Annotated in this window: 53 protein-coding genes, 1 pseudogene and 1 riboswitch (1 of these 55 running past the window's edge); of the genes and pseudogenes, 48 read left to right on the top strand and 6 right to left on the bottom strand. The window is 74.7% G+C overall.

Annotated features, from left to right (window positions below; genetic code table 11):
- The 40 genes from flgC to ACFVXN_RS12660 form a co-directional block, all read left to right on the top strand.
- A protein-coding gene (flgC, locus tag ACFVXN_RS12855; protein WP_389232808.1) for a flagellar basal body rod protein FlgC crosses the window boundary here: on the top strand, positions 1–351 show its 3' portion. Its footprint begins 54 nt before the window's first position; the window shows 351 of its 405 coding nt (coding positions 55–405); its start codon lies beyond the left edge, outside the window; its stop codon occupies positions 349–351.
- Positions 348–692 carry a flagellar hook-basal body complex protein FliE gene (locus ACFVXN_RS12850; RefSeq protein ID WP_389232805.1) on the top strand — a complete coding sequence of 115 codons (345 nt, stop codon included), beginning with the start codon at positions 348–350 and terminating at the stop codon, positions 690–692. Before flgC ends, ACFVXN_RS12850 begins: the two co-directional genes overlap by 4 nt.
- Complete coding sequence (gene fliF, locus ACFVXN_RS12845) at positions 692–2,290, top strand: flagellar basal-body MS-ring/collar protein FliF (RefSeq protein WP_389232802.1); 1,599 nt, start codon at positions 692–694, stop codon at positions 2,288–2,290. The genes ACFVXN_RS12850 and fliF overlap by 1 nt, the downstream gene beginning before the upstream one ends.
- A complete protein-coding gene (gene fliG, locus ACFVXN_RS12840; RefSeq protein ID WP_389232800.1) occupies positions 2,290–3,297 on the top strand; it encodes a flagellar motor switch protein FliG in 1,008 nt (335 codons plus the stop codon). Before fliF ends, fliG begins: the two co-directional genes overlap by 1 nt.
- Positions 3,287–3,946, top strand: coding sequence for a FliH/SctL family protein (locus ACFVXN_RS12835; RefSeq protein ID WP_389232797.1), 660 nt, complete (start codon positions 3,287–3,289; stop codon positions 3,944–3,946). The genes fliG and ACFVXN_RS12835 overlap by 11 nt, the downstream gene beginning before the upstream one ends.
- Before the next feature lie 80 nt (positions 3,947–4,026).
- Positions 4,027–5,349 (top strand): FliI/YscN family ATPase, encoded by a 1,323-nt coding sequence (locus ACFVXN_RS12830; protein WP_389234035.1) that lies wholly within the window; start codon positions 4,027–4,029, stop codon positions 5,347–5,349.
- The gene (locus tag ACFVXN_RS12825; protein WP_389232794.1) at positions 5,346–5,795 is read left to right on the top strand and encodes a flagellar FliJ family protein; all 450 of its coding nucleotides are present in this window, start codon (positions 5,346–5,348) and stop codon (positions 5,793–5,795) included. The genes ACFVXN_RS12830 and ACFVXN_RS12825 overlap by 4 nt, the downstream gene beginning before the upstream one ends.
- Positions 5,792–6,547: a C40 family peptidase gene (locus ACFVXN_RS12820; protein WP_389232791.1), complete on the top strand. Its 756-nt coding sequence runs from the start codon at positions 5,792–5,794 to the stop codon at positions 6,545–6,547. The genes ACFVXN_RS12825 and ACFVXN_RS12820 overlap by 4 nt, the downstream gene beginning before the upstream one ends.
- Positions 6,544–7,974 carry a flagellar hook-length control protein FliK gene (locus ACFVXN_RS12815; RefSeq protein ID WP_389232788.1) on the top strand — a complete coding sequence of 477 codons (1,431 nt, stop codon included), beginning with the start codon at positions 6,544–6,546 and terminating at the stop codon, positions 7,972–7,974. Before ACFVXN_RS12820 ends, ACFVXN_RS12815 begins: the two co-directional genes overlap by 4 nt.
- 16 nt (positions 7,975–7,990) lie before the next feature.
- The gene (locus ACFVXN_RS12810; RefSeq protein ID WP_389232785.1) at positions 7,991–8,464 is read left to right on the top strand and encodes a flagellar hook assembly protein FlgD; all 474 of its coding nucleotides are present in this window, start codon (positions 7,991–7,993) and stop codon (positions 8,462–8,464) included.
- Between the two features lie 34 nt (positions 8,465–8,498).
- On the top strand, positions 8,499–9,695 hold the full coding sequence (locus ACFVXN_RS12805; RefSeq protein WP_389232782.1) for a flagellar hook protein FlgE: 1,197 nt from the start codon (positions 8,499–8,501) through the stop codon (positions 9,693–9,695).
- 410 nt (positions 9,696–10,105) lie between these two features.
- On the top strand, positions 10,106–10,432 hold the full coding sequence (locus ACFVXN_RS12800; RefSeq protein ID WP_389232779.1) for a flagellar FlbD family protein: 327 nt from the start codon (positions 10,106–10,108) through the stop codon (positions 10,430–10,432).
- Between the two features lies 1 nt (position 10,433).
- The gene (locus ACFVXN_RS12795) at positions 10,434–11,201 is read left to right on the top strand and encodes a motility protein A (protein WP_389232776.1); all 768 of its coding nucleotides are present in this window, start codon (positions 10,434–10,436) and stop codon (positions 11,199–11,201) included.
- A complete protein-coding gene (locus ACFVXN_RS12790) occupies positions 11,198–12,115 on the top strand; it encodes a flagellar motor protein MotB (RefSeq protein ID WP_389232773.1) in 918 nt (305 codons plus the stop codon). Before ACFVXN_RS12795 ends, ACFVXN_RS12790 begins: the two co-directional genes overlap by 4 nt.
- A 5-nt stretch (positions 12,116–12,120) precedes the next feature.
- A complete protein-coding gene (fliL, locus tag ACFVXN_RS12785; protein ID WP_389232770.1) occupies positions 12,121–12,645 on the top strand; it encodes a flagellar basal body-associated protein FliL in 525 nt (174 codons plus the stop codon).
- Between the two features lie 210 nt (positions 12,646–12,855).
- Positions 12,856–13,791, top strand: a complete 936-nt coding sequence (locus ACFVXN_RS12780; RefSeq protein WP_389232767.1) for a FliM/FliN family flagellar motor switch protein — start codon at positions 12,856–12,858, stop codon at positions 13,789–13,791.
- Positions 13,791–14,507, top strand: a complete 717-nt coding sequence (gene fliN / locus ACFVXN_RS12775) for a flagellar motor switch protein FliN (protein WP_389232764.1) — start codon at positions 13,791–13,793, stop codon at positions 14,505–14,507. The genes ACFVXN_RS12780 and fliN overlap by 1 nt, the downstream gene beginning before the upstream one ends.
- Positions 14,507–15,202, top strand: coding sequence for a flagellar biosynthetic protein FliO (gene fliO, locus ACFVXN_RS12770; protein ID WP_389232761.1), 696 nt, complete (start codon positions 14,507–14,509; stop codon positions 15,200–15,202). The genes fliN and fliO overlap by 1 nt, the downstream gene beginning before the upstream one ends.
- Positions 15,199–16,059, top strand: coding sequence for a flagellar type III secretion system pore protein FliP (gene fliP / locus ACFVXN_RS12765; protein ID WP_389232758.1), 861 nt, complete (start codon positions 15,199–15,201; stop codon positions 16,057–16,059). The genes fliO and fliP overlap by 4 nt, the downstream gene beginning before the upstream one ends.
- Positions 16,059–16,331 (top strand): flagellar biosynthesis protein FliQ, encoded by a 273-nt coding sequence (gene fliQ / locus ACFVXN_RS12760; RefSeq protein WP_389232755.1) that lies wholly within the window; start codon positions 16,059–16,061, stop codon positions 16,329–16,331. Before fliP ends, fliQ begins: the two co-directional genes overlap by 1 nt.
- 6 nt (positions 16,332–16,337) lie before the next feature.
- Positions 16,338–17,096, top strand: a complete 759-nt coding sequence (locus ACFVXN_RS12755; protein WP_389232752.1) for a flagellar biosynthetic protein FliR — start codon at positions 16,338–16,340, stop codon at positions 17,094–17,096.
- Positions 17,093–18,277 (top strand): flagellar biosynthesis protein FlhB, encoded by a 1,185-nt coding sequence (locus ACFVXN_RS12750; protein WP_389232749.1) that lies wholly within the window; start codon positions 17,093–17,095, stop codon positions 18,275–18,277. Before ACFVXN_RS12755 ends, ACFVXN_RS12750 begins: the two co-directional genes overlap by 4 nt.
- A gap of 58 nt (positions 18,278–18,335) precedes the next feature.
- A complete protein-coding gene (locus ACFVXN_RS12745; protein WP_389232746.1) occupies positions 18,336–20,399 on the top strand; it encodes a flagellar biosynthesis protein FlhA in 2,064 nt (687 codons plus the stop codon).
- Positions 20,377–21,657 carry a hypothetical protein gene (locus ACFVXN_RS12740; protein WP_389232743.1) on the top strand — a complete coding sequence of 427 codons (1,281 nt, stop codon included), beginning with the start codon at positions 20,377–20,379 and terminating at the stop codon, positions 21,655–21,657. The genes ACFVXN_RS12745 and ACFVXN_RS12740 overlap by 23 nt, the downstream gene beginning before the upstream one ends.
- 207 nt (positions 21,658–21,864) lie before the next feature.
- Entirely contained in the window at positions 21,865–22,308 is a 444-nt protein-coding gene (gene csrA / locus ACFVXN_RS12735; RefSeq protein ID WP_389232740.1) for a carbon storage regulator CsrA, read from the top strand.
- A 174-nt stretch (positions 22,309–22,482) separates the two neighbouring features.
- Positions 22,483–24,846 (top strand): chemotaxis protein CheA, encoded by a 2,364-nt coding sequence (locus ACFVXN_RS12730; RefSeq protein WP_389234032.1) that lies wholly within the window; start codon positions 22,483–22,485, stop codon positions 24,844–24,846.
- Positions 24,843–25,259, top strand: coding sequence for a chemotaxis protein CheW (locus ACFVXN_RS12725; protein ID WP_389232737.1), 417 nt, complete (start codon positions 24,843–24,845; stop codon positions 25,257–25,259). The genes ACFVXN_RS12730 and ACFVXN_RS12725 overlap by 4 nt, the downstream gene beginning before the upstream one ends.
- A 219-nt stretch (positions 25,260–25,478) precedes the next feature.
- Positions 25,479–27,071 (top strand): methyl-accepting chemotaxis protein, encoded by a 1,593-nt coding sequence (locus tag ACFVXN_RS12720; protein WP_389232734.1) that lies wholly within the window; start codon positions 25,479–25,481, stop codon positions 27,069–27,071.
- 175 nt (positions 27,072–27,246) lie between these two features.
- On the top strand, positions 27,247–28,968 hold the full coding sequence (locus ACFVXN_RS12715) for a methyl-accepting chemotaxis protein (RefSeq protein WP_389232731.1): 1,722 nt from the start codon (positions 27,247–27,249) through the stop codon (positions 28,966–28,968).
- A gap of 145 nt (positions 28,969–29,113) precedes the next feature.
- On the top strand, positions 29,114–30,718 hold the full coding sequence (locus ACFVXN_RS12710; protein ID WP_389232728.1) for a methyl-accepting chemotaxis protein: 1,605 nt from the start codon (positions 29,114–29,116) through the stop codon (positions 30,716–30,718).
- 187 nt (positions 30,719–30,905) lie between these two features.
- Positions 30,906–32,039: a multiple monosaccharide ABC transporter substrate-binding protein gene (gene chvE, locus ACFVXN_RS12705; RefSeq protein WP_389232725.1), complete on the top strand. Its 1,134-nt coding sequence runs from the start codon at positions 30,906–30,908 to the stop codon at positions 32,037–32,039.
- Positions 32,039–33,664, top strand: a complete 1,626-nt coding sequence (locus ACFVXN_RS12700) for a methyl-accepting chemotaxis protein (RefSeq protein ID WP_389232722.1) — start codon at positions 32,039–32,041, stop codon at positions 33,662–33,664. The genes chvE and ACFVXN_RS12700 overlap by 1 nt, the downstream gene beginning before the upstream one ends.
- Before the next feature lie 104 nt (positions 33,665–33,768).
- Positions 33,769–34,920, top strand: coding sequence for a chemotaxis response regulator protein-glutamate methylesterase (locus ACFVXN_RS12695; RefSeq protein ID WP_389232719.1), 1,152 nt, complete (start codon positions 33,769–33,771; stop codon positions 34,918–34,920).
- Entirely contained in the window at positions 34,917–35,942 is a 1,026-nt protein-coding gene (locus ACFVXN_RS12690) for a CheR family methyltransferase (protein ID WP_389232716.1), read from the top strand. Before ACFVXN_RS12695 ends, ACFVXN_RS12690 begins: the two co-directional genes overlap by 4 nt.
- A complete protein-coding gene (locus tag ACFVXN_RS12685) occupies positions 35,939–36,322 on the top strand; it encodes a response regulator (protein ID WP_389232713.1) in 384 nt (127 codons plus the stop codon). The genes ACFVXN_RS12690 and ACFVXN_RS12685 overlap by 4 nt, the downstream gene beginning before the upstream one ends.
- Positions 36,319–36,771 (top strand): chemotaxis protein CheX, encoded by a 453-nt coding sequence (locus ACFVXN_RS12680; protein WP_389232710.1) that lies wholly within the window; start codon positions 36,319–36,321, stop codon positions 36,769–36,771. The genes ACFVXN_RS12685 and ACFVXN_RS12680 overlap by 4 nt, the downstream gene beginning before the upstream one ends.
- A 67-nt stretch (positions 36,772–36,838) precedes the next feature.
- Entirely contained in the window at positions 36,839–37,201 is a 363-nt protein-coding gene (locus tag ACFVXN_RS12675) for a response regulator (RefSeq protein WP_389234029.1), read from the top strand.
- Positions 37,198–37,686 carry a hypothetical protein gene (locus ACFVXN_RS12670; protein WP_389232707.1) on the top strand — a complete coding sequence of 163 codons (489 nt, stop codon included), beginning with the start codon at positions 37,198–37,200 and terminating at the stop codon, positions 37,684–37,686. The genes ACFVXN_RS12675 and ACFVXN_RS12670 overlap by 4 nt, the downstream gene beginning before the upstream one ends.
- A gap of 122 nt (positions 37,687–37,808) precedes the next feature.
- Positions 37,809–39,293 (top strand): NCS2 family permease, encoded by a 1,485-nt coding sequence (locus tag ACFVXN_RS12665; protein ID WP_389232704.1) that lies wholly within the window; start codon positions 37,809–37,811, stop codon positions 39,291–39,293.
- A 118-nt stretch (positions 39,294–39,411) separates the two neighbouring features.
- Positions 39,412–40,737, top strand: coding sequence for a UDP-glucose dehydrogenase family protein (locus ACFVXN_RS12660; RefSeq protein ID WP_389232702.1), 1,326 nt, complete (start codon positions 39,412–39,414; stop codon positions 40,735–40,737).
- Between the two features lie 124 nt (positions 40,738–40,861).
- Here ACFVXN_RS12660 and ACFVXN_RS12655 read toward each other — a convergent pair whose 3' ends face one another.
- On the bottom strand, positions 40,862–41,782 hold the full coding sequence (locus tag ACFVXN_RS12655) for an endonuclease domain-containing protein (protein ID WP_389232699.1): 921 nt from the start codon (positions 41,780–41,782) through the stop codon (positions 40,862–40,864).
- A gap of 308 nt (positions 41,783–42,090) precedes the next feature.
- On the opposite strand from ACFVXN_RS12655, the gene ACFVXN_RS12650 reads away from it, so the two are divergent.
- The 3 genes from ACFVXN_RS12650 to ACFVXN_RS12640 all read left to right on the top strand — a co-directional run bounded on the left by ACFVXN_RS12650 (position 42,091) and on the right by ACFVXN_RS12640 (position 45,851).
- Positions 42,091–42,540 (top strand): MarR family winged helix-turn-helix transcriptional regulator, encoded by a 450-nt coding sequence (locus ACFVXN_RS12650; RefSeq protein ID WP_389232696.1) that lies wholly within the window; start codon positions 42,091–42,093, stop codon positions 42,538–42,540.
- Entirely contained in the window at positions 42,537–43,862 is a 1,326-nt protein-coding gene (locus tag ACFVXN_RS12645; protein WP_389232693.1) for an MFS transporter, read from the top strand. Before ACFVXN_RS12650 ends, ACFVXN_RS12645 begins: the two co-directional genes overlap by 4 nt.
- Before the next feature lie 99 nt (positions 43,863–43,961).
- A complete protein-coding gene (locus tag ACFVXN_RS12640; protein ID WP_389232690.1) occupies positions 43,962–45,851 on the top strand; it encodes a DUF4012 domain-containing protein in 1,890 nt (629 codons plus the stop codon).
- 1,164 nt (positions 45,852–47,015) lie between these two features.
- Here ACFVXN_RS12640 and serC read toward each other — a convergent pair.
- A pseudogene (serC, locus tag ACFVXN_RS12635) lies at positions 47,016–48,143 on the bottom strand (phosphoserine transaminase); the annotation flags it as partial.
- A 77-nt stretch (positions 48,144–48,220) separates the two neighbouring features.
- Between serC and ACFVXN_RS12630 the strand changes: the two are divergent.
- The 4 genes from ACFVXN_RS12630 to ACFVXN_RS12615 all read left to right on the top strand — a co-directional run bounded on the left by ACFVXN_RS12630 (position 48,221) and on the right by ACFVXN_RS12615 (position 52,007).
- The gene (locus tag ACFVXN_RS12630; protein WP_389232687.1) at positions 48,221–48,919 is read left to right on the top strand and encodes a metal-dependent transcriptional regulator; all 699 of its coding nucleotides are present in this window, start codon (positions 48,221–48,223) and stop codon (positions 48,917–48,919) included.
- A 223-nt stretch (positions 48,920–49,142) separates the two neighbouring features.
- Positions 49,143–49,353: riboswitch (cyclic di-AMP (ydaO/yuaA leader) on the top strand.
- A 2-nt stretch (positions 49,354–49,355) separates the two neighbouring features.
- Positions 49,356–50,126 (top strand): C40 family peptidase, encoded by a 771-nt coding sequence (locus ACFVXN_RS12625; protein ID WP_389232684.1) that lies wholly within the window; start codon positions 49,356–49,358, stop codon positions 50,124–50,126.
- A gap of 269 nt (positions 50,127–50,395) precedes the next feature.
- Positions 50,396–50,905: an HNH endonuclease gene (locus ACFVXN_RS12620; protein WP_389232681.1), complete on the top strand. Its 510-nt coding sequence runs from the start codon at positions 50,396–50,398 to the stop codon at positions 50,903–50,905.
- A 115-nt stretch (positions 50,906–51,020) separates the two neighbouring features.
- Entirely contained in the window at positions 51,021–52,007 is a 987-nt protein-coding gene (locus tag ACFVXN_RS12615) for a universal stress protein (protein WP_389232678.1), read from the top strand.
- 15 nt (positions 52,008–52,022) lie between these two features.
- Here the strand turns inward: ACFVXN_RS12615 and ACFVXN_RS12610 are convergent, their stop codons facing one another.
- From ACFVXN_RS12610 to ACFVXN_RS12595, 4 genes are all read right to left on the bottom strand, one after another.
- Positions 52,023–52,499, bottom strand: a complete 477-nt coding sequence (locus ACFVXN_RS12610; RefSeq protein WP_389232675.1) for an Lrp/AsnC family transcriptional regulator — start codon at positions 52,497–52,499, stop codon at positions 52,023–52,025.
- Between the two features lie 64 nt (positions 52,500–52,563).
- The gene (gene rocD, locus ACFVXN_RS12605) at positions 52,564–53,796 is read right to left on the bottom strand and encodes an ornithine--oxo-acid transaminase (protein WP_389232672.1); all 1,233 of its coding nucleotides are present in this window, start codon (positions 53,794–53,796) and stop codon (positions 52,564–52,566) included.
- A gap of 66 nt (positions 53,797–53,862) precedes the next feature.
- Entirely contained in the window at positions 53,863–54,693 is an 831-nt protein-coding gene (gene ddaH, locus ACFVXN_RS12600) for a dimethylargininase (protein ID WP_389232669.1), read from the bottom strand.
- 148 nt (positions 54,694–54,841) lie between these two features.
- The gene (locus ACFVXN_RS12595) at positions 54,842–55,384 is read right to left on the bottom strand and encodes a hypothetical protein (RefSeq protein WP_389232666.1); all 543 of its coding nucleotides are present in this window, start codon (positions 55,382–55,384) and stop codon (positions 54,842–54,844) included.
- A gap of 186 nt (positions 55,385–55,570) precedes the next feature.
- Between ACFVXN_RS12595 and ACFVXN_RS12590 the strand changes: the two genes are divergently transcribed.
- On the top strand, positions 55,571–56,563 hold the full coding sequence (locus tag ACFVXN_RS12590) for an aldo/keto reductase (RefSeq protein ID WP_389232663.1): 993 nt from the start codon (positions 55,571–55,573) through the stop codon (positions 56,561–56,563).
- Positions 56,564–56,694: the final 131 nt, after the last annotated feature.

Raw genomic sequence — 56,694 nt, 5'->3', positions numbered from 1 at the left:
AAGTGGCTCGACGCCGTGAGCGACAACCTCGCGAACCAGAACACGGTCCGGGGCACCGACGAGGAGGCCTACCGGGCCAAGCACGTCATCGCCACCGAGATCGCGTCCGCGGACGGCGGCGGCGTGCAGGTCGCGGGCATCGCGCTCGGCTCCGCCGAGGGCCGCATGGTCTACGAGCCCACCAACCCCCTGGCCGACGACGACGGGTACGTCCGGTACCCCGACGTCGACATGGCCAGCCAGATGACCCAGCTGATCATCGCCCAGCGCGGCTACCAGGCGAACGCGGCGGTCGTCGACCGTGCCCGCGCGTCCTACGAGGCGGCCCTCCAGATCGGACGCAACGCATGAGCATCGACGCGATCGGCGGCGTGACCAGCGTCGCGCCGACGTCCTACCTGTCCGACCTGTCCGGCATCGCCGGCGCGAGCGGCGTCTCCGGCACGTCCGGTGCCGCCGGCGCCGCCGGGCTCGACGGGGGCTTCGCCTCCGCGCTCGGCGCCCTCGACCACGTCCAGCAGCTGCAGTCGACGAGCAACGCGCTCGCGGTCCAGGCCGTGACCGGCGACCTCGACGACGTGCACGACTACACCGTCGCGTCGTCCGAGGCGAAGCTCGCGCTCGAGCTCACCGCCGCCGTGCGCAACAAGGCCGTCGACGCGTTCACCGAGATCATGAGGATGCAGGCCTGATGCCCGCCCAGGTGAAGTCCCTGTTCGGCCGCATGGGCGGCGCGGTCCAGCAGTTCTCGCTGCCGCAGAAGACGTTCGCGCTGATCGCGCTGGCGGCGCTGCTGCTCGGCGGGTTCGCGCTGTACTCCTGGGCGAGCAAGCCCTCGCTCAGCCCCCTGTTCTCGGGCCTGTCCGCGACGGACGCCTCGGCGGTCGTCGACCAGCTCACGGCGCAGGGCGTGCAGTACGAGCTCGCCGACGGCGGCGGCACGGTGCTGGTGCCGCAGAGCAAGATCTACGACCTGCGGCTGTCGCTCGCCTCGGCGGGGCTGCCCGCGAACTCCGAGGGCGAGGGCTACTCGCTTCTCGACGGGATGTCGATGACGTCCAGCGAGTTCCAGCAGCAGACCACCTACCAGCGCGCCATCGAGGGCGAGCTCGCCAAGACGATCGGCGCCCTGGACGGCGTCGAGTCCGCCGCGGTGAAGCTCGCGCTGCCCGCGGAGACGGTGTTCGTGTCCGAGCAGCAGGACCCGACGGCCTCGGTCGTCGTGCGGACCCGCGCCGGCCAGGACCTCACCACCCCGCAGGTCGAGGCGATCGTGCACCTGGTGTCCGCGGGCATCGAGGGCATGAAGGCCACCGACGTCGCGGTCATCGACTCCACCGGCAAGGTCCTGTCCGAGGTCGGCACCGGTATCACGTCCGGCTCCGGCGACGACGCGACCTCTGCCTACGAGCAGCGGGTCACCGGCGCCGTCCAGGCCATGCTCGACCAGGTGGTCGGCGCGGGGAACTCGACCGTCTCGGTCACCGCCGCGCTCAACCAGGACCAGACGCAGCGCACGTCGGAGGAGTTCGCGGCCCCCGCGGACGTCCCGCCGCTCGGCTCGTCCACCACCGAGGAGACCTACACCGGCACCGGCAGCGGCAACGCGACCGGCGTGCTCGGCCCCGACAACATCGCGGTCCCGACCGGCGAGGGCGACGGCACCGGCGCGTACTCCAAGACCACCGAGGACGTCACCAACGCGGTCAACAAGGTCACCGAGGTGACGACCGTCGCGCCCGGCACCGTGCAGAAGCAGTCGATCGGCGTGCTCGTCGACCAGACCGCCGCGGCCGGCGTCGACCTGACGCAGCTGACCGCGACCCTGACCGCCGCCGCGGGCATCGACGCGGCCCGGGGCGACAGCATCGTGGTGCAGGCGATGGCCTTCGACACCACGGGTGCGGACGCCGCCGCCGAGGCGCTGGCTGCGGCCGACGCCGCCGCGGCCGCCGAGGAGCGCGCCGGGCTGCTGCGCCAGGCGGTCATCGCCGGCGCGCTGCTGCTGATCGCGATCATCGTGGGCATCGTGCTCGCCCGCCGCTCGCGGCGCAGCAAGCGCGAGGCCCTGGACATCGGCGAGCTGCCCCTCATGGAGGGCCCGGACGAGTCCGCCCAGCTCGACGACCTGCCCGAGATCCCGCCGGCCCTGCCGGGCCCGGCCGAGATCGACCCGGTGCAGGAGTCCCTCGCCGTCAAGCGCGCCGAGATCGCCGCGCTCGCCGACGACCAGCCCGAGGAGGTCGCGGACCTCCTGCGCGGCTGGCTCGCACCCGCCGGGCGGCGCTGATGTCGACCGCGATGCTGACCGGCACCCAGAAGGCCGCCATGCTGCTGCTGCAGCTCGGCCGGGAGCGTGCCGCCAAGGTGATGTCCCGGCTCGAGGTCGCGGAGATCGAGGAGCTGACCGCCGAGATCCTGCGCCTGGAGCGCGTGGACCAGACCCTGGCCGACGAGGTCGTCGAGGAGTTCTACTCCGCGTCGATGATCGGCCCGGGCGTCAACGGCGGCCTCGGCTACGCCACCCAGCTGCTCGAGGGCGCGCTGGGCCGGGACGAGGCCGCGGGGATGCTCGAGCGCCTGCAGACCTCGATGGCCGGCCAGCCGTTCGAGTTCCTGCAGAACGCCGACGCCCGCCAGGTGCTGTCGCTGCTGAACGGCGAGCACCCGCAGGCCGTCGCCCTCGTGCTGGCGCACCTGCGTCCCGAGCACGCCTCGGCGATCCTCGCGGGCCTGCCCTCGGACCAGCAGTCCGAGGTCGCGCACCGGATCGCGCTGATGGAGCGCGCCTCGCCGGACGTCGTCGCCGTCATCGCCGAGTCGATGCAGCGCAAGGCGTCCACGGTGCTGACCCCGAACGAGCTCTCCGCGGTCGGCGGCGTCCAGCCGCTGGTGGAGATCATCAACCGCGCCGACCCGACGACCGAGAAGCTGATCCTCGAGGGGCTGCAGGCCCGCGACGAGGCGCTGGCCGACGAGGTCCGCAGCCGGATGTTCGTCTTCGGCGACACCGTCCTGCTCGAGGACCGCGCCATGCAGCTCGTGCTGCGCGCCGTGGAGACCAACGAGCTGTCGGTCGCCCTCAAGGGCGCCGCCCCCGAGGTGCGCGACAAGATCCTGCGCAACCTGTCCGAGCGCGCCCGCGAGAACCTCGAGGAGGAGATCGAGCTGCTCGGCCCCGTCCGCCTGTCCCAGGTGGAGGAGGCGCGCGCCGGCATCGTCCAGGCGATCCGCCGCCTCGAGGAGTCGGGCCAGATCGTGATCCGGCGGGAGGGCGAGGACGAGTATGTCTCCTGACCTGCGCACCTCCGGATTCACCCAGGCGTACGCCGGCTCCGCGCTCGCGGACCCCGGCGTGCGGGCCGAGGGCTACGCGGCCGGCTACGCCGCGGGGTACGCCGCCGGCGCCCGCGAGGCCGCCCGTGCCGCCCAGGCCGAGGCCGTCCGCGTCCAGCGCGAGCGGGCCGAGGCCGACGTGCGCCGGTCCGCCGAGCACGCCGACTCCCTCGCCGTGCTGGCCGCCGCCGCGCGGGCCGCCGCCGACCGCAGCGCCCCGGTGCTCGCGGCCTCGGAGGCGACCCTGCACGCCGCCGCGGTCGACCTGGCCGAGGCCGTGCTCGGCGCCGAGCTGGCCGACGCCCCGGCCTCCGCGCTCGCGGCGCTGCGGCGCGTCCGCGCCCAGGACCCGGCACGCGAGGTGCACACCGTGCGCCTGCACCCCCGCGACCTCGCGGCCGTGCGGACCGCGCTGACCGCCGACGGCTCCGGCGCCGTGGACGTGCTCACCGGCCTGCCCGACCTGACCGGCGTCGAGCTGGTCGCCGACCCGGCGCTCGCGCCCGGCGACGCGGTCGGCGAGTTCCCCGAGGGCTACCTCGACGCGCGGATCGGCGCGGCGCTCGACCGCGCCCGCGCCGCGCTCGCGGACGGCGGTGCGTCCGCGTGAGCACCACGACGAGCACGCTGCTCCCGACGCCCCGCGGCGGGCAGCAGGACCACACCGGCGCCGACGTCGCCCCCGCCCCGCTGCCGGGCACGGCCGTCTGGGGCTCCGCCCTGGCCGGCGCCCGCCCCGAGCGGGTCGGCACGGTCCGCGGCGTCGTCGGCCTGACCGTCGAGGTCGCCGGCACCGGCGCCGCGGTCGGCGAGCTCGTCGGCATCGAGACCGGCGCGGGTACCCCCGAGGTCCCCGCCGAGGTGGTCGCCACCGGCCGCGGCACCGCGCACGCCATGCCGCTGGGCCCGACGCACGGCCTGCGGGCCGGCATGCGGGTCCGCCCCCGGGGCACCGCCCTCACCGCCCCCGTCGGCCCCGGCCTGCTCGGCCGCGTGCTGGACGGCCTCGGCCGCCCCATCGACGGCAAGGGCCCGCTGCTCGGCGTCTCCCGCGCCGAGGTCACCGGCCACGCCCCGCACCCGCTCGCCCGCGCGCGGGTCGCGCAGCCGCTGGACCTCGGCGTCCGGGTGCTCGACACCCTGGTCACCGCGGGCCGCGGGCAGCGCCTCGGCCTGTTCGCCGGGTCCGGCGTCGGCAAGTCCTCGCTGCTGTCGATGATCGCGCGCGGCACGGACGCCCAGGTGTCCGTGATCGCGCTCGTCGGCGAGCGCGGCCGCGAGGTGCGCGAGTTCCTCGAGGACGACCTCGGCCCCGAGGGCCTGGCCCGCAGCGTCGTCGTGGTCGCCACCTCCGACGAGCCGCCGCTGGTGCGGCTGCGCTCGGCGTTCGTCGCGACCCGCATCTCCGAGTGGTTCCGCGACCAGGGCGACGACGTCGTGCTGATGATGGACTCGCTGACCCGTGTGGCGATGGCCCAGCGCGAGATCGGCCTGTCCGTCGGCGAGCCGCCCGCCACCCGCGGCTACCCGCCGAGCACCTTCGCGCTGCTCGCCCAGCTGCTCGAGCGGGCGGGCACGGCCGCGTCGGGTTCCGTCACCGGCCTCTACACGGTGCTGGTGGACGGCGACGACCACAACGAGCCGATCGCCGACGCCGCCCGCTCCATCCTGGACGGCCACGTCGTCCTCGAGCGGTCGCTCGCCGTCTCCGGCCACTTCCCCAGCGTGGACGCGCTGGGCTCCATCTCCCGCGTCGCGTCGCGGGTGATCGACCCCGCCCAGAAGGACCTCGCCACCCGGCTGCGCCGCGTGATGGCGGCCCGCCGCCAGGCGCAGGACCTGCTGGACGTCGGCGCGTACGTCGCCGGGTCGAACCCGCTGGTCGACGCGGCCGTCGCGCACGGAGGCGCCATCGACGCGTTCCTGCGCCAGGGCATGGACGAGCGCGCCCCGTCCGCGGACTCCTGGGCGCGCCTCGCCGCGCTCGTCGCCGCGATGGGGGACCTGCCGTGAGCCGCGCGTTCCGCCTGGCCGGGCTGCTGCGCCTGCGCTCGATCGCCGAGGAGCAGGCCGCCGCCCGCCTCGCCACGACCACCCGCGGCCGGGACGCCGCCGCCGCCCGCAGCCGTGCCACCGAGCACGCGCTCGGCGGCGCGGTGTTCCCGTCCGAGACCGACGCGCTCGGCATGCGCGCCGTGATCGCCAGCCGCATGGCGCTGTCCGCGCTGCTGGTCGACGACCGCGCCCGCGTCATGGTGGCGCAGGACGCCGTCGACGTGGCCGACGCCGCGTGGGCGCAGGCCCGCACCCGGACCCGGACGCTCGAGAAGCTGCAGGACAAGCACGAGGCCGCCGCCCGCGTCGAGGAGCAGCGCGCCGAGCAGGTCGTGCTGGACGAGATCGCCGGGCGCCGTGCCGGTGCGCGGACGACCGACGACGCGGGGGAGGGGGACCGATGACCGACGCCGTCGCCGCGGTCCAGGCCCGGATCGCGCAGATCCGCTCGTACACCGCGCCCGTCCCGGTCGCGACGACCGCCTCGGCGTCGACCTCGGCGTCCGGCTCGGCGTCCACCTCGGTCGCCGGCTCGGCGTCCGGGACCGCGTTCGCCCAGGCGCTCGCGCAGGTCACCGGCACCTCGCCGACCGGTGCGGTCGTCGACGCGGCCTCCGTGCCCGCCGGCGCGCTGTCCACCACCGTCACCGGCCAGGACCTGGTCGAGTCCGCGAAGAAGTACCTCGGCACCCCGTACGTCTGGGGCGGCGAGACCCTCGCGGAGGGCGGCCTGGACTGCTCCGGTCTGGTGCAGCTCGCGCTCGCGGACCTCGGGGTCACCGGGGTGCCGCGCGTCGCCCGCGACCAGGCCACCCTCGGCCAGGCCGTGCCGTCGCTCGCGCAGGCGCTGCCGGGCGACCTGGTGATCCTGTCCGGCGGCAAGCACATCGGCATCTACGTCGGCGACGGGAAGATGGTCGACGCCCCGAAGCCGGGCAAGGCCGTCACGGTCCGCGACGTCTACGCGGAGCCCACGACCATCCGCCGCATCCTCCCGCAGGCCGCCGCCACCGCCGCGGCGAACCCGCTCACCGGGTCCTCCTCCGCCGCGCTGGCGTCCACCACCGCCGGCCAGAACGCGCTCGCGCTGCTCGCGGGCGGCACCGGCTCCTCGTCCTCGCTCCTGACCTCGTCCCTCTGGGGGGCCACCGCATGACCACCACCTCGCTCACCGCCGTCGCGGCGCGCACCGCCGCGCCCGCCGCCGGCAGCGCCCGCGCCGGGGCCACCGGGTTCGACGCCGTGCTCCAGGGCGCGCTCGCCGCCGCCCCCGCCGAGCGTCCGGCCGAGCGTGCCGCCGACCGCCCGCGCACCACGGACCGCGCGGACGACCGGCGCACCGACGCCGCACGTCCGGGGGCCTCGCGTCCGGGCGCGGACCGGGCCGACCGCGCCGGCCGCGCGGACCGCGCCGACCGCGCCGCTGCCGGCGACCGGAGCCGGGGCACCGACCGCACCGACCGCGCCGCCACCGACCGCGCCGCCGGCACCGCGTCCGCCGACGGCACCGACGCGACCGCGACCGCCGACGACGCGGCGACGGCCACCGCCCCCGAGGGCGACGCCGCCGCCGACGCCCCGACCGTCCCCGGCGCGCCCGTTCCCGTGCCCGCGGCGCCGGCCGCCGCGGTCCCCGCGGAGCTCGCCGCGCAGCAGGCGGCGCTCGTCGCCGCGGCCACCCCCGCCGCCGACGCGACCACCGCGACCACGTCCGAGCCGGCCGTCGGCGCGGTCGCCGGTGCGGCGGCTCCCACCGCCCCCGCCGCCGCGCCCGCGGCTCCCGTCACGCCCGAGCAGGTCGCCGCCGACGCCGCACCCACGGCGCCCGCCGACCCGGCCGCCGCGCCGACCACCGAGGCCCCGACCACCGAGGCCCCGACCACCGGGGCCGCGTCCGCCGCCGCGGCCCCCACCGCCGGCGCACCCGCCCCCGCCGCCGACCGGGCGACCGCCGCCGCCGTGGCGACCGCCCCCGCCGCCGGCCCGAGCACCGACGCCCCCGCCGCCGACGCGGTGACCGCCGCCGCACCCGCGACCGCCACCGACGACGCCGCCCCGGCCCCCGCCGCGGCGCCCACCGCCCAGCCGGGCGCGGTCCAGGTCGGCACGGTCCAGCACCGTGTCGCCACCGCGGCCCCGACGGGCACCGTCCCGCTGGCCGACCAGCTCGCCGGCAAGATCGCGGAGCAGGTGCCGGCCCTGCGCGCGGCGGGGAACGGCCAGCACGTGCTGACCCTGGCGGTCGACCCGGAGCACTTCGGGCCGGTGAAGGTGGTCGCGCACATCTCCCCGGAGTCGGTGCGTGTGGAGATCCTCGGCTCGACCGAGGCCTCCCGCGACGCCCTGCGCCAGTCGCTGCCCGACCTGCGCCGCGACCTCGCCGCGAGCGGCCTGTCGTCCGACGTCAGCCTCGGCGCCGACGACGCGTCCGCCCGCGACGGCGCCGCCGCCGGGTCCGACCGCCGGCCGTCCGCCGACCGCGGCACGGTCCGCCCCGCCGTCCTCGGCACCGCCGGCGGCACCACCGCCGACCCCGCCGCCCGCCCGTCCGCCGCCACCGGCGGCCTCGACCTGCTCGTCTGACCGGAGGAACACCCCCATGACCGTCGAGATCCCGGTGACGTCGTTCGGGACCGCGCGCACCGACGCGGCCGCCGGCACCGCCCCCAAGAAGGAGCTGGACAAGGACACGTTCCTGCAGCTCCTCATCGCCCAGCTCGCCAACCAGGACCCGAGCAGCCCGATGGACACGAGCCAGATGATGGCCCAGACCACGCAGCTCGGGATGATGGAGTCCCTCTCCGAGATCCAGGCCTCGTCCCGCGAGCAGTTCGCGCTGCAGATGCGGATGGCCTCCGCCGACCTGGTCGGCCAGCAGGTCACCTGGACCGACGCCGACGGCAAGGTCCAGTCGGGCGTCGTCGACTCCGTCGACTACTCCGGCTCGGTGCCCGTCCTGGCCATCGGCGCGGAGAAGATCGCGCTCGACTCGATCGCCGGCGTCCGACCGGCCGGAAGCGCACCCGACGCGCCCGAGACCACCCCCGAGACCACCCCCGCCACCGCCGCCTGACGCGGCCGCTCACCACCTCCCGAAGGGAACCACCATGCTCCGCTCCCTCTTCTCCGGCATCAGCGGCCTGCGCAGCCACCAGACGATGCTCGACGTCACCGGCAACAACATCGCCAACGTCAACACCACCGGCTTCAAGGCGTCCCAGATCCAGTTCCAGGACACCCTGAGCCAGATGCTCAACGCGGCCGCGGCGCCGCAGGGCGGCCAGGGCGGCCAGAACCCGGCGCAGGTCGGCCTCGGCGTGCAGGTCGCCGGCATCACGACCAGCTTCACGCAGGGCGCGGCCCAGCTGACCGGCCGCAGCACCGACATGATGATCTCGGGCGACGGCTTCTTCACCGTCCGCCAGGGCACGCAGCAGTACTACACGCGCGCCGGCTCGTTCGACTTCGACTCCAGCGGCCAGATGGTCCTGCCCGGTGACGGCGCGATCGTCCAGGGCTGGGCCGCCGTGAACGGTGTCGTGGACACCAGCGGCCCCGTCGGCGACATCCGCGTGGGCGTCGGCACCGTCATGCCGGCCAACGCGACCACGCGGGCGCCGTTCGCGGGCAACCTGCAGTCCGACGCCGCCACCGGCACGGTCAAGACGCTCAAGGTCGACGCGTTCGACGCGATCGGCACCAAGCGCGAGATCGAGCTGACCATGACCAAGACGGCGACCGGCTGGACGATGTCGGCCTCGGACGGCACCGCGAACTACGCCGCGACGCCGCTGACGTTCGACGGCTCGGGCAACCTGACCTGGACCGACGGGACCACCGGCAACTCCACGTTCGCGCTCGGCGGCGTCACGGTCGACCTGGCCGGCGTCACCAGCATGGCCGGCGTCGACACCATCAAGGCCGGCAAGCAGGACGGCTACGCCTCCGGCATCCTCGAGTCGTTCTCGCTGGGCTCCGACGGCACCATCACGGGCTCGTTCAGCAACGGCCTCAAGCAGTCGCTCGGCCGCATCGCGCTGGCGTCGTTCACCAACCCGGCCGGTCTGTCCAAGGCGGGCGGCTCGCTGTTCACGACCACGGTGAACTCCGGCGACCCGCAGATCGGCACCGCCGGCACCGGCGGCCGCGGCACGCTGTCCTCCGGCTCGCTCGAGATGAGCAACGTGGACCTGTCCACGGAGTTCACGCAGCTGATCATCGCCCAGCGCGGTTTCCAGGCGAACTCCCGCGTGATCACCACCTCGGACGAGGTCCTGCAGGAGCTCGTCAACCTCAAGCGCTGACGCGCACCGGGTGCCCCGCCGCGGTCCGGGCGGGGCACCCGACGCCGGGTCACGGCGTGCGGCGCACGACCGGTCACGTGGATCCGTACGAGGATGCGCGGGCCCGGTCGGAGCAGCGTGGTGCCCCGGCGCCGCAGCGCTCTGGCCTGCGGGGACTACACTCTGAGACCGATCCGGGCTACACATCGAGACCGATCCAGGCCACACATGGGGATCGATCCAGGGCCCCTGGCGCACACCCTCAGGACGCCGGTCCGCGACCCGCCGGAGCTCTCCTCGACAGCGACGCAGTCGCCCCGTGAAAGCCTCATCCGTCCCCGTCGCCAGCCGATGGGAGGGGGGAGCGGCCCACGGAAGGGCCGCCGCGGCGCACCGCGCCGCACACGCACCACCAGGGACGGGACACCGCTGTGATCATCGTGACGCGCCTGAACGGGGCCCAGTTCGGGGTCAACCCCGACCTGCTCCAGCGCGTCGACAGCGCGCCCGACACCATCCTGACCCTCATCGACGGGACGAAGTACATCGTCCGGGAGTCGATGGCCGAGGTCATCGCGCGGGTCAACGAGCACCGCGCCCACCTGCTGGCCCGGGCCCAGGAGATCCAGTCCTCCCCGAGCCCCGCCGTCGAGCTCGTCCGCGACGCCGACGACCAGGCCCCCCACGCCGGGGCGGCCGACGACGACGCGGACACCCCGCTCGCCGACCCCGTCCCCCTGCGACCGAGGAGCCGCTGAGATGGATCCCGCCGGTTTCATCGGCCTGGTCGTCGCCTTCGGCGCGATCTTCGGTGCTCTCCTCATGGAGGGCGCCGACCCGATGTCGATCTTCCTGCCCGCACCGCTGCTGCTGGTGTGGGTCGGCACGATCGGCGTGGGCATCGCCGGGCACACCGTGAAGGACGTGATCGCGTCCTACAAGGCCGTGCCGCGTGCCTTCATGAACAAGGTCCCCGACCCGACGACGACCGTGGACACGCTGGTCGACCTGGCCGACCGGGCCCGCCGCGAGGGCCTGCTGGCCCTCGAGGACGCCGCGAAGGACATCGACGACCCGTTCCTGCGCGGTGGCCTCCAGGCCGCCATCGACGGCACGGACCCCGACGACCTGCGCCTGATCCTCGAGGACAAGATCGCGACCAAGCGGACCAAGGAGAAGGTCTGGTCGAAGTACTTCGCCGACATGGGCGGGTACGCGCCGACCATCGGCATCATCGGCACGGTCATCTCCCTGGTGCACGTGCTCGAGAACCTTTCCGACCCGGCCTCCCTCGGGCACTCGATCGCCGCGGCGTTCGTCGCGACCCTCTGGGGCATCCTGTCCGCCAACGTGGTCTGGCTGCCGATCGGCGCCCGGATCAAGCGGTTCTCCGACCTGGAGTGCGCGCAGATGGAGGTCACCCTCGAGGGCCTCCTCGCCGTCCAGGCCGGCGCGAACCCGCGCCTCGTCGGCGAGCGGCTGCGCAGCCTGCTGCCCGACGAGCCCGCCGAGAAGGAAGCGGCGTGAGCGCCGGCGGCCGCGGGCGGGGTCGCCGGGGCGGCGGGCACGAGGAGGAGCACGTCAACCACGAGCGGTGGCTGGTCTCCTACTCCGACATGATCACGGTGCTCATGGCGCTGTTCATCGTCCTGTTCGCGATCAGCCAGGTCGACCAGGAGAAGTACATCGCGCTGCGGTCCTCGCTGGCGGCGGGCTTCGGCGAGGGGTCGATCAGCAGCGCGGCCCTCGAGGGCAGCTCCGGCGTGATGGACGGCACCACCGGCGCGACCGACGGCCCCGAGCAGGGCACCGCCGGCATCGTGGACGTGGACACCGGCCTCGGCGAGCAGGCGGCGAACCCGTCGCCCGAGGTCGCGCCGGACCAGGCGGCCGTCGACGCGTCGGTGCTCGCGGCCGCGCAGGCCGAGGTCGCGCACCTCGAGCAGGTCAAGCAGCAGATCCTGTCCGCCCTCACCGCGCAGAACCTGCAGGACTCGGTGCGGTTCCGCGTCGACGAGCGGGGGCTCGTGCTGGGCCTCGTGGCGGACGACGTGTTCTTCGCCCAGGGCTCCGCGCAGCTGACGCCGACCGCGATGTCCGTCCTCGACGTGGCCTCGCCGACGATCGTCGCGCTGCAGGAGCCGGTGTCGGTGGAGGGCCACGCGAACACGGTCCCGATCTCCGGGCGGTACGCGACCAACTGGGAGCTGTCGTCCGACCGCGCCACCCAGGTGCTCCGGCACATGGTGGAGCGCGACGGCATGCCGGGCACCCGCATCCAGGCGGTGGGCTACGGCGACACCCGACCCCTCGTGAACGGGACGGGTGAGGACGCGATGACCGCCAACCGGCGGGTCGACATGGTGATTCTCAGCGCGGCACCGGAGGCGGTCCGCGCGCTGCTGCCCGCAGTGGCAGCCGGCAACGTGACGGGAGGGTAGGGGCTATGCCCATCGAGCAGCGTGTGATCGGCGGCGGCCAGAAGATCGGCGGCGCCAAGGGCGGGGCGATCGGCGCCAAGAAGGACGCCCCGGCGCCCGAGCCGGAACCGGTCAAGAAGAGCAAGAAGAAGCTGTTCATCGGCCTCATCGCCGGTGTGCTGGTCCTGGGCGGCGCGGCCGCGTACTACTTCCTGGGCATGGCGGGCGGCGGCGAGGCCGAGGCGGCCGAGCCGGAGCCCGAGCCCGGCGCCGTCGTGGCGGTCGAGCCCATCAGCCTGAACCTCGCGCAGGGGCACTACCTGCGCCTCGGGTTCTCGCTCCAGATGACCCTCGAGGCCGAGGGGCACGGCGACCCCGACCCGGGCAAGGCGGTGGACGCGGCGATCGCCCTGTTCTCCGGCCGGACCGTGGCGGAGGTCAGCGACCCCGCGACCCGCGAGACCCTCAAGCACGAGTTCCTCGTCGAGCTCGAGGAGCTCTACCACGGAGAGGTGATGGACGTCTACCTGACGAACTACGTCACCCAGTGACCCACCCGTGACGGCCCGCGCGGCGACGCGCGACCCGTCCGACCCGCCGCCGGCGGCCCTGTGACCAGGGCCGTCGGCCGCCGGTGAACCACGGCGCCACGGAGGGCGCCACATCGCTCCGCAGCACACGCGGCCCATGAGGGGCGGCGGGCGGAGAAGTTCGCGGGAAGACCCCTCACATCACCCGTTCGCGCGCCGATGAGGGAACTCGTGACGGTCCACACCACGGGTCAGGCCCCGGCGCGCTCGCGCCGACGCACCCACCTCCCCGAGCCCTACGACTTCCGTCGTCCCATGACGATGGCCCGCGAGCACGCCCGCGTGCTCGAGATGGCCTTCGAGACGTTCGCGCGGCAGTGGGGCAACCAGCTGACGGCCCGCCTGCGGGTGATGGCCCAGGTCAACCTGGACGGCCTCAGCCTCAGCACCTACGACGAGTACGTGCGCGGCCTGCCGGGCACCACCGCGATGATGCTGTGCACGATCGAGCAGAGCCGGCAGACCGCCGTCGTCCAGGTGCCGGTGAGCACCACGATGGTGTGGATCGACTACCTGCTCGGCGGCCCCGGCAGCGGCGACGCCCGCGAGGACCGTGAGCTCACCGAGATCGAGCTCACGCTGCTCCGCGGCGTCATGCAGGCCGCCCTCGGCGACCTCGGCTACGCGTTCTCCGCGCTGACCCCGCTCGACGTCACGCTGCGCACCGTGCAGTACAACCCGCAGTTCGTGCAGGCCGTCCCGGCCTCCGACGCGGTGCTCGTCGCCACGTTCCAGATGCGCGTGGGGGAGCGCGAGGACCTCGCGACCGTCATGTTCCCCGCCGAGCTCCTGCTCGCCGCCGTCCGGCAGACCGACGGCGCGAGCGGCCGGTCCGCCGAGGACCAGCGCGCCTACGAGCTCGCCGTCCTCGACCTGGAGGCCGCCGTCGAGGAGGTCCCCGTCGAGGTGGCCGTCCGGTTCGCGCCGGTCGTCGTCCGCCCCCGCGACGTCGTGCACCTCGCGGTCGGCGACGTCGTCCCCCTGTCCCACCCGTCGTCCCAGCCGCTCGACGTGGTGGTGGACGGTGTCGTGCTCGCACGCGCCGCCGCCGGGAACAACGGCTCCCGTCTCGCCTGCATGGTCGTCACCGTCGAGGAGAAGCACTGATGAACGCCGTCCCCACCGCCGAGTCCACCGACGCGGCCGTCGCGCTCGCCGCCGCTACCGCGGCCGCCCGCCTGCTGCCCGCCGTCGCTCCCCTGATGCCGGTCCCGACACCCGCCGGCCAGCGCCCCGACGCCGACGCCCTCGCGGTCGTCGCGTCGTTCGTCGGCCCGAACAGCGCCGACGTGGTGCTGGTCGCCGACGAGGCCGTCCGCGAGGCCCTGGCCGCCGGCGCCCCCGACGGCAGCCCGCTGGACCTCGCCGCCGCGCTGCGCCCCGCCCTGGAGGCCGCGGTCGCCGAGCTCGGCGCCGGCGTCCTCGAGGCCGCCCGCACGGAGACGGTCGCCGCCGCGCTGCCCGCCGACGCGCACCTGGTCGCGCTGGCCACCGACGACGGCATCCAGGCCTGGTTCGGCCTGCGCCTGCGCAGCGAGCCCGCCGCCGCGGTGCCCGGCGTCCCGACGCAGCGCGCCAGCCTGAACGTGCTCTACGACGTCGAGATGACGCTGACCGCCGAGCTCGGCCGCACCAAGCTGCCGGTCCGCCAGGTCCTCGAGCTGACCCCCGGCGCCGTGCTGGAGCTGGACCGCGCCGCGGGCAGCCCCGCCGACGTCATGGTCAACGGCCGCCTGATCGCCCGCGGCGAGGTCGTCGTGATCGACGAGGAGTTCGGCATCCGCATCACCGAGATCGCGCGCGGCGAGGACGGCGCCCTCTGATGGACACCGCCGTCCTGGGCCTGCGCGTCCTCCTGGCGCTGGCGTGCGTGGTCGGGCTCATCTGGGTCCTCGCGCGCCGCGCCGGGTGGGGCAAGGGGCGCCGTCGTCCCGCCGGCCCGGCCGTCGAGGTCGTCGGGCGCCAGGCGCTCGGCCGCCACGCCGGAGTCGCGGTGATCGCCGTCGGCAACCGCCGGCTGCTGCTCGGCTACGGCGAGCAGAACGTCACCATGCTGACCGAGCTGGCGCCCGCGCCGGCCGAGATGCCCGCGTCCCTCGCCGACGCGACCCCCGCGGGACCCCCGATGACGCTCGGCGCGCTGGCCGCGGCCGTGCTGCCGACCCCCCGCGGGCCGCGCACGCCCCGCACGCCCCGGGCGGCCCGCGCCACCCGCAGCGCGGTCCCGGCCGGCGACGCGTTCGCCGAGGTGCTGGCCGACGCCGAGCGCGCCGTCCCGGTCACGCCGGCGACGCCCGAGGCCGCCGCCGCGTCCGCCACCGCCGCCGCGTCCGCGTCGGCCGCCGCCGCGCTCGCCGCCGCGGCCGCCATCCCCGTCGACCCGGCCCGGCCGGACGCCGCGCGCGTCGAGCACGTCGCGGAGCCCGTCGGCGCCGGTGCGCTGCACGGCTCCGTGCTGGCGCCCTCCACCTGGAAGCAGGCCGTCGCGGTGCTGCGCGAGCGGACGGTGCGCCGGTGACCGCCGACCTGGGCCGCCCCACCCGCGCCCGCACCGCCCGCGCCCGCACCTGGCCGCTCGTGCTGCTCGCCGTCCTCGCGCTGGCCGTCGTCATGGTCGCGCTGGGCTCGGGCGTCGCGCACGCCGCGCCCACGCCCCCGACCGACCCCGCCGCGCCCACCGCCCCGGCGATGCCCGGCACCGGCGAGGTCTCCGTCGCCATCAACGGCGTCAACGGCACCCCCGGCAGCTCGCTCGTCGTGCTCATCGGCATCACGCTGCTGTCGGTCGCGCCGTCGCTGCTGCTGATGATGACCGGGTTCACCAAGATCTTCGTGGTGCTGTCCCTCACCCGGAACGCGCTCGGCCTCACGACCGTGCCGCCCAACCAGGTGATCGCCGGCCTCGCGCTGTTCCTCAGCCTGTTCGTGATGGCCCCGGTGCTGTCCGACGTGAACACCGAGGCCGTGCAGCCCTACCTCGACGGCAGCATGGACTTCCAGACCGCCCTCGACGCCGGCTCGGGCCCGCTGCGCGAGTACATGCTCGGCCACACCCGCGAGCAGGACCTGGCGCTCATCACCCGCGCCGCCGACCAGCCGAACCCCGAGGACGCCGCGTCCGTCCCGATGCTCACGCTGATCCCCGCGTTCATGCTCTCCGAGCTGCGGTCCGCGTTCATCATCGGGTTCGTCATCTTCATCCCGTTCCTCGTCATCGACCTGGTCGTGTCCTCGGTGCTGATGTCGATGGGCATGATGATGCTCCCGCCCGTGATGGTCTCGCTGCCGTTCAAGCTGCTGCTGTTCGTGCTGGTCGACGGGTGGGGCCTGATCGTCACCGCCCTCATCGGTGCCGCGTCCGGCGGGGGTGGCTGATGGACACCGCAGCCGTCCTCGACATCGGTCTCGACGCCCTGATCGTCGCCGCCAAGCTCTGCGCGCCCGTCCTCATCACGGCGCTGGTCGTCGGCTTCTCGGTCTCGCTGGTGCAGTCGGTCACCCAGATCCAGGAGGTGACGCTGTCCTTCGTCCCGAAGGCCATCGCCGCCGCCCTCGCCCTGCTGGTCTGCGGGCACTGGATGATCGCCGAGCTGGTGTCGTTCACCGAGCAGCTGTTCGCCCGCATCCCCAGCCTGCTGGGCGGCTGACGCGCGATGGACCTGACCCTGTCCCTGGCCGCGGTGCAGACCGCGATGCTCGCGGGAGTGCGGTTCGCCGCGTTCTTCGCCGTGGCACCGCCGTTCGCGCACCGCGGCATCCCGGGCGCCGTGAAGGCCATGCTGTCGGTGGGGCTGGCCCTGGCCGTCCTGCCGCGGCTGGACCTCGCGGCGACCGCGAGCACGGGGCAGTTCGTCGGGGCGCTCGTCCTGGAGGCCACGGTCGGCGCCGCGCTCGGGTTCCTGGTGTCGCTGCTGTTCGCCGCCGTGCAGGCCGCGGGCAACCTCATCGACCTGTTCGGCGGGTTCCAGCTCGCCCAGGCGTTCGACCCGCAGAACATGACCTCCGGCGCGCAGTTCGCCCGGCTCTACAACATGACCTGCCTGGTGCTGCTGTTCGTGTCCGGCGCCTACCAGGTGCTCGTCGCGGGCCTCGCCCGGTCGTTCGACGCGGTGCCCGTCGGCGCCGGACTCGACCTGACCAAGATGGCCTCGGCGGTCACCACGGGGCTGACCGACATGTTCCTCGCGGCCCTGCAGATCGGCGGCCCGCTGCTGGTCGTGCTGTTCCTCACCGACGCGGGCCTCGGCCTGCTGACCCGGGTGTCGCCCGCGCTGAACGCGTTCGCGATGGGCTTCCCGCTGAAGATCTTGATGACCGTCACGTTCGCCGGGTTCGCGTACCTGGCGCTGCCGGGTGTCGTGAACAACCTGGCGCAGCACGCCGTCGAGGCCATGATGAAGGTGGCCTCGTGAGCGGCGGCGGGGACGCGGGGGAGAAGTCCGAGAAGGCCACAGCCCAGCGGATGAAGAAGGTCCACGAGGACGGGAAGCTCTCCCGGTCCCAGGACCTGTCCGCGTGGCTCGGCCTCACCGCCGCGGCGGTCATGCTGCCCGGCACCGTGAGCCGCGGCTCCGAGGCCGCCCAGCAGCAGCTGCACGCCGTGACCCAGGCCATCGCGTCCCCGGACGCCGGCACGGTCACCGAGCTGCTCGGCGACGGCCTGTGGTCCGTGGTCGGCACCATCGCCCCGATGCTCGCGGTCGTCGCGCTCACGGTCATCGTCGTGGCCGTCGCCCAGGGCGGCGTGCACGTGAAGAAGATGAAGCCCCACGTCCAGCAGTTCAACCCGGTCTCCGGCGTGAAGCGGCTGTTCGGCGGGCAGGCCTGGTGGGAGGGCGCCAAGACGCTGCTGAAGACCGCGGTCGTCGGGATGGTGCTCTACCTGGCCGTGCAGGCGCTCGTCCCGCAGCTGATGGGCACCGGCCGGATCCCCCTCGAGCACATGCTCGCGGTGGCCGGGTCGGGCATCAAGCAGCTCCTGGTCTGGGGCATCGCGGCGGGCGTGCTGCTCGCGGCGATCGACGTGCTCGTCGTCATGAAGCGCAACCGCAAGCAGACGCGCATGTCCCGCCAGGAGATCAAGGAGGAGAACAAGCGCACCGAGGGCGACCCGCTGGTCAAGGGCCACATCCGGTCCAAGCAGATGGCGATGAGCCGCAACCGCATGATGGCGGCGGTCGCCGACGCGGACGTGGTGATCGTCAACCCGACCCACGTCGCCGTCGCCCTGAAGTACGTCCCCGGCGGCGGCGCCCCGCGCCTGGTCGCCAAGGGCGCCGGTGCCGTCGCGGGCAAGATCCGCGAGCAGGCCACCGAGCACCGCGTCCCGATGGTCGAGGACATCCCCCTGGCCCGCGCGCTGCACGCCGCGTGCGCCGTGGACCAGGAGATCCCCGCGTACCTGTTCTCCGCCGTCGCCCGCGTGCTGGCGTTCGTCATGCAGCTGAAGCGGCGCGGCGCGGCGCTCGGCAAGCACACCATCCCGGGCGGCTCGGTCGCTCCCGAGGACGTCCCGACCACCGTCGCCGCCGCACGGCGCCGGGCCCGCACCGACAAGGCCGAGGCCCGCGACGCGGCGCAGGCGAGCGCATGAGCGCCGCCGCCCGCACCCCGCACCCGCTCCCGCTCCACCCCGTGAATGAGGTCCAGCGATGAAGAACCGGCAGATCGCCCAGCTCGCCGTCCCGGTGGGCGTGGTCGGCATCGTGCTGCTGCTCGTGGTGCCGCTGCCCGCGGCGCTGCTCGACGTCCTGATCGCCGTGAACATCACGGCGTCCCTGGTCATCCTGCTCACCAGCATGTACGTGCAGCGGCCGCTGGACTTCAGCGTGTTCCCGTCGCTGATCCTCGTGTTCACGCTGTTCCGGCTGGGGCTGAACGTCGCGTCCACCCGGTTGGTGCTGCGCGACGGCTACGCGGGCGCGGTCATCGACGCGTTCGGCCACTTCGTCGTCGGCGGCTCGCTCGTCATCGGCCTGGTGATCTTCCTGATCCTGGTGGTCATCCAGTTCGTCGTCATCACCAACGGCGCCGGTCGCGTCGCCGAGGTCGGCGCGCGGTTCACCCTCGACGCGATGCCCGGCAAGCAGATGGCCATCGACGCCGACCTGAACTCCGGCCTGATCGACGAGGACACCGCCCGCAAGCGCCGCGCGGACGTCACCGCCGAGGCCGACTTCTACGGTGCGATGGACGGTGGGTCCAAGTTCGTCAAGGGCGACGCGATCGCCGGCATCATCATCACGGTCATCAACCTCGTCGGCGGGTTCGTGATCGGCATCATGCAGATGGGCCTCACGTTCGCCGAGGCGCTGGAGAAGTTCAGCCTGCTCACCATCGGCGACGGCCTGGTCACCCAGATCCCCGCCCTGCTGCTGTCCGTCTCCACCGGCATCGTCGTCACCCGCGCCACCGCCGAGGGCGACATGGGCACCGCGGCGTCCAAGCAGCTCGGCCAGTCCCGCACCGCCCTGCTGATCGCCGGGTGCGGCGCGATCGCCCTGGCGCTGCTGCCCGGGATGCCGAAGCTGCCGTTCGTGCTCGTCGGCGGCACGCTGCTCGTCGTCGCGCAGCGGATCAAGGCCACCGCGGCCAAGGAGGCCAAGGACGCCGAGTCCGCCGCCGCGTCCACCGCGACCGTCGCGCCCACGTCGAACGACACCCCCGAGGCGCTCATCGAGCAGATGCGCGTGCACACCCTCGAGATCCTGCTCGCGCCCGACCTGGTCGACATGGTCGGCAACGGCCCCGACCAGGACCTGCTGCACCGCGTCCGCGGCCTGCGCCGCAAGATCGCGATGGAGCTCGGCATCGTCGTCCCGCCGGTCCGCACCCGCGACTCCGTCGACCTGCCCCGCTCGACCTACGTCGTGCGGATCGCCGGCGTCGAGGTCGGCCGCGGCGAGGTGCCCCCGGGCCGGATCCTCGCGCTCGGCGACGACCTCGCCGCGCTGCCCGGCCAGTCCGTGGTCGAGCCGGTGTTCGGGCTGCCCGGCAAGTGGGTGGCCGCCGAGCTGCGGCACGCCGCCGAGATGGCCGGCGCCACCGTCGTCGACCGGGTGTCCGTGCTCATCACGCACCTCGGCTCGATCATCACCAAGAACGCCCCGCGCCTCCTGGGCCGCGAGGACGTCCGGGTGCTCACCGAGGGCGTCAAGCAGGTCAACCCGTCGGTCGTCGAGGAGCTCGTGCCCGGCCTGATGTCGCTCGGCGAGGTGCAGCGCGTGCTCCAGGGGCTGCTCGCCGAGGAGGTCCCGATCCGCGACCTCGGCCGGATCTACGAGGCCCTGACGCTGCGCGCCAAGGTCGGCACCGACCCCGAGGGTCTGATCGAGGCCGCCCGCGGCGCGCTCGGCCCGGCTCTGTCCACCCAGTACGTGCAGGACGGCGTGCTCCGGGTGCTCACGCTCGACCCGGTGTTCGAGCAGCAGCTCGTCGAGGCCCTGCGCCCGTCGGACTCCGGCACCCAGATCGTCACCGACCCCACCCGCCTCGAGGCCATGCTGGAGCGGCTGCGCGTCGCCGTCACGGACGCCGAGGCGACCGGCCGGTCGGTCGTGCTGGTGTGCGCGCCCGCCCTGCGGCCGGCGCTGCGCAAGGTCGTCATCCTGGCGCTCGACCGCCTCGCCGTGCTCTCCTACGCCGAGGTGACCGGTGGCGGCACCCGGATCGAGACGGTGGGGGTGATCAGCGGTGCCCACGCGATTGCTGCTTGAGGGGGCCGACCTGGCCGAGCTCATGGTGCACGTGCGCGAGGAGTTCGGGCCCACCGCCCGGATCGTCCGCGCCGAGCGGGTGCGCACCGGCGGGATCGCCGGGTTCTTCGCCCGCGAGCGCTACGAGCTCACCATCGACGTGCCCGACGCCGCACCGGCCGGCACACCCAGCCTGCTGCGCCGCCGCGGGATCGTGCCCGCGGGCGTCGGCGGGATCGACGCCCTGCTCGCCGCGGCCGACGCGGCCGACGACGGGTTCGACGGCCCCGCGGGATCCGACGTCCTCGCGCCCGCGACGCCCGGCGGGGTCCCCGAGGCCCGCGGGCCGCGCGTGTCCACCGGCGAGGAGTCCTTCGCGTCCGTCCTGGAGCAGGTGCGCGCGATGACCGGCGCCGTCGCCCCGGACCACCAGATCGAGGTGCCGCCGCCGGCCGTGGCACCGGGTGCGGCGGGTGCGGTGGCGGGTGCGGTGGCGGGTGGCGGGTACGCGCCGGACGCCGGGACCCGCACCTTCGAGCCGTTCACCGCACCCGTCGTCGGCAGCCCGGGGCTGTCGGTGCTGCCCGCCCAGGCGGCTGCGCCCGCCGTCGAGCAGACCCCCGCGGCGCCGGGTGCCGTCACCCGCGCGGCGCTCGCGGACCTCGGCGTGCCGACCGCGCTGCTCGCCGCCGTCGGCGACGGCCCCGTCGAGCTGTCCCGCCTGCTCGCCGCCGTGCCCCCCGCGCCGCCGCAGCCCCGCGACCCCGGCAGCGTGCTCGTCGTCGCCGGCCCGCCGGAGGACGCGGTCCGCGTCGCCGAGCTGCTGGCCCTGCGCACCGGGTCGGGGGAGGTCGTGGTCGCCGGCGACGGGGACGCCGCCGGGACCGCACGGCGCCTCGGGTCCGCCGCCGCCGCCCAGCGGTGGCGCACCGACCGGCCCGAGTCCGACGGGGTGATGGTGGTCGCGCTCGGCGTCCGCCCGGGCCGTGCCCGCGAGGAGGCCGCCGCCGAGCTGCTGGCCGCCCTCGCGCCGGACCAGGTGTGGGGGGTCATCGACGCCCGCAGCAAGGCGCGTGACTGCGTCCGCTGGATCGCCGCCGTCGGCGCCCGGCGCCGGGTCGACGCCCTCGCGGTCGGCGGCCTGTTCGAGACCAGCGAGCCCGGCACCGTCCTGGGCCTCGGCGTGCCGGTCGCGTGGATCGACGGGGTCCCCGCGTCCCGCGTCGCCTGGGCCGCGGCCCTCGGCGAGCACCTCCCCGCCGGCACCGTCTGGGGCTGACGCCCGCGGCGCGCCCCCGCCCCCCGCCCCCGTCCCCCCGCCCGCCCGTTGCGCCGAGACAGGACCTCCGCGTCGAGATGGGGCGTCCGGAGGCCCCCTCTCGGGCGGGAGGTCCTGTCTCGGCGTCCCAGGGGGCGGGGGCGGGTCCGTGTCCGGGGTGGGCGCGGCGGTGGGGGTGTCGGGGCGGTGGCAGGTAGGGTCGGCGCCATGCTGGTGCTGAGCAGGCGGGTCGGAGAGCGGCTCGTGATCGGGGACGACATCGTCGTGACCGTGATCGAGGTCCGCAGCGACGGCGTCCGCCTGGGCATCGACGCCCCGCGGTCCGTGTCCGTGCACCGCGCCGAGGTGCTCGAGGCCGTCACCGCCGCGAACGTGGCCGCCACCGACGCGGCGACCGACGCCGGCGACGAGGCGGTCGAGTCCCTGCGCGGGCTGCTGAACCCGACGGCCCCGGCCGCGCCCGCCGCCGACCCCGCGCCGACCGACCCCGCGCCGACCGACCCCGCGCCGACCGACCCCGCGCCGACCGGCGACACGGCCGCAGCGCCGACCGACGCCGCCGCACCCGCCGCACCCGCGACCCCGGCCCCCCGCGCGACCCCCGTGCCGCGCGCACCCGGCCGCCCCGGCGAGCACCGACCCCGCCGCTGACGGCAGCGCGGGCCCGCGCTGCCCGCCGGCCCGGGCGTTCACCCGCCCGGGTGACCGAGCGGTTCTCACCCGTCCCGCGGACCGGTGCCCCGCCCAAAAGCCTCACGCAACCTCCCGGCCCGCCGATCCTCACCTCAGACGGGGCCAGCCCGCGAGGAGGCAGCAGTGGAGGACATGGACGAGATCGTCCGCGAGTTCCTGGTCGAGAGCCATGAGAACCTCGACCAGCTCGACCAGGACCTGGTGGCCCTGGAGAGCGAACCAGGATCGCGCTCGCTGATCGCGAGCGTGTTCCGGACGATCCACACGATCAAGGGAACCAGCGGTTTCCTCGCGTTCTCGCGCCTGGAGCGGGTCGCCCACGCGGGCGAGAACCTCCTGGTCGAGCTGCGCGACGGGCGCCGGTCGATGGACCAGCCGACGACGGACGTGCTGCTGCGTCTCGTGGACAACATCCGCGAGATCCTGCGCGTCATCGAGCTGCAGGGCGGCGAGGGCGAGGTGGAGATCGACGCGGTGATCGCGGCGATCGAGGCCATCCAGGCCGTCGACCCGTCCGCGGCCGCCGCCGAGGCCCCCGCCCCCGCGGCCGCCGAGCCGGTGGCGGAGCCCGTCGCGGCCCCGGCCGCCGCCGACGTCCCGACGCCGCGCGTCCCGGAGCCGGCCCCCGCGCCGGTCGCCGAGGCGCCCGTCGTCGAGGCACCGGTGGTCGAGACCCCGCCGGCCCCGGCGCCCGCGCCGGTCGCCGCCACTCCCGCACCGGCACCGGCCCCCGCGCCGGCCGCCGCGCCCGAGGAGCTCGGCACCCTGCGCGGCGGCGCCGCGGACGCGTCGATCCGGGTGGACGTCGAGCTGCTCGACGCCCTCATGCGCCAGGTCGGCGAGCTCGTGCTGGCCCGCAACCAGATCAGCCGCCTGGCGGGTGGGACCGAGGACGTCGACCTCGCCCGCTCCGCGCAGCGCCTGAACCTCATCGCCGGTGAGCTGCAGGAGGGGGTCATGAAGACCCGCATGCAGCCCATCGAGCACCTGTGGTCGAAGATGCCGCGCATGGTGCGCGACATCGCGGCCGCCTGCCACCGCGAGGTGCAGCTCGAGCTCTCCGGTGGTGACACCGAGCTCGACCGCAGCCTGCTCGAGGCGGTGAAGGACCCGCTGACGCACCTGGTGCGCAACGCGGTCGACCACGGCATCGAGTCGGTCGAGGACCGCGTCGCCGCGGGCAAGGCCCCGAAGGGCGTCCTCGCCCTGCGGGCCTACCACGCGAGCGGCCAGGTCGTCGTCGAGGTCGCGGACGACGGTCGGGGCATCGACCCCGAGAAGATCGGCGCGAAGGCGGTCCAGAAGGGCCTGCGCACCGCCGACCAGGTCACCGCGATGGGTCAGGCCGACCTGCTGCAGCTGCTGTTCCTGCCGGGGTTCTCGACCGCGGAGGCCGTGACGAACGTGTCCGGCCGCGGCGTCGGCATGGACGTGGTCCGCACCAAGATCGAGGCCATCGGCGGCGCCGTCGAGGTCGAGTCGGTCGTCGGGCGGGGCACGGCCTGGCGGCTGCGCATCCCGCTGACGCTGGCGATCATGCCGGCGCTGACCGTGGAGGCGGCGGGCGACCTGTACGCCATCCCGCAGGTCAACCTGCTGGAGCTCGTGGCCCTGGACTCGCAGCGCTCGGAGTCCGGCATCGAGCACATCCACGAGGCCCCGGTGTACCGCCTGCGTGGCGAGCTGCTGCCGCTGGTGTCGCTGTCCTCGGTGCTCGAGGTCGACGGCTCGCGGTCGGAGAACGCGGTCATCGCGGTCGTGCAGTCCGACCAGCAGCGCTTCGGCATGCTGGTGGACCGGGTGCTGAACACCGAGGAGATCGTGGTGAAGCCGCTGTCGGCCCGCCTCAAGGCGGTCGGCGCGTACGCGGGCGCCACGGTGCTGGGCGACGGCCACGTCGCGCTGATCCTCGACGTGCAGGCGATCGCGCGCCGCGCCCTGGCCGGGGACCTCGACGTCGCCGCCCGGAACGCCCACGCCAACGCCGGGCACGCGGAGAACCACGAGGTGCAGCAGGTGCTGGTCGTCGGGATCGGTGGCGGCCGTCAGGTCGCGATGCCGCTCGCGTCGGTCGCCCGCCTGGAGCACGTGCAGGCCGAGCAGGTCGAGTACGTGGGTGGCCGCGAGGTCGTGCAGTACCGCGGGACGATCCTGCCGCTCGCGCGGCTCGACCGGATCCTCGGGGCGTACGGCCAGGAGGACACCTCCGAGCTGCTGCTGGTGGTCTACAGCCGTGCGGGCCGCAGCGTCGGCCTCGTGGTCCGGGAGATCGTCGACATCGTCGACGACGACTCGGCCCGGCACTCCGACATCGAGGACGCCGGCCTGGTCGGCTCCACGGTGCTCGGGGAGAAGGTCACCGAGCTGCTGGACGTGCGCCGCGCGATCCTCGCCGCCGACGCGGCGTTCTACGACGAGCGGCCCGAGCACCGCTCCACGTACGACGACCTCCCGACGCAGGTCGGCGGGTCCGAGCTGGTGGGAGCCACCCGATGAGCCAGTACGTCACGTTCACCCTCGGCGGGAGCCTGTACGGGGTCGACGTCACCCGGGTGCAGGAGGCGCTGCGCTCGCACGTCCGCACCCGCGTGCCGCTGGCCCCGCCCGGGGTCGCCGGTCTCGTGAACCTGCGTGGTCAGGTCGTCCTCACGGTCGACCTGCGTCCCCGCCTCGGCCTGGAGCCGCTGGGCGAGGACGCGGAGCCGATGATGGTCGTCGTGCAGGTCGCGGGGGAGCCCGTGAGCCTGCTGGTCGACGAGATCGGTGACGTCATGGAGGTCGGCCCCGAGACGTTCGAGGCCCCGCCGGAGACGCTGGACGCCGCGCTGCGCCCGCTGATCCTCGGCGCGCACAAGCTCGACGGCCGGCTGCTGCTGGTCCTGGACGTGGACCAGGCCACGGCTGCCTGACCTCCGCGCCGCACGGCGGAGCGCCCTGCCCGACACGCCCTCGGTGTGCCGGGCGGGGCGCTCTGCTGCGTGCCCCGGGAACGGCCCGGCACGGACGTGACCCAGATCACCCGGGACCTGGGTCATGGGTGAAAGCACCTGGCCGATCGGGTGGGGCGAACAGCGCCGGTGGGGCCCTTGCACGGATGCGGGGGCGCCGGCCTACGCACAGGAGCGTCCATGTCCCACCCCTCCGACCGCCCCCGCGGTCTGCGGCTGTCCATCGCCGCCAAGGTCCTCGGCCTCGTGGCCGCCTCCGGGCTCGTCGGCGTGGCCGTGGTCGTGGCCGCCGGCACGAGCCTCACCCAGCTGCGCGGTGACGTCGGCGAGACCAGCGGCTACGTCGCCCAGCTCGGGCAGATCAGCGACCTCCAGCGGGCCCTGCAGGCCGGCCGTGCGCGGATGGTCGAGTACCCGGCGGCGTCCGAGGAGGTCCGCGGGGACCTGCGCGACCAGCTCGACGAGTACGTCGCGAAGATCACCGAGCAGCGTGCCGCGTACGACGACCTGGTGGTGAACGACCAGGCGTGGGCCGACTTCGACTCCGGCTGGACCGAGATGGTCCGGATCGCGCAGGACGAGCTGTTCCCGCTGGCGGACTCCGGCGACGTGGCGGGTGCCGCGGCGCTGTACCGCGCGGAGATCCTGCCGCAGACGACGGTGGCGGCGGACGCGATCGCGCTGGAGAACGCCTCGGTGGCCGAGGTCGCCGACGCGAGCGCGGCGGAGGCTGGCTCGACGGTGTCGCGGACGCTGGTCACGACGGCCGCGATCCTGGTGGTCGGCATGGTCGTGGTGCTGGTGCTCGGGTTCTCCGTGGCCCGGCGCCTGACGCGGGACGCCGGCCAGGTCCGGGGTGCGCTCGAGGCGATGGCGCGCGGCGACCTGACGGTGCGGGCCCAGGTGTCCAGCGTCGACGAGCTCGGCGACATGGCGCGTTCCCTGGACACCGCCCAGACCAGCCTGCGCGAGGTCGTCTCGGGCGTCGCGCAGACGGCGCAGACCGTGGCGGCGGCGGCCGAGGAGCTGTCGGCGGCGTCGCACCAGGTCGTCGCGGGTTCGGACGAGACGTCCGCGCAGGCCGGTGTCGTGGCGGCGGCCGCGGAGCAGGTGTCCCGCAACGTGCAGACGGTGGCCGCGGGTGCCGAGCAGATGGGTGCGTCGATCCGCGAGATCGCGCAGAACGCCTCCCAGGCGGCGAAGGTCGCCGGGCAGGCCACCGACGTCGCCGCCGCGACCAACGACCAGGTCACCCGCCTGGGCGAGTCGTCGCAGGAGATCGGCAACGTGGTCAAGGCGATCACGAGCATCGCCGAGCAGACGAACCTGCTGGCGCTGAACGCGACGATCGAGGCCGCGCGCGCCGGTGAGGCGGGCAAGGGCTTCGCGGTCGTGGCTGGTGAGGTCAAGGAGCTGGCGCAGGAGACCGCCAAGGCGACGGAGGACATCGTCCGCCGGGTCGAGGCGATCCAGGCCGACACGGGTGCGGCGGTGACGGCGATCGGCGAGATCAGCCACATCATCGCGTCGATCAACGACTACCAGCTCACCATCGCCTCGGCGGTCGAGGAGCAGACCGCGACCACCACGGAGATGTCCCGCTCGGTGGCCGAGGCCGCCACGGGCTCCGGCGAGATCGCCACCAACATCACCGGCGTCGCCACCTCGGCGGCGGGCAGCTCCAGCACGCTCGGGCAGATGGGCGACTCCATCGGCGAGCTCGCGCGGCTGTCGGAGGACCTGCGCACGCGGGTCTCCCGGTTCGCCTACTGACCGGGCGCCCGACCCCGGACGAGCCCCGTCCGGCGCACCCCTCGCGGGAGCGCCGGGCGGGGCTCACCTGCGTCGTCACCCGGGTCTTCACCCCGGCCGCCGCTCACAGCGGGTGCGCAGCGGCCGATCAGACGCGCAGCAGGGGACCACACCCACCGACCAGAAGGACCCGACCATGAGCGTCTCCACGACGACGAGGACGGCGCCGATCCGTGCGACGGCGCTCGGCCACGTCCCGACCCCCCGCGGCGCGGGCGGTCCCGCACGACCCGCGGCGCCCGCGCCCCGCACCACCCGCCGCGGCACCGCCTGGTTCGCCAACCGCGGCGTCCGCACCAAGATCCTCCAGCTGATCGCGCTGGTCGTCGTGGTCGTCGCCGCGACCGGGACGTTCGCCGCGCTGCGGATGAACGACCTGGCCGCGAGCACCGCGTCCGTGCAGTCGGTGAGCAAGAACGTGATCGGCCCGATCTCCGTGGTGCACCAGGAGGAGATCAAGGCGCGGATGCTCATCGCCCAGGCCGCGGCGGGGGTGACCGAGACCGACGCGCAGCAGCAGGAGCAGCTGGACAAGATCGCCGGGACCGACGCCGACCTGCAGGCCGCGGCGGACGCGTTCGAGGTCGGCATCGGCGAGGTCGTCGTGCCCGGCTGGGAGGACTTCAAGGCGGCCTGGGCCCAGTGGCAGCAGATCCGGGACGAGCAGCTGGTCCCGGCTGCGTTCTCCGGCGACGACGTCGAGTTCGACCGCATCACGAACGGCGACGCGCAGGTCGCGATCGACGCGATGATCACCGGCCTGGAGACCGCCGAGGTCTCGGCCGCGGACTACCTCGAGACCGTGGCGGACTCCGCCGCGGCCGAGGCCCGCTCGGGCTCGACGATCCTGGTCGTGGTGCTGGTCGCGGGCGTGCTGCTCGTGACAGCCGTCGGCATGGTGATCGCGGGCATGATCCGCCGTCAGGTCACCGAGGTGCAGCGCGCGGTCGAGGCGATGGCCGAGGGCGACCTGACGGTCACCCCGCAGGTGGACTCGACCGACGAGCTCGGCCAGATGTCCCGGTCGCTGACCCGCGCGCAGGAGAACCTCCGCGCGACGATCGCCGGCGTGGTCGAGACCGCGCAGACGGTGGCGGCGGCGGCCGAGGAGCTGTCGGCGGCGTCGCACCAGGTGGTCGCGGGCTCGGACGAGACGTCGGCGCAGGCCGGGGTCGTGGCCGCGGCCGCCGAGCAGGTGTCCCGCAACGTGCAGACCGTCGCGGCGGGCGCCGAGCAGATGGGCGCCAGCATCCGGGAGATCGCGCAGAACTCGTCGCAGGCCGCGAAGGTCGCCGGTCAGGCCACCGACGTCGCCGCGGCGACCAACGACCAGGTCACCCGGCTCGGCGTCTCGAGCCAGGAGATCGGCAACGTCGTGAAGGCGATCACGTCGATCGCGGAGCAGACGAACCTGCTGGCCCTGAACGCGACGATCGAGGCCGCGCGCGCCGGGGAGGCCGGCAAGGGCTTCGCGGTCGTGGCCGGTGAGGTCAAGGAGCTCGCGCAGGAGACCGCCAAGGCGACGGAGGACATCGTGCGCCGGGTCGAGGCCATCCAGGCCGACACGGGTGCGGCGGTGACGGCGATCGGCGAGATCAGCCACATCATCGCGAGCATCAACGACTACCAGCTCACCATCGCCTCGGCCGTGGAGGAGCAGACCGCCACGACCAACGAGATGTCCCGCTCCGTCGCGGAGGCCGCGACCGGGTCGGGCGAGATCGCCACCAACATCACCGGCGTGGCCTCGGCCGCGGCGGAGTCCTCGCAGACCCTCAACCAGATGGGTGGCGCCATCGCCGAGATGGCCCGCATGTCCGAGGACCTGCGCACCCGCGTGGCGAACTTCCGCTACTGAGCGCCCGACGACGGCCCCGGACCCGCGCACCGCGCACGGGCCCGGGGCCGTCGCAGCACCACCCGCCCGAACCGCTCCGACGCGGACCCGGCTGGTCGATAGAGGGGACGAAGGTCCCGCAGGTACAGACACGAGAGGCGAGCCCATGAGCGCGCAGCACGACGGCACCCCGCGACGGCTCTGGGCCGACCGGCCGGTGCTGGTGAAGATCCTCGCCGCCGTCCTGGTGATGGTGGCGATGACCGCCGTCGTCACGGCGGTGGCCCTCAGCTCGATGCGCACGCTGCGCGCGGACGCGGCCGAGATGTACAGCGGCAACGTGACACCGCTGCAGCAGCTCACCGAGATCCAGCGCTCGTACCAGGGCGACCGCGCCCGGGTCATCCAGTACGGCATCGCCGACACGGAGACCCGCGCGACCCTGGTCCAGGAGCTCGCCGAGCGCCAGGTCGACCTGACCGCGCTGATCGAGGAGTACCGCGCGAACGCCGTCGACCCGGCCGCGGTCGACGCGCTGAACACCGCCCTGGACGCGTACTACGCCGCCGCCGAGGACGAGCTGTTCCCGATGGCCGACGCGGGCGACACCGAGGGCTTCGGCACCTACTTCAACGAGACGATCCGTCCGCTGACCACCGGCGTGATGGACGCGATGCAGGTCGAGACCGTGTCGCAGGGCGAGCAGGCCGCGGCGCTGGCCGCGGAGACCGATGCGCTCGCCGCCCGGTCGCTGCTCATCACCGTCCTGGTCGCGGTCATCGGCGCCGTCGCCGCGACGGCGCTGTCCTACGTCGTGGCGCGCGGCATCGTCCGCCGGATCGGCGCGGTGTCCCGCAGCCTCGCGGCGGCGGGCGACGGCGACCTGACCGTGCCGTCCGGGGTCACCGGCCGGGACGAGATCGGCACGCTGGCCGTGGACCTCGAGCGCACGCAGGACAGCCTGCGCGGGCTGATCTCCGGTGTCGTCGAGACCGCCCAGACCGTGGCGGCGGCGGCGGAGGAGCTGTCGGTCGCGTCGCACCAGGTCGTCGCGGGCTCGGACGAGACGTCCGCCCAGGCCGGCGTGGTCGCGGCGGCCGCCGAGCAGGTGTCGCGCAACGTGCAGACCGTCGCGGCCGGCGCGGAGGAGATGGGCGCCAGCATCCGCGAGATCGCGCAGAACGCCTCCCAGGCGGCGAAGGTCGCGGGTCAGGCCACGGACGTGGCGGCGGCGACGAACGAGCAGGTCACCCGCCTGGGCGAGTCCAGCCAGGAGATCGGCAACGTCGTCAAGGCGATCACGAGCATCGCCGAGCAGACCAACCTGCTGGCCCTGAACGCGACCATCGAGGCCGCCCGTGCCGGTGAGGCCGGCAAGGGCTTCGCGGTCGTGGCCGGTGAGGTCAAGGAGCTCGCGCAGGAGACCGCGAAGGCCACGGAGGACATCGTCCGCCGGGTCGAGGCGATCCAGGCCGACACGGGTGCGGCGGTGACGGCGATCGGCGAGATCAGCCACATCATCGCGTCGATCAACGACTACCAGCTCACCATCGCCTCGGCGGTCGAGGAGCAGACCGCGACCACCACGGAGATGTCCCGCTCGGTGGCCGAGGCCGCCACGGGCTCCGGCGAGATCGCCACCAACATCACCGGCGTCGCGTCCGCCACCGCCACCTCCTCGCAGACCCTCGGGCAGATGGGCGACTCCATCGGCGAGCTCGCGCGGATGTCGGAGGAGCTGCGCGGCCGGGTGTCGCGCTTCAGCTACTGACGGGCCGGCGCGGCCCCCGGGTCGCGCCGCCTCACCCGTTCGGGCCGCCCGGGTGCTCCACCCGGGCGGCCCGCCGCGTCCCCGGGCCGTTTCGCCCACCGATGCGCTCACAACACCCCCGCGGCGACCGATCGAGGGGGCACGGTCGCGGCAGGGAGCGCTGCGCCGCAGGGACGAAGGAGTCGACATGAGGCACGGGAAGCGCCACCGCACAGGGAATGCGCTCGCCGCGTCCCTGGCCGCGCTGGCGGTCGGAGCGGTCGCGGGCTGCGGCACCGCGGCGGCGGGAGCGGGCGACGAGGCACCGGACGGGGACCGTCCGCTCGTCGGCGTCGCCATGCCGACGACCACGTCGGAGCGGTGGATCGCCGACGGCGAGAACGTGCAGGACCAGCTGCAGGCGCTCGGCTACGACGTCGCGCTGGAGTACGCCGAGAACGACGTGCCCACCCAGATCGCCCAGCTCGAGCAGATGATCACCGACGGCGCCGACGCCCTCGTGATCGGGTCCATCGACGGCGTCGCCCTCAAGGGCGTGCTCGCCGAGGCGGCCGCCGCGGAGATCCCGGTGATCGCCTACGACCGCCTGATCCGCGAGTCGCCGGACGTGGACTACTACGCCACGTTCGACAACGCCCGCGTCGGCCTCCAGCAGGCCACCCAGCTGCTCCAGGGCCTCGGCGTCCTGGACGCCTCCGGCGAGCCCACCGGGGCGACGGGGCCGTACAACGTCGAGCTGTTCGCCGGCTCGTCCGACGACAACAACGCCACCGTGTTCTACGACGGCGCGATGGCCGTCCTGCAGCCGTACCTCGACTCCGGGGTGCTGGTCGTGCCGTCCGGCGAGACCGGCTTCGACACGATCTCCACCGACGCGTGGGACCCGAAGAACGCCGCCGCCCGGATGGACACCCTGCTGCCCCGCTACGCGGACCGCCGCCTCGACGGCGTGCTGTCCCCGTACGACGGCATCTCGATCGCGATCATCGACAGCGTCAAGACCATCGGCTACGGCACCGACGCGCAGCCGCTGCCCGTCGTCACCGGCCAGGACGCCGAGCTCGCGTCCGCCAAGTCCATCGCCGCCGGCGAGCAGTACGGGACCGTCTACAAGGACACCCGCCAGCTCGCCGAGGTCACCGTCTCGATGGTGCGTGCGCTGCTCGACGGCGCCGAGCCCGAGACCAACGACCTCACCTCGTACGACAACGGCGTCAAGGTCGTCCCGTCGTACCTGCTGACCCCGATGGTCGTGGACGCCGACAACTACCAGCAGGCCCTCGTCGGGACCGGCTACTACACCGCGGAGGAGCTGGGCTGATGACCACCACCGACCACGTCACCCCGGCTCGCCGGACCCGGGCCTCCTGGTTCTGGGACCGGCCCGTCGCGCTGAAGATCGCCGTCTCGCTGCTGGTGATGGGCGGCACGTTCGCCCTCGTCGGCGGCGTCGGGGCCGTCGCGCTCTACCGCGCCGGCCAGAACCTCGAGGAGATGTCCGGCCTCACCGGCGACCTGCAGTCGGCGATGTCGGAGCTGCGCACCGCGCAGACCCGCAGCCACCTGCTCGTGCAGCGGGCCGTCGGCGCGTCCGACGACACCGTGCGGACCCAGCTCATGGAGTCCTCCGCCTGGAACGACCGGGACGTCGCCGCGCAGATCGACCGCATCGCCGCGTACCCGCAGTCCGACACCCGGCAGTGGGCCGACTTCGTCGACCGCTGGGACGCCTGGACCGCCTACCGCGACGGCACCCTGCAGCCGCTGATCGACGCGGGCGACACCGCCGGCCTGCGCACCGCGCTCGCCGCCGACGCCTCCGCCGACCCCGACTGGGCCGGCCGGGCGCTCGCGCTCGCGCAGGGCCAGGTCGACGCCCAGGTGGACCAGATCCTCGCCGACAGCCGCGCCGAGGTGGACCGCACCATCGTCGCCCTCGTGATCGCGTTCGTGATCGGCGCCGGCCTGTCCGGGCTGCTCGCCGTGCTCGTGATCCGCCGGATCACCCGGGCGGTCCGCAGCGTGCAGGCCTCCCTCGAGGCGATGGCCGAGGGCGACCTCACCGTCACCGCCGAGGTGTCCTGGCAGGACGAGACCGGCCGGATGGCCGCGGCCCTCGGCCAGGCCCAGGAGTCGCTGCGGCACACCCTCGCGGGCGTCGTCTCGGCGGCCGGCTCCGTGGAGACCACGGCCGCCTCGCTGCGTGCGTCCAACGGCGACGTGGTCGCCGGCTCGCAGGAGACCTCCGCGCAGGCGGGCGTCGTCGCGGCGGCCGCCGAGCAGGTGTCCCGCAACGTGCAGGCCGTCGCGGCCGGCGCCGAGCAGATGGGCGCCAGCATCCGGGAGATCGCGCAGAACGCCTCCGAGGCGGCCAAGGTCGCCGGCCAGGCCACCGACGTCGCCGCGAGCACCAACGAGCAGGTCGAGCGGCTGGGCGTCTCCAGCCAGGAGATCGGCAACGTCGTGAAGGTCATCACCAGCATCGCCGAGCAGACCAACCTGCTCGCGCTGAACGCGACCATCGAGGCCGCGCGCGCCGGGGAGGCCGGCAAGGGCTTCGCCGTCGTCGCGGGCGAGGTCAAGGAGCTCGCCCAGGAGACCGCCAAGGCCACGGAGGACATCGCCCGCCGGGTCGAGGCCATCCAGACCGACACGGGCGCCGCCGTGGTCGCGATCGGCGAGATCGCGCACATCATCGCGCGGATCAACGACTACCAGCTGACCATCGCGTCGGCCGTGGAGGAGCAGACCGCCACGACCAACGAGATGTCCCGCTCGGTCGCCGAGGCCGCCACGGGATCGGGTGAGATCGCGAACAACATCACCGGCGTCGCCGGTGCCGCGGCCCGTTCCGTGAGCGTCCTGGACGAGGTCTCGCACCAGGTGAAGGACCTCGCGAGCCTGTCCGCGGACCTGCACGACCGCGTCGCGCGTTTCACCTACTGACCGGAGCCGCCCGGACCCCCGGGCGGCTCAGAACCCGGCCGCACCGACCGATCAGAACCACGAACCCGGCCGGTGCGGCCGGTCCGTATCGACAGGGGAGTGACGTGACCAGGATCCGTGTGCTGGTGGTCGACGACTCGGTCGTCGTCCGCCGGCTGGTGACGGACTCGCTCTCGCGGGACCCCGAGATCGAGGTCGTCGGCTTCGCGTCGAACGGCCGGATCGCCCAGGCCAAGGTGGAGCAGCTCGCCCCGGACCTCGTGACGATGGACATCGAGATGCCGGAGATGAACGGCATCGAGGCCGTGCGCGCGCTGCGGCGCTCGCGGCACACCATGCCGATCATCATGTTCTCCACGCTCACCGAGCGCGGGGCGTCGGCCACGCTGGACGCGCTGGTCGCGGGCGCCACCGACTACGTGACGAAGCCGGCGAACGTCGGCAGCGTCCAGGAGTCGCTGGACCGGGTCGCGAGCGAGCTCATCCCCAAGATCAAGGCGTTCGTCCCGCGTCGCGGCGGTGCCACCGCCCCGGCCGCGGCCGGACCCGTCGCGGGGCACGCCCCCGCCGCCGCGCTGCCGTCGGCGCGCGTCCCGGCCTCGGCCCGCCGCGCTGTCGTCACCCGGCAGGCGCCCGCGCCGCACCCGGTCAGCGCCATCATCATCGGGTCGTCGACCGGCGGCCCCGAGGCGCTGTCCAAGGTGCTCGGCAGCCTGTCCGCCGCGCCCCAGGTGCCGGTCCTGATCGTGCAGCACATGCCGCCGGTGTTCACCCGGCAGCTGGCCGCGCGCCTCGACCGGCTCGGCCCCGCCACCGTCGTGGAGGCCGCCGACGGCGACCTGCTGCGGCCCGGGCACGTCTACATCGCGCCCGGCGACCACCACCTCGAGCTCAGCCGGTCCGCGGGCATGCTCCGCGTCAAGCTGACCGACGGGCCGCCGGTGAACTTCTGCCGCCCCGCGGTGGACGTGCTGTTCCGCTCCGCGGTCCGCGAGCTCGGCGGGCAGCTGCTCGCCGTCGTGCTGACGGGCATGGGCGCGGACGGCCGCACCGGGTGCGAGGACGTCGTCGGTGCCGGCGGCACCGTGCTGGTGCAGGACGAGCCCACCTCCGTCGTGTGGGGCATGCCCGGGGCGGTCGCCACCGCCGGGTTCGCCCACCGCGTGCTCCCCCTGGGCGAGGTCGCCCCCACCCTCGAGTCCGTCATGGCCCGTGCCGGCGGACGTCCCGCAGCCCCGATCGGAGGTCGGCCGTGAGCCTGACCCAGGACACCTTCGCGTTCGTCGCCGACGTCGTGCGACGGCGCAGCGCCATCCAGCTGGAGGCCGGCAAGGAGTACCTCGTGGAGAGCCGGCTGCTGCCGCTCGCCCGGGACTCGGGCCACCCCGGTGTGGACGCCTACATCCGGGAGGTCCGCGCCGCGCACCGCGACAGCGACCTCGTGCGGATCGTCGACGCGCTCACCACCAACGAGACGTCGTGGTTCCGCGACAACACCCCGTTCAGCGCGGTGCGGACGCACATCCTGCCGACGCTGCGCGCCGAGCGACCGGTCCTCGACACCCTCAAGGTCTGGTCCGCGGCCTGCTCCACCGGGCAGGAGCCGTACTCGCTGGCGATGACGTTCACCGACGCGCTCGGCCCGGGTGCCCGGTTCGACATCACCGCCACCGACCTGTCCGAGCGGGTGCTCGCGCAGGCCCGGTCCGGCCGGTACTCGCAGCTCGAGGTCAACCGCGGGCTGCCCGCGCCCATGATGGTGCGGTTCTTCCAGCGCAACGGCCACGACTGGCAGATCGCCGACGAGCTGCGCCGCACGATCACGTTCCAGCAGCACAACCTGCTGGACATGCCGCCCGCCGGCCCGTTCGACATCGTGTTCCTGCGCAACGTGCTCATCTACTTCGACCTCGAGACCAAGCGCGGGATCCTGTCGCGGGTGCACCGCGTGCTGCGACCCGGCGGGTTCCTGGTGCTCGGCGCGGCCGAGACCACCATCGGCGTCGACGGCGACTGGGAGCGGGTGCCCGTCGAGCGCGGGTCCGTCTACCGGCCGATCAAGGCCGGTGCGGTGCCCACCCCCCGGGCGGCGCCCGGCTCGCTCGCCGGCACACCGGCGCCCGCCACCACCTCGCCGTTCGGCACCGGCGCGTTCACCGCCGCCGGCGCCACCCCGACCACGACCACCCGGCCGGCGACCGCCCGGCCGACGACCACCTTCCCCCCGACGCGCACGCGCCCGACCGGCTCGGCGTTCGAACAAGGAGTGACGCGATGAGAGCCCTGGTCATCGACGACTCGCGGACGATGCGACGCATCGTGGCGGGCGCGCTGGAGGAGCTGGGGTTCACCACGCTCCAGGCCGGCGACGGACAGCAGGCGCTCGACCTGCTCGAGGCGGGGGAGGAGGTCGACCTCGCCTGCATCGACTGGAACATGCCCGTGATGGACGGCCTGACCTTCGTCACGAAGGTCCGGGCGAACACCGCGTGGCGGGGCATCACGCTGATGATGGTCACCACGGAGAGCGAGCACGGTCAGATCGTGCGCGCTCTGGCTGCCGGCGCCCACGAGTACCTGATCAAGCCCTTCACCCCCGATGCCATCCGCGACAAGCTCGACCTGCTCGGGCTCGTCCCTGCCGAGGAGACCGTATGACCGCCGCCGTGGAGCACGACCAGGTGTACGCGATCGCCGAGGAGGTCTTCGCCGCGATGATCGACGGCGAGCCCGGCTACCTGCGTCCCTGGGAGGGCGACCTGCCCGTCACGCTCGAGCCCCTGGTCGCCTGGGTGGACGTGCACGGCGAGCTCGCCGGCCGCGCCGCCGTGACCACCGACCTCGAGACCGCGCACGAGCTGACCCGCGCGCTGCTCGGCATGACCCCCGACGAGCCGGTGGGCCCCGAGGACCTGACCGACGCGTTCGGCGAGGTCGCGAACGTCGTCGGCGGTAATGTCAAGGCGTTGCTCCCGACCCAGGGCACCCTCAGCCTCCCGGTCGTCGCCACCGAGCTGCCGGTCGTCCCCGGCACCTCGCTCACGCACGAGCTGCGCCTCGACTGGCGCGGCCGATCCATCGTCGTCGTGGTCTGGCTGTTCCAGTGAGCCACGACGTGACCGAGTACGCCGCGGCCACCGCCGCGGTCCTTGCCACCGAAGGGAAGTGACGAGCATGATCCGCGTGCTCATCGCCGACGACAGCCGGGTGATGCGGCAGATCGTGATCCGCACGCTGCGCCAGGCCGGCTACGACTGGGAGATCACCGAGGCCGCCGACGGGGCGGAGGCGCTGGACGCCGTCCGCGCCGACGAGCCCGACGTGGTCCTGTCCGACTGGAACATGCCGAACATGACCGGTATCGACCTGCTCCGCGCGCTGCGGGCCGAGGGCTTCTCGACGCCGTTCGGCTTCGTGACGTCGGAGGGCTCCGAGGAGATGCGCACGACGGCCGACGAGGCCGGGGCGCTGTTCCTCATCGCGAAGCCGTTCACCGCGGACACGTTCCGCGAGGCCATCGAGCCGGTGCTCGCATGAGCGACCAGACCCCGCTGCCCTCCGCGCTGGAGGCCCGCGAGCTCTGGGAGGGGCTGATCGGGCGCGACCTGCAGGTCGCCACCGGCGGCCCGATGGTCGACCCGGTGCTGAACGGCGGCGCGCTCGTGGGCGTCTACGTCGACCGGCTGCTCAAGCTGTCGGCCATCGTGTCGTTCGACCTGCCGCTGGCCGCCCACCTGGGTGCCGCCATCGCGCTGGTCCCGGCCCGCACCGCGCAGACCGCCGCCGAGGAGGAGCAGCTGCCGTCCGCGCTCGCGGAGAACGCGGCGGAGATCCTCAACGTCACCGCCGCGCTGTTCAACGTCGGCGACGCCCCGCACCTCAAGCTCGACAAGTGGTACGCCCCGCGCGAGCCGCTGCCGGCGGACGTCGCGCAGTGGGTCATGGCGTACGTCCGGCGGCTCGACCTCGAGGTCGAGGTGTCCGGCTACGGCAAGGGCACCGCGTCGGTGCTGGTCATCTGACCCGACGCCCCCCGCGACGACCCGGTCCCGCCCCCGCGGTGCCGGGTCGTCGCGTTTCCGGGCGGTAAAAGCTCGGTGGACACCGGCGACCGCGGGCACACGGGTCCGCCATACTTCCCCCCATGTCCACCACCTCCACGGGGGCGTCCACGCAGGCGCCCGCCGCACCGAAGAACGCGCTCGACCGCTTCTTCAAGATCTCCGAGCGCGGGTCGACCGTCGGCACCGAGATCCGGGGCGGCCTCGTCACCTTCTTCACGATGAGCTACATCATCGTGCTGAACCCGCTGATCATCGGCACCGTCCAGGACGGCACCGGCAGCTTCCTCGGGGGCGGCAGCGAGCCGAACATCCCGATGATCGCGGCCACCACCGCGCTGGTGGCGGGCGTCATGTCCATCCTCATGGGCGTCGTCGCGAACTTCCCGCTCGCGCTCGCCGCGGGCCTCGGGCTGAACGCCGTCGTCACCTACTCCATCGCCAGCCTGCCCGACATGACCTGGGCCGACGCGATGGGCCTCGTCGTGCTCGAGGGCCTCATCATCCTGGTCCTCGTGCTCACCGGGTTCCGGGAGGCCGTGTTCAAGGCCGTCCCGATGGAGCTGAAGACCGCGATCAGCGTCGGCATCGGCCTGTTCATCGCGTTCATCGGCCTCGTCGACTCCGGGTTCGTGCGCATCCCGTTCAGCCAGGCCACCCCGGTCGAGCTCGGCATCGGCGGGTCGCTCGGCTCGTGGCCGCTGCTCGTGTTCGTCGTCGGCCTGTTCCTCGCGATCATCCTCATGGCCCGCAAGGTCAAGGGCGCCATCCTCATCGCGATCGTCACGTCGACCGTGCTCGCCGTCGTCGTGGAGGCCGTCGGCAAGATCGGCGGCGCCACCGCGGAGAACGCCGGCGGCTGGCAGCTGAACATCCCGGCCCTGCCGGACGCCGTCGTCGCGACGCCCGACTTCTCGCTGCTCGGCCAGTTCTCGCTGTTCGGGTCGATCGACAAGATCGGCGTCGTCGCGGTCGTGCTGCTCGTGTTCTCCATCCTCATCGCCGACTTCTTCGACACGATGGGCACGATGGTCGCCGTCGGCGGCGAGGCCGGCCTGCTCGACGAGGACGGCAACCCGCCGCGCACCAAGCAGATCCTCATCGTCGACTCCCTCGCCGCCGCGGCCGGCGGCGCCGGCTCGGTGTCGTCGAACACCTCCTACGTCGAGTCCGCCGCGGGCGTCGGCGACGGCGCGCGCACCGGCCTGGCCTCCGTGGTCACCGGCATCGCGTTCCTGCTCGCCACGTTCCTGGCGCCGATCGTGGAGATGGTGCCCTCCGAGGCGGCCACCCCCGCGCTCGTCGTCGTCGGGTTCCTCATGGTGATGCAGGTGTCCGGCATCGACTGGAAGAACCTCGAGGTCGCGGTCCCCGCGTTCCTCACGATCATCCTCATGCCGTTCGCCTACTCGATCACCGTCGGCATCGGCGCGGGCGTCATCGCGTTCATCGTCATCAAGCTCGCCCTCGGCAAGGTCCGCGGCGTGCACCCGCTCATGTGGGTCGCCGGCGTGCTGTTCGCCCTGTACTTCCTGCTCGAGCCCCTGAAGGACCTGCTGGGCGTCTGACCCGCCCGGCCCCTGCGCCCACCCGCCCTCGCCGCTGCGGCGCGGGCGGGTGGGCGCCGGTGCGTCCGGGTACGGTGGCGCGGTCGGCGCGGCCAGCGCGCTCGGTCGGAGGAGCGCCATGCGGGTCTCGGTCATCGGGTGCGGCTACCTCGGGGCCGTGCACGCGGCCAGCATGGCCCAGCTCGGGCACGAGGTCGTCGGGATCGACGTCGACGCCGCGAAGACCGACCTGCTCGCGTCCGGCACCGCCCCGTTCTACGAGCCCGGGCTGCCGGAGGCGCTGGCCGCCGCCCGCGCCACGGGCCGGCTCGCGTTCACCACCGACCCGGCGGCCGCCGCCGGGTCGCGCGTCCACTTCCTGTGCGTCGGCACCCCGCAGCAGCACGGCGAGTTCCGGGCCGACCTCACCTACGTCGAGGACGCGTTCGCCGCGCTGCTCCCGCACCTCGCCCCCGGGGACCTCGTCGTCGGCAAGTCCACGGTCCCCGTCGGCACCGCCGAGGCCCTCGCCCAGCGGCTCACGACGACCGGCGCGACGCTCGTGTGGAACCCCGAGTTCCTGCGCGAGGGGTTCGCCGTCCAGGACACGCTGCACCCCGACCGCCTCGTCTACGGACTGCCGACCGACGCCGAGGGCGAGCCCACCGCGGACGGCGCCCGGGCGGCGGCGGTCCTCGACGAGGTCTACGCCCAGCCGCTCGCGGACGGCACCCCGCTGGTGGTCTGCGACTACGCCACGGCACAGCTCGTCAAGGTCGCGGCCAACTCCTTCCTCGCCACCAAGATCTCGTTCATCAACGCGATGGCCGAGCTCTGCGAGTCCACCGGCGCCGACGTCACCCGCCTCGCCGACGCCATCGGCTACGACGACCGGATCGGCCGCCGGTTCCTCAACGCCGGCCTCGGGTTCGGCGGCGGCTGCCTGCCCAAGGACATCCGCGCGTTCATGGCCCGCGCCGGCGAGCTCGGCGTCGACCAGGCACTGTCGTTCCTGCGCGAGGTCGACGCGATCAACATGCGCCGCCGCGTCCGGATGGTCGACCTCGCCCGCGAGGTCTGCGGCGGGTCCATCGTGGGTCTGCGGATCGCGGTCCTCGGTGCGGCGTTCAAGCCCGACTCCGACGACATCCGCGACTCCCCGGCGCTGTCCGTCGCCGCGCAGATGCAGCTCCAGGGCGCGCACGTCACCGTCACCGACCCGCAGGCCCTGCCGAACGCGCGCGCCGCGTGGCCCGGCCTCGCCTACGCCGACACCGCCGAGGAGGCCGCCGCCGACGCCGACGTGGTGCTGCTCGCCACCGAGTGGCCCGAGTACCGCCGCCTCGACCCGGCGGCCCTCGGCACGGTGGTCGCCCACCGCCGCGTCCTCGACGGCCGCAACGTCCTCGACCCCCGCGCCTGGCGCGCGGCCGGCTGGACGTACCGCGCCCTGGGCCGCCCCTGACCCCCGCGCGCGCCCGCGCCCCCCGCCCCGCGCCGCCTCCACGCGCCGGTGCTTCGCCGAGATCGCAGTCCGCGCCTCTGCGAGGGGTCTCGTCGACACGCGAGGTCTGCCATCTCGGCGGGGCTCAGGTCCGCCGGGCGAGTGCGCGGCGGACCCAGGTGACCGGGCGGTCGGGGTCGCGCAGCACGTCGTCGGCCGTGCAGGTGACGACGCGCCACCCGAGCGACTCCAGGTGCTGGCGTCGCGCGATGTCGCGGCGCCACACCGACCGGTCGGTCCGGTGCACGTCGCCGTCGTACTCGATCGCGACCCGTTCACGGGGGTACGACAGGTCGGGCATGGCGACGACCAGGCCGTCGGGCCCGCGGACGAGCTGGTTGACCACCGGGCAGGGCAGACCGGCGTCCACGAGGACCAGCCGCAGCCGCGTCTCCATGCAGGAGTCCGTGTCCGCGCGTGCCAGCTCGAGCGCCGACCGCAGCACTCGGACCCCTCGCGCGCCGCGCGGCAACCCGGCGACCGCCCCCGCGAGCTGGTCCAGGGTGCACAGCCCCGTCCGGCGCCGCATCAGCGCATCGGCGGCGACGACGAGCTCGTGCGGGGTGAGCGATGTCGCGAGCTGGAGCCACGCGAGCTCGGGGGTCAGCACCCGGATGTCGTGGGGCAGCGTGAACGAGGCCGTCTCCCGCACGGGTCGGCGGTGGCCGATCAGCCCGGCACGGCGTGGCCACGACGTGCCCGGGCCCACCTGGACGTGCAGCCCTCCAGCCGCGTCCGCGCCGAACGGAAGGTCCGAGCCGAGCAGGGCCAGGGCAGTGACGTGGCAGAAGATCGCGTCGGCCGGCAGGGCCGGAACGAGCTCTGCGCACCGCGCGCGCAGGTCCGACGGGGCTGGGTGAGGGCTCGGGCTCCGCACCCCGGGCGTGGGGATCCGCAGCCGACTGCGCCGCAGCCAGTGGTCGTCGACGCCGAGGGCGAGCGCGGTCGCGACGGAGAACGGTCCACGTCGCAGGGCGGGGGGCAGGGGACGGTCGGTTCGTGGCATCGACCCAGCGTGCCGAGCACGTCGTGCCCCCGCCGGCACGGTGCCGCGCACCTGTGGACGACGCGCGCCCCGTCACCCTGTGCAGGGCTCGCGCCCCCCTCACCGCCCCGCCCCCCGCCCGCCGCCGCCCGCACCGCGTCCCCTCTGCGCCGAGATGGCAGTGCTCGCCTGGGCCGGCGTCGCTCGCGCAAGGCGAGCAGTGTCATCTCGGCAGCGCGGGTGCGCGGGTGCGCGGGCGCGCGGGCGCGCGGGGCGAGGGCGCTGGCGCGCGGGGTGGTTAGCGGGGGTAATGAGTTAAGGTAAGGAACGTGACTCATGATCCTGCGCGCGACTCCGAGCTGGCGGCGGACCTGCGGCGGGCGCTCGGGTCCTCGACGCGGCGCATCCGGTCCCGCCGCGGCGCCGCGGACCTGCCCGACCCGCAGTTCAACGTCCTGGCGATCCTGCTGCGCGAGGGGCCGCTCACCCCGGGGGCGCTCGCGGACGCCGAGCACGTCCAGCCGCCGTCGATGACCCGGACCGTGAACGCGCTGGTCGCGCTCGGGTTCGTGGCGAAGTCCGAGCACCCGAGCGACGGCCGGCTGGTCGTCGTCAGCCTGACGCCGGAGGGGGAGGCCGAGGTCCGCGAGACCCGCCGCCGCCGGGACGCCTGGCTCGCCGAGCAGCTCGGCACGATGACCGCCGACGAGCGCCGCACCCTCGCGGAGGCCGCCGTGCTGCTGCGCCGGATCGCGGCGGGTCAGCGGGGGCCGGCATGAGCTCGACGTTCGCCTCGCTGAAGATCCCGAACTACCGCCTGTGGTTCGCAGGGGCGCTCGTCGCCAACATCGGGACCTGGATGCAGCGCGTCGCCCAGGACTGGCTGGTGCTCACCGACCTGTCCGACGACTCCGGCCTCGCGGTGGGCATCACGACCGCCCTGCAGTTCGCGCCGACGCTGCTGCTGTCCGCGTGGGCGGGTGTGCTCGCCGACCGCGTGAACCGGCGCAGGCTGCTGATGATCACGCAGGGCGCGCAGGGGGTGCTCGCGTTCGGGTTGGGAGCCCTGGTGCTGTCCGGGCACGCGCAGCTGTGGCACGTCTACGTGTTCGCGGCGGCCCTCGGCGCGGTGGCGGCGGTCGACCAGCCGGTGCGGCAGACGTTCGTCGCGGAGCTGGTGCCGGTGCACCGGATGTCGAACGCGGTCGGCCTGAACAGCACCTCGTTCAACGCGGCGCGCCTGATCGGCCCGGGGCTGGCGGGGTTGCTGATCGCGGCGGTGGGCACGGGCTGGGTGTTCGTGATCAACGGGGTCTCGTTCGCGGCGACGATCCTGGCGCTCGTGGCGATGCGCACCTCCGAGCTGCACCCGATGCCGGTGGCGCCGCGCGCGAAGGGGCAGATCCGCGAGGGCGTCCGGTACGTGCGGGGGCGCAGCGACATCCTCGTCATCATGGTCGTCATCTGCGTGGTGTCGACGTTCGGCCTGAACTTCCAGATGACCAGCGCCCTGATGGCGCGCGCGGAGTTCGGCAAGGGCGCGGGGGAGTACGGGATCCTCGGGTCGGTGCTCGCGATCGGGTCGCTGGCGGGGGCGCTGCTCGCGGCCCGGCGGGAGCGGCCGCGGGTGCGGCTGGTGATCGGGTCGGCGTTCGCCTTCGGGGTGGCGACCGGTGTGCAGGCGCTGATGCCGACGTACCTGTCGTACGCGGTCGCGTGCGTCCCGGTGGGGCTCGCGTCGCTGACGATGCTCACGGCGGCGAACACGACGATCCAGATGTCGACCGACCCGGTGGTGCGTGGCCGCGTGATGTCGCTCTACATGATCGTGATGCTCGGGGCGACGCCGGTGGGCTCGCCGGTCGTCGGCTGGATCGGGGAGACGTTCGGCCCACGGTGGGCGATCGGCATCGGGTCGATCACGGCGCTGCTGGTGTCGGCGGCCGCGGCGCTGTGGGCGAAGCGGCGCTGGGACGTCGAGCTGCGGTACCGGCTGCTGTCCCGGCCGCACCTGGAGGTCGTCCACCCCACGGTCGCACCACCGGCGCGGGCGGCCGCCGACGAGCTCGCCGCGCGCGAGGCGGCCGACCGGGCGGTGTGAGGCCGCGCCCACCCCGGGTCCCGCGACGGCGGGCCCGGAGCCGGGTGAACTTCCCCGCCCGACAGGTGTCCGAATTGTCCGGTATGTGACGATCGGCGGATGGCAGTCCGACGGCGGGTGCTGATCGTCCTCGCGGTGCTGACCACCGGTGCCCTCCTGGCCGGCGGCTGGCTCGCGTGGCGGGTGAGCCTGGCCGCGGACGCCCTGCGCGACCTCCGGACCGCCACCGACGGCGCCCGGCCCGAGGTCGACGCCCTCGACGTCGGGGCGCTGAGGGCCCGGCTGCCCGCGGTGCAGGACGCTGCCGACCGTGCGGCCGAGGCCGCCGACGACCCCGTGTGGCGCCTGGCCGAGCACCTGCCGATCGTCGGCGACGACCTCACCGCGGTGCGCCTCGTGTCGAGGGCGGCCGACGACCTCGCGCGCGAGTCCGCCCCGGACCTGCTCGCGGCGCTCGCGGCGCTCACCGGCGACCGGGCGCACACGGGCGACCCGGCGCACTCGGGCGACCCGGCGCACACCGCCGCCCCGGGGCCCGCGGGTGATCCGGCGCGTGCGGCCGACCCGTCCGCCGCGGCCGACCGTGCCGCCGCACGCGCCGCGGCGCTGCCGAGCGGCTGGGTCGACCTCGCCGCGGGGGTGGCCGCCGCGCCGGCGGCGGGACGTGCGGCGGCGACCGTCGACCGGCTCCGGTCCGAGCTCGCGCCGATCGACCCCGGCGGCCTGGTGGGCCCGGTGGCCGGGCCGGTCGCCGCGCTGCAGGACGTGCTCGCGGGTGCGTCCGGGCCGCTCGCCGCCGCTCAGGAGGTCGCCGCGGTGCTGCCGACGATGCTCGGTGCGGACGGCCCGCGGACGTACCTCCTGCTGTCGCTGAACCCGGCGGAGCTGCGCGCGCAGGGCGGCATCGTGGGTGCGGTCGCCGTGCTCCGGGCGGACGACGGTGCGGTGGGACTGGTCGGTCAGCGCAGCACCGCGGACCTCCCGGAGCTGTCCGCGCCCGTGATCCCGCTGACCGGCACGGAGCTCGCGCTGCACGGCGACCGGCTCGGGCGGTGGGTGCAGGACACGGTGCTCACCCCGGACTTCCCGCGCGCGGCCGAGCTGGCCGCGGCGTTCTGGGCGGCGCAGACCGGCCAGGTCGTGGACGGGGTGGTCGCGACGGACCCCGTGGTGGTCGCCGACGTCCTCGCCGCCACGGGTCGGACCGTGCAGGCCGACGGTGCCGAGATCGGCGCCCCGGACCTGCTGCGGGTGCTCCTGCGTGACGCCTACCTCGACTACGGGGACCCACGGGCCGGCGACGCGTTCTACGCCCAGGTCGCCGCGGCGGTGTTCGGGGTGCTGCGCGACGCGGTGGCCGAGCCGGCGACGGCCCGGGCGGTGGCGCTCGCGGGCGGGGCGGCCGTCGACCAGCGACGCGTCGCCGTCTGGTCCGCCCGCCCGGCCGAGCAGGTGGTGCTCGCGGGGTCGGGCGTGGGGGGCGCGTTCCTGACCGGTGACGCGGTGACGCCGACCGGTGCAGGGGTGGGCGACGCGGTCGGGGTGTTCCTCGACGACGCGACCGCGGGCAAGCTCGGCTACGACCTCGACGTGGGGGTCGACGTCCGGTTGTCGGGCTGCGGGACACGCGAGCCGCGGGCGCGCGTCACCCTGCGGCTCGGCTACGCGCCGCCCGCGGACGTGGCGGGGTTCCCGGCGCAGGTGCTCGGCGACGGCCGCTCCGGGGTGCCCGCGGGCTGGCTCGCCACGAACGTCGCGTTCTACGGCGCGCGCGACGGCGCCCTCGGCGAGGTGCGCCGCGACGGCGCGGTGGTCGGCGGGCAGGTGGCCCGCGAGGGGCGTCGGGAGGTCGCGGTGCTGACCTCGCGGCTGGCGCCGGGCACGGGGGAGGAGTACGTCGTGGACGTCACCGCCCGTGGCGGGTCGCTGACCGTCTGGACCACACCGACCCTCTCGGGCCCCGGCGTGGTCACGACCACCTGCCCCTGACCGGGCCCGCCCGCCCCACCCTCACCCGCCCGCACCCGTCCCACCCGCTCCCACCCGCCCCGCCTCGACGAGAGGTCACGACACGCTGGCGGCCCCGGCCGTGGCCAGCGTGTCGTGACCGCTCGTGGGCGGCGCGCGCGTCAGGGCGCGGCGCGGGGGTGCGGCGCGGGCCGCGGTCCGCGGGAGTGCCGGCGGCGGGGGTGCCGGGCGTCGAGTTCACCCGGTCCCCGTCCGGCGCGTCCGCCCGACGCGTGCCTACCCTGGGCGACATGTCCGATTTGTCTGAATCGGGCGAGCAGGGACAGCGCGGCAACGGCGCCGTGCGGACGGAGGTGCGACATGGAGGTCCTGGGACGCGTGCTCGGCGGGCTCGTCGGGGTGCTCGTGATGATCGGTGGCCTGGCAGGACCGGCGCTCGCCGCGCCGGACACCCCCGGCGGCCTCGACTGCGCGGAGCTCGCCGCCGCGACCGACCCCGACGGGTACGCTCCGCCGCCGCGCTGCGAGCTGACGATCGTCCGGGCGGCGGCCATCTGCCTCGCGGACGCCCCGGTGCTCGAGTACGCCGTCGAGGCGGTCGGCACGACGCTCGACACGGTGACGATCACCTGGGTCGACCCGGTCGGGCCGGACGTGGTCCAGTCCGGGCTGCCGCTGTCGGGGCAGACGTACTGGCCCGGCACCGTGCTGGAGGGCGGCGCGGTGGTCGACTGGCCGGGCTGGACGCGCAACCCGGACGGCAGCTGGACCGAGGAGGACGCGTACAGCTTCGCGCGGCCGTCCGTGCAGATCGAGTTCCAGGTGAACCCGACGGCGACCACGGTGGTGGCGTACCCGCCGGCCACCGCCGTGTGCGCCGGCCCCGCGACCGACGCGACGCCGGTGTCCACGGGTCGGCTCCCCGTCGCGGGCGCGCCGGTCGAGCAGGCGGCGGCACCGCTGCCCGCGACGGGTGTCGTGGCCGCCCCCGAGGTCGCCCGCGCGCCCGAGGTGGCGACTCCCGCCGGCCCGACGTCCGTCGCCCTGGCCGCGACCGGGGCGAGCACCCGACCCCTGCTGGTCGGGGCGGGCCTGCTGGTGCTGCTCGGGGCCGGGCTGGTGGCGGCGTCCGCGCACCGGCACGGGCCGCTCGGCTGACGCCGGGGCAGCGCCCCGCCGCCCGCGGTGGTCGATGCAGGCGGTGAGCGCCAGGACGTCGTCGGGCTCCACGGACGGGAACATCGCGACCCGGAGCTGGTTGCGGCCCAGCTTGCGGTAGGGGTCGACGTCGACCACGCCGTGCTCGCGCAGGATGCGCGCGACCGTCGGAGCCTCGATCTCGGGGGCCAGGTCGATGGTGCCGACGACCGCGGACCGCTGGTCGGGGTCGGCGACGAACGGGGTGGCCCAGTCGCGGGCGTCCGCCCAGCCGTACAGGTGGCCGGCGGACGTCGCGGTCCGATCGGCGCACCACGCGAGGCCGCCGTTCGCGAGCATCCAGTCGACCTGCTCGGCGAGCAGCACGAGCGTGGCGATCGCCGGGGTGTTGAGGGTCTGGTCCGCGCGCGAGCTCTGCACCGCGGTGGTCAGCGAGAGGAACTCCGGCACCCAGCGGCTCGCCTCGACGCGGGCCGCGCGCTCCACGGCGGCGGGGGACAGCACTGCCAGCCACAGGCCGCCGTCGGAGGCGAACGACTTCTGCGGCGCGAAGTAGTAGGCGTCGGTCTGCGCGACGTCCACGGCGAGGCCGCCCGCCGCGGACGTGGCGTCGACGACGACGAGCGCGCCCTGGTCGGCCGAGCCGGGCACGCGGCGCACCGGGGCGACCGCGCCGGTCGAGGTCTCGTTCTGCGGCCAGGCGTAGACGTCCACGCCGTCCACCGCCACCGGCACGGTCGACGTCCCGGCGGGCGACTCGCTCACCACGGGCTCGCCGAGGAACGGCGCGCGAGCGGCGGCCGCCGCGAACTTGGCCCCGAACTCGCCGAACACGGCGTGCGCGGACCGCTGCTCCACGAGGCTGAGCGTCGCGAGGTCCCAGAAGGCCGTCGACCCGCCGTTGCCGAGGGCGACCTCGTACCCGTCGGGCAGGTCGAACAGCTCGGCGAGCCCGGCGCGCACCCGGCCCACCAGGCCCCGCACCGGTGCCTGCCGGTGCGAGGTGCCCAGCAGCGTGCGCCCCGCGGCGGTCAGCGCGCGCACCTGGGCGTCGCGGACCTTCGCGGGACCGGAGCCGAACCGGCCGTCCGACGGCAGCAGGTGGTCCGGGATGGTCACGGGGGCGCCAGGCGTCGTGGTCACGCGCCGCACGATACGCGCACGCCGCTGCCGGGGCGCTGGTCCGGCTAGCCTGTGGACGGACGTCCGCGCGCGACATGGAGGGCACCGGCGTGAGTGACCTGATCGACACGACCGAGATGTATCTGAAGACGATCTACGAGCTCACCGAGGAGGGGATCACCCCGCTGCGCGCCCGCATCGCCGAGCGCCTCGGGCACAGCGGCCCCACGGTGTCGCAGACCGTCGCCCGGATGGAGCGGGACGGGCTGCTGGTCGTGTCCGGCGACCGCCACCTCGAGCTGACCGAGGTCGGCGCCACGAAGGCGATGCGCGTGATGCGCAAGCACCGGCTGGCCGAGCGGCTGCTGGTCGACGTCGTCGGCCTCGACTGGGAGTACGTGCACGAGGAGGCGTGCCGCTGGGAGCACGTCATGAGCGAGCGCGTCGAGCGCCGGCTCGCGGGGCTGCTGGACCACCCGCACTTCGACCCGTACGGCAACCCCATCCCCGGGCTCGAGGAGATCGGGGAGGTCCGCACGGCCGTCGGGTTCCTCGACGGCGTCGAGTCGCTGGTCGCCCGCGCGGTGGCCGAGGACGGCTCGACCACCGGCGTCGTCGCCCGCCTGGGCGAGCCGCTGCAGACCGACGTGGAGCTGCTGGCCCGGTTCGCCGGCGCGGGGGTGCTCCCGGGCGTCGAGGTCGCGATCCGCAAGGACGGCGGCACGCTCACCGTCGGCGTCCCGGGCGCGGAGACGGTCCTGGACCTGCCGCAGGAGATCGCCCGGCACGTCTTCCTCCGGGCGGTCTGAGCCCGCCGGGGCCGCGGCCCCGTCCGGTACCGGGATGCGGAGCCCCGCGGTGTGGCGTAGGTCACTCGCGGGGCTCCGTCGCGTCGGTGACCTGCGGGCTCCCTGTCGTGGCATGTGAGCGTTCTCCCGGGCGGCGAACGGACCGTGACCGGAGCGTGACAATCGGCTCCGCGGTCGGGTACGTTCAGTCCTGCTCCGGCGGAACCCTCCTCCTCCAGAGCCCTAGGACGGTACGCCGAGCCCTGCCGCCGCCCTGGGTCCGTACGACTTCGCCGGCAGGGGCGGGGGAACCACATGTGGTCGAGGTCCGACAGGACCACGACCTTGGGGTGAAGCCGCGTGGCGCGACCGGAGAACGCTTCCGGACACGTCCCGCGGCCGGGTAACTCCACCCGAACCCGACAGCTCACCTCGTAGGCGCCAGGAGAGGCTGTACGTGACCGCTAGTGCTGTGCGCGCTCGACACCGTTCCGCGCGTCGCCCCGTCACCCCCTTGACCGACTTCGCCACCGCCGCCACGGGCTCCCTCGCCCAGGTCGGCCGTCGCACCGCCGTCGTCGCGGCCTCCACGGGCCTCATGGTCTCCGTGGTCGCCGTCCCGGCCGGCGCCGCGACCACGTCCGGCGACCAGGCCGCGCTGCCGTCGGTGGACACCGCCGCGCTGACCGCGTCCGCGAAGACCGCGCTCGAGACCGCCCCGGTGGTCACCGCGCCCGCCGACGCCGCGTGGACCTTCGAGGCCCCGGCCGCGACCGCGGTCGTCCCCGAGCCCGAGCCGGTCCGCGTCGTCGAGCGCACCGTCTCCCGCAGTGCCGCGCGCGCCACCGTCGAGACCGCCGCCGTCGAGACCGCGGCCGCGGTCCCGCAGTCGGTCGCCGGCAACGCGGTCCTCGAGATCGCCGCGCGCTACGTGGGCACCCCGTACGTCTCCGGCGGCACCACGCCCGACGGCTTCGACTGCTCGGGCTTCGTGTCCTACGTCTACGCGCAGCTCGGCATCTCCCTGCCGCGCACGTCGTCCGCGATCAAGGCGGCCGGCACCGTGATCTCCGCCGCCGACGCGCAGCCCGGCGACCTGATCTGGAGCCCGGGGCACATCTCGATCTACGCGGGCGGCGACCAGCAGATCGACTCGCCGCGTCCCGGCAAGACGATCCAGTTCCGCAGCATCTGGCAGAGCTCGCCGACGTACATCCGCATCGGCTGACACCGCCGCAGCACCTCCTCGACGCAGCCCCCTCGGCCCACCGGCCGCGGGGGCTTCGTCGTCCCCGTCCGCTCGCCGAGATGGCACTCGGCGCCTGTGACCGCCGCGGTCCTCCCAGGCGCGGACTGCCATCTCGGCGGGCGTGCGTGCGGCGCGTGCGCAATTGACCGAGGACGATCCGCGCCGGGGCGCGTAGCCTGCTCTTGCTTGCCTCCGCCAGCGGGCCCGGTCAGCCAGACGGGTCCTCCACCTGGATCCAGGAGTACGCCGTGCTGCTGCCGCCCGCCCCACCCAGGACCCTGCTCCTGAACGCCAGCCTCGAGCCGCTGTGCGTGGTCGCGCTGCCCCGCGCGGTCACCCTCGTGATGTCCGGCAAGGCCACCGTGCTCGAGTCCGACGGCCGGCTGCTGCACTCCGAGCACGCCGTGGTGCCGATGCCGGTGGTCCTGTCGCTCACGCGCTACGTGCACGTGCCGGTCCGGCGGCCGCTGCCCCCGACCCGGCGGACCGTGCTGCAGCGGGACGACCACCGGTGCGCGTACTGCGGGTCGCACGCCGACACGGTCGACCACGTGCACCCGCGGTCGCGCGGCGGCCGGCACGAGTGGGGCAACGTCGTCGCCGCGTGCCGCCGGTGCAACCACCGCAAGGCCGACCACCTGCTGCACGAGATCGGCTGGGAGCTGGCCTGGACGCCGGTGCCGCCGCGCGGCCTGTCGGCGTTCCTGCGGGGCGCCGCCACGGACGAGCCGGCCTGGTCGCCGTACCTCGCCGCCTGACGACCCGCGCGGCCCAAGTCTCCGCAAAGACTCCGCCACGTCCGGGCCCGCAACGGGGTGCGGAGGGGGCATGATCGGGGGCACACTGGGGTGTGCGCCGAAGGAGGTCCCAGCCATGAAGCGAGACGCGGAGATCCTGGTCGGAGTCGACGGGTCGGCGGCGAGCATGCACGCGCTCGACTGGGCCGCGGCGGAGGCCCGCACCCGCCGGCGCCCGCTGCACGTCGTCTGCTCGTACACGCTGCCGTCGTTCACGGCGGCCTCGCTCGACGGTGGGTACGCGGCGCTCGACGACACCGCCATCCAGCAGGGCGCCCGCGCGGTGCTCGCGGAGGCGCGGCAGCGGGTGGAGGGCGGCGGCCTCGAGGTCGTGACGACCGTGGCGACGGGGGACGCCGCCGCCGTGCTCGTCGAGATGTCCCGGGACGCGTCGCTCGCGGTCGTGGGCACCCGCGGCAAGGGCGGGTTCGCGGACCGGCTGCTGGGCACGGTGTCCTCGACCCTCCCGGCGCACGCGTACTGCCCGACCGTGGTGGTCCCGCTGCGCGACCAGCGCCGCGGTGGCGTCGTGCCGACCGACGAGTCCTCGCCCGTCGTGCGCCCGGTCCGCCGGATGATCGTGGGCGTCGACGGCTCGCCGCAGGCCGACCTGGCGCTGCGGCACGCGATCGCCGAGGCGACGGCCTGGGGCGCGGAGCTCACCGCGGTCGCGGGCGTCCCGGTCGGGACCGGCTCGGGCGTGATGGCGTGGCTGCCCGCGACGATCGACCAGGCGCAGATCCTCGCGGACGTCACCGAGGGCCTGAACGTGGTCGTGGACCGCGCGCTCGCCGACCACCCGGGCGTCACCGTGCGGCGGGTCGTCCTGGACGGCACCGGCGCGGAGCTGCTGACCGAGTTCTCGACGGCGACCGACCTGATCGTCGTCGGCTCCCGGGGGCGCGGCGGGTTCACCGGGCTGCTGCTCGGGTCCACCAGCCAGGCGGTGCTGCACCACGCGGCCTGCCCGGTGATGGTCGTGACCAACCGGTGCGCGGAGAAGGTCCCGGCGGGCGGCGGTGCCGCGTCCGGCGAGGCCACCGGGGACGCGACCGCGGGCTGACGGCCCGGCGGGCGGTCAGGCGGGCGGGGGCGGTACGTCCGGGCGCCGCACGAGCGCCGACAGCACGATGGTCGACCGGGTGCGGGTCACGAACGGCTCGGCGGCCAGCCGCTCCACGACCTGCTCGAGGTGCCGCATGTCCCGGGCGCGCACCTGCACCACCACGTCGACGTCGCCCGTGACGGTGCTCGCGGCGACGACCTCCGGGTACCGCTCGACGGCCGCGCGCATCGTCGCCGGGCTGGTGGAGCCCTGGCAGAACAGCTCGATGAACGCCTCCGTCGCCCAGCCCAGCGACGCGGGGTCGAGCAGGACCGTGTACCCGCGCACCACACCGCGCTCGCGCAGCCGGTCGACGCGGCGCTTCACCGCCGGCGCGGACAGCGCGACCACGGCGCCGATGTCCGCGTAGGACGCGCGCGCGTCGACGGACAGCTCGCGCAGGATCGCCTCGTCGATGGGGTCGAGGTCGCCGGAGAACGTCGGGGGCACGGGCTCATCCTCCCGCACGCGCCCGGGCGCGGAGGTCGTGCCGGAGGTCAGCGCATCGCCTGGGTCAGCGCAGCGCCTGGGTCAGCCGGTCGACGGCGAGGTCCAGGTCGTCCGCGTCGATCACCAGCGGCGGCGCGAGCCGGATCGTGGAGCCGTGCGTGTCCTTGGCGAGCACGCCGAGTCGCAGCAGCCGCTCGCACAGCTCGCGTCCCGTCATCCGCGCGGGGTCGACGTCGAGGCCCGCCCACAGCCCGACGCCGCGGGTGCGCTCCAGCAGACCGGTGTCGACGAGGGTGTCGAGCCGCTGGTGCAGGTGGGCGCCGAGGGTGCGGGCACGCTCCTGGTGGGTGCCGGGCCGGAGCTCGTCGACGACCGCGAGCCCGACCGCGCACGCCAGCGGGTTGCCGCCGAACGTCGACCCGTGGGTCCCGGGGGTCAGCACCTCGAGCACGTCGGGCCGGCCGACGACCGCGGACACGGGCAGCACCCCGCCGCCGAGGGCCTTGCCGAGCGTCACCAGGTCCGCGCGGACGCCCCACAGCTCGAGGGCGAACGTCGTGCCGGTGCGGCCGAGGCCGGACTGGATCTCGTCGGCGATCAGCAGCACGTCCGCGGCGGTGCAGATGTCCCGGACCGCCGGCCAGTAGGTCTCCGGCGGGACGACGACGCCCTGCTCGCCCTGGATCGGCTCCAGCAGCACGGCGACCGTGGTGTCGTCGATCGCGGCACGGAGGGCGTCAGCGTCCCCGAACGGCACGATCCGGAAGCCCGGGGTGTGCGGGGCGAACCCGTCGCGGGCGTCCGGGTCGGTCGAGAACGACACGATGGTCGTCGTCCGGCCGTGGAAGTTGTTCGCCGCGACGACGATCGTGGCGTGCTCGGGCGCGACCCCGCGGACGTCGTAGCCCCACTTGCGGGCCGTCTTGATCGCGGTCTCGACGGCCTCGGCGCCGGTGTTCATCGGCAGCACCATCGGCGCGGTGCCGGCCTCGGCGCCCGCGACGACCGGCCGGACCAGGTCGGACAGCGCGGTCGCGAACGGGTGCAGCAGGTCGTGGTCGAACGCCCGCGAGCTCAGCGTCAGCCGGTCGAGCTGCGCGTGGGCGGCCGCGGTGAGCGCGGGGTGCCGGTGCCCGAAGTTCAGCGCCGAGTACCCCGCGAGCAGGTCGAGGTAGGTGTTCCCGTCGACGTCGCGCACCCAGGCGCCCTCGCCGCTCGTGAGCGTCACGGGCAGCGGGTGGTAGTTGTGCGCGAGCGGGCTGCCGGCCTCGCTCCGGGCGGGGATCGTGCTGGTCATGGCGTCACCTCGGGGCGGGCGGGGCTCCGGCGGTGCGGGGCGGGCCCGGCCGCCGGAGCGGGGCGGTCAGCGGGCGGGGCGGATCTCCAGCGTGCAGCACTTCGCGCCGCCGCCGCCCTTGAGCAGCTCGCTCGTGTCGACGGGGTGCGGGCGGAAGCCGCGGTCGGTGAGCTGGGCGGCGAGGTCCACGGCCCCGGGCGCGACGACCACGTTGAGGCCGTCGCTGACCGCGTTCAGGCCGAGGCAGGCGGCGTCGCGCTCCGAGGCGATCACGGCGTCGGGGTAGCGGCGCTCGAGCTCGGCGCGGGACGCCTCGGAGAACGCCGGCGGGAAGTAGGCGACCTGCTCGCGGCCCGGGGTCGAGTCGAGGACGGCCAGCGCGGTGTCCAGGTGGTAGTAGTGCGCGTCGACCAGCTCGAGGCTGACGACCTCGCGGCCGGTGACGCGCGCGATCTCGGCGTGCGCGGCCCGGTCGGTGCGGAAGCCGGTGCCGGCCAGCAGCACGTCGCCGACGCCGAGGATGTCGCCCTCGCCCTCGTTGACGACCTCGGCGGTGTGCGTGACGTAGCCGTGGTCGGCGAACCACTTCTCGTACGCGGGGCCCTCGGGCTGGCGCTCCGGGTAGCGGAACTTCGCCGAGTAGACGAGGCCGTCGACGACCGTGGCGCCGTTGGCCGCGTAGACCATGTCCGGCAGGCCCGGGATCGGGTCGATGGTCTCGACCGTGTGGCCGAGCTGCTCGAAGGTGGCGCGCAGGGTCTGCCACTGCTGCACCGCGAGACCCGCGTCGGTGTACCGGGTCGAGTCCATCCACGGGTTGATCTCGTACGAGACCGTGTAGTGCGTGGGCTCGCACATCAGGTAGTGCCGGCGGGTGCTCTGCGGGGTCGCGGGCATGGGTCTCCTCGAGGAGGTCGGGCGGGTCGGGCTGACGGTGCCGGGCCACCTCGTCGGGGCGCGTCCTGCACAGCCTACGAGCCCGACCGCACCCGCATCATGGCGCGACGATGCACGCCCACCCGCGAATCGTTGCGCGAAACAGGGGTCAGGCGGCGGTTCGTTGCGTCGGTCGGGGCCGCGCCTCGCGGGCCGCGCGGGCCAGCACGAGCCGCAGCATCAGGTCGACGAGCAGCGCGCCGGCCCACACCGTCCACGCCCGCGGGAGACCGCGCAGGTAGATCGCCTCGGACCACGCGACCCGCGACGACGACGGGCCCGCGGCCTCCACCTCGATCCGGGCGGTGCCCAGCAGCACCGGGCCGAGCTTCACGAACACGGCGGCGCCCGGCACCGCGCCCAGCGGCGGCTCGAACCGCTCGACCCGCATCCGGTCCAGCAGCCCCGGCGCGCCCTGCCGGGCGAACGGGCCGCTGACCGCGGCGATCTCGTCGCCGGCCTCGGGGGCCTGGTCGTCGGGGCGGCGCACCCGGTCGCCGGCGCCGGGCGCGGTGAGCGTCACCCGGGTCAGCGGGACCCAGCGGGCGTGGTGGCGGGCGTCGGCGACCAACGCCCACGCGGCCGCCGCGTCCAGCGGCAGGACGCACGAGACCCGCGCCCACGGCGTCCCGTCCCGGTCCCGGATGATCACAGCACGCCCCCTCGACGGACGCCGGTCCCGGGTCGGGGCCACCTGCCCGCGTCGCCCCCCGGGTGCGTCGGGACCATCTTGCTCCCTGCCGGTCGCGTGCAGGCCCCCGAGCGGCCCCGGGCGCGTCCCGGGCGGGTGCAGGCACCCAGAGCAACAGGGTGATCCTCGCGCGGGTAGCCTCGCAGGATGCAGACGAGGACGCTGGGCAGGACCGGTCGGGACGTCGGGGTCGTGGGGCTGGGCTGCTGGCAGCTCGGTGCGGACTGGGGCGAGGTGGCCGAGGACGACGCCCTCGCGGTGCTCGCCGCCGCGGCGGACGCCGGGGTGACGTTCTTCGACACCGCGGACGTCTACGGCGACGGCCGCAGCGAGACCCTGATCGGCCGGTTCCTGCGCGAGCGGCCCGCCGACGCCGCGCGGATCACCGTCGCCACCAAGATGGGCCGCCGCGCCGACCCGCACGTCGCCGAGGCGTACACCGCGGACGCGTTCCGGGCGTGGACGGACCGGTCGCGCACGAACCTCGGCGTCGACACGCTCGACCTGGTGCAGCTGCACTGCCCGCCGAGCGCCGTCCTGGACCGGGACGCCACCTACGACGCCCTCGACGCGCTGGTCGCCGAGGGCCGGGTCGCCGCGTACGGGGTGTCGGTGGAGACGGTCGACGAGGCGCTCGCCGCGATCGCCTGCCCGCACGTCGCCACCGTGCAGATCATCCTCAACGCGTTCCGCCGCAAGCCGCTCGAGCGGGTGCTGCCCGCCGCCGCCGAGGCCGGGGTCGGCATCATCGCGCGGGTCCCGCTGGCCAGCGGCCTGCTGTCGGGGAGGTACGACGAGCACACCGCGTTCGCCGCCACCGACCACCGCGCCTACAACCGGAACGGCGAGGCGTTCGACGTCGGCGAGACGTTCTCCGGCGTGCCGTACGACGTCGGGGTCGCCGCGGCCCGCGAGGTCGCCGCGCTCACCCCCGCCGGCGCGACGACCGCCCAGCTCGCGCTGCGGTGGATCGTCGACCAGCCCGGCGTCTCGACCGTCATCCCCGGCGCCCGCAACGCCGACCAGGCCCGCGGCAACGCCGCCGCCGCCGACCTGCCGCCGGTGGACGCGACGACCGCGGAGGCCCTGCGCGCGATCTACGACGCCCGCATCCGCCCCCACGTCCACACCCGCTGGTAACCCGCGCCGAGCTGCGCCTCCCGCACCCCCAACCCCCGCCCGCCGGGGGGGCGAGAGGTGGCCGCACCCAGGGGGCGGGCCCGGGCGGCCCAACGGGAGAGAGCAGAAGGAGCGGGGGGGGGGGGTGCAGG

The sequence above is a fragment of the Cellulomonas sp. NPDC058312 genome (genome assembly GCF_042880135.1).
In the GTDB taxonomy this organism is placed as follows: Bacteria; Actinomycetota; Actinomycetes; order Actinomycetales; family Cellulomonadaceae; genus Cellulomonas.
The sequence above is the reverse complement of the archived record's forward strand: the minus strand, read 5'-3'. Positions and strand labels throughout refer to the sequence as shown.

Excerpts from the sequence above, each read along its gene's own strand:
- fliO (WP_389232761.1), top strand. The coding sequence starts at position 14,507 with ATGGACACCGCCGTCCTGGGCCTGCGCGTCCTCCTGGCGCTGGCGTGC.
- ACFVXN_RS12710 (WP_389232728.1), top strand. The coding sequence starts at position 29,114 with ATGAGCGCGCAGCACGACGGCACCCCGCGACGGCTCTGGGCCGACCGG.
- csrA (WP_389232740.1), top strand. The coding sequence starts at position 21,865 with ATGCTGGTGCTGAGCAGGCGGGTCGGAGAGCGGCTCGTGATCGGGGAC.
- ACFVXN_RS12665 (WP_389232704.1), top strand. The coding sequence starts at position 37,809 with ATGTCCACCACCTCCACGGGGGCGTCCACGCAGGCGCCCGCCGCACCG.
- ACFVXN_RS12675 (WP_389234029.1), top strand. The coding sequence starts at position 36,839 with ATGATCCGCGTGCTCATCGCCGACGACAGCCGGGTGATGCGGCAGATC.
- ACFVXN_RS12815 (WP_389232788.1), top strand. The coding sequence starts at position 6,544 with ATGACCACCACCTCGCTCACCGCCGTCGCGGCGCGCACCGCCGCGCCC.
- ACFVXN_RS12805 (WP_389232782.1), top strand. The coding sequence starts at position 8,499 with ATGCTCCGCTCCCTCTTCTCCGGCATCAGCGGCCTGCGCAGCCACCAG.
- ACFVXN_RS12745 (WP_389232746.1), top strand. The coding sequence starts at position 18,336 with ATGAAGAACCGGCAGATCGCCCAGCTCGCCGTCCCGGTGGGCGTGGTC.
- ACFVXN_RS12795 (WP_389232776.1), top strand. The coding sequence starts at position 10,434 with ATGGATCCCGCCGGTTTCATCGGCCTGGTCGTCGCCTTCGGCGCGATC.
- fliG (WP_389232800.1), top strand. The coding sequence starts at position 2,290 with ATGTCGACCGCGATGCTGACCGGCACCCAGAAGGCCGCCATGCTGCTG.
- ACFVXN_RS12755 (WP_389232752.1), top strand. The coding sequence starts at position 16,338 with ATGGACCTGACCCTGTCCCTGGCCGCGGTGCAGACCGCGATGCTCGCG.
- ddaH (WP_389232669.1), bottom strand. The coding sequence starts at position 54,693 with ATGCCCGCGACCCCGCAGAGCACCCGCCGGCACTACCTGATGTGCGAG.
- ACFVXN_RS12850 (WP_389232805.1), top strand. The coding sequence starts at position 348 with ATGAGCATCGACGCGATCGGCGGCGTGACCAGCGTCGCGCCGACGTCC.
- ACFVXN_RS12700 (WP_389232722.1), top strand. The coding sequence starts at position 32,039 with ATGACCACCACCGACCACGTCACCCCGGCTCGCCGGACCCGGGCCTCC.
- fliN (WP_389232764.1), top strand. The coding sequence starts at position 13,791 with ATGAACGCCGTCCCCACCGCCGAGTCCACCGACGCGGCCGTCGCGCTC.
- ACFVXN_RS12655 (WP_389232699.1), bottom strand. The coding sequence starts at position 41,782 with ATGCCACGAACCGACCGTCCCCTGCCCCCCGCCCTGCGACGTGGACCG.
- ACFVXN_RS12730 (WP_389234032.1), top strand. The coding sequence starts at position 22,483 with ATGGACGAGATCGTCCGCGAGTTCCTGGTCGAGAGCCATGAGAACCTC.
- ACFVXN_RS12615 (WP_389232678.1), top strand. The coding sequence starts at position 51,021 with ATGAAGCGAGACGCGGAGATCCTGGTCGGAGTCGACGGGTCGGCGGCG.
- ACFVXN_RS12685 (WP_389232713.1), top strand. The coding sequence starts at position 35,939 with ATGAGAGCCCTGGTCATCGACGACTCGCGGACGATGCGACGCATCGTG.
- fliF (WP_389232802.1), top strand. The coding sequence starts at position 692 with ATGCCCGCCCAGGTGAAGTCCCTGTTCGGCCGCATGGGCGGCGCGGTC.
- ACFVXN_RS12590 (WP_389232663.1), top strand. The coding sequence starts at position 55,571 with ATGCAGACGAGGACGCTGGGCAGGACCGGTCGGGACGTCGGGGTCGTG.
- ACFVXN_RS12725 (WP_389232737.1), top strand. The coding sequence starts at position 24,843 with ATGAGCCAGTACGTCACGTTCACCCTCGGCGGGAGCCTGTACGGGGTC.
- ACFVXN_RS12820 (WP_389232791.1), top strand. The coding sequence starts at position 5,792 with ATGACCGACGCCGTCGCCGCGGTCCAGGCCCGGATCGCGCAGATCCGC.
- rocD (WP_389232672.1), bottom strand. The coding sequence starts at position 53,796 with ATGACCAGCACGATCCCCGCCCGGAGCGAGGCCGGCAGCCCGCTCGCG.
- ACFVXN_RS12810 (WP_389232785.1), top strand. The coding sequence starts at position 7,991 with ATGACCGTCGAGATCCCGGTGACGTCGTTCGGGACCGCGCGCACCGAC.
- ACFVXN_RS12645 (WP_389232693.1), top strand. The coding sequence starts at position 42,537 with ATGAGCTCGACGTTCGCCTCGCTGAAGATCCCGAACTACCGCCTGTGG.
- ACFVXN_RS12640 (WP_389232690.1), top strand. The coding sequence starts at position 43,962 with ATGGCAGTCCGACGGCGGGTGCTGATCGTCCTCGCGGTGCTGACCACC.
- ACFVXN_RS12720 (WP_389232734.1), top strand. The coding sequence starts at position 25,479 with ATGTCCCACCCCTCCGACCGCCCCCGCGGTCTGCGGCTGTCCATCGCC.
- fliQ (WP_389232755.1), top strand. The coding sequence starts at position 16,059 with ATGGACACCGCAGCCGTCCTCGACATCGGTCTCGACGCCCTGATCGTC.
- ACFVXN_RS12670 (WP_389232707.1), top strand. The coding sequence starts at position 37,198 with ATGAGCGACCAGACCCCGCTGCCCTCCGCGCTGGAGGCCCGCGAGCTC.
- ACFVXN_RS12835 (WP_389232797.1), top strand. The coding sequence starts at position 3,287 with ATGTCTCCTGACCTGCGCACCTCCGGATTCACCCAGGCGTACGCCGGC.
- ACFVXN_RS12680 (WP_389232710.1), top strand. The coding sequence starts at position 36,319 with ATGACCGCCGCCGTGGAGCACGACCAGGTGTACGCGATCGCCGAGGAG.
- ACFVXN_RS12715 (WP_389232731.1), top strand. The coding sequence starts at position 27,247 with ATGAGCGTCTCCACGACGACGAGGACGGCGCCGATCCGTGCGACGGCG.
- chvE (WP_389232725.1), top strand. The coding sequence starts at position 30,906 with ATGAGGCACGGGAAGCGCCACCGCACAGGGAATGCGCTCGCCGCGTCC.
- fliL (WP_389232770.1), top strand. The coding sequence starts at position 12,121 with ATGCCCATCGAGCAGCGTGTGATCGGCGGCGGCCAGAAGATCGGCGGC.
- ACFVXN_RS12660 (WP_389232702.1), top strand. The coding sequence starts at position 39,412 with ATGCGGGTCTCGGTCATCGGGTGCGGCTACCTCGGGGCCGTGCACGCG.